Annotated in this window: 51 protein-coding genes (1 of these 51 only partly in view); 34 read left to right on the plus strand and 17 right to left on the minus strand. The window is 59.4% G+C overall.

Annotated elements, in window-relative coordinates:
- The 4 genes from AC1DSG_RS01745 to AC1DSG_RS01760 all read left to right on the plus strand — a co-directional run.
- The coding region (locus tag AC1DSG_RS01745; protein ID WP_477789304.1) for a homoserine dehydrogenase at positions 1-1,088 on the plus strand (1,088 nt) is incomplete at its 5' end.
- 109 nt (positions 1,089-1,197) lie between these two features.
- Positions 1,198-2,607 carry a threonine synthase gene (gene thrC / locus AC1DSG_RS01750; protein ID WP_477789305.1) on the plus strand — a complete coding sequence of 470 codons (1,410 nt, stop codon included), beginning with the start codon at positions 1,198-1,200 and terminating at the stop codon, positions 2,605-2,607.
- 120 nt (positions 2,608-2,727) lie between these two features.
- A complete protein-coding gene (locus tag AC1DSG_RS01755; RefSeq protein ID WP_477789306.1) occupies positions 2,728-4,080 on the plus strand; it encodes a transporter substrate-binding domain-containing protein in 1,353 nt (450 codons plus the stop codon).
- Between the two features lie 162 nt (positions 4,081-4,242).
- A complete protein-coding gene (locus AC1DSG_RS01760; RefSeq protein ID WP_477789307.1) occupies positions 4,243-4,530 on the plus strand; it encodes a DUF3509 domain-containing protein in 288 nt (95 codons plus the stop codon).
- A gap of 170 nt (positions 4,531-4,700) precedes the next feature.
- Here AC1DSG_RS01760 and AC1DSG_RS01765 read toward each other — a convergent pair whose 3' ends face one another.
- Both AC1DSG_RS01765 and AC1DSG_RS01770 read right to left on the minus strand, forming a co-directional pair.
- Entirely contained in the window at positions 4,701-5,627 is a 927-nt protein-coding gene (locus AC1DSG_RS01765; RefSeq protein ID WP_477789308.1) for a TIGR02285 family protein, read from the minus strand.
- Positions 5,608-6,807, minus strand: a complete 1,200-nt coding sequence (locus tag AC1DSG_RS01770; RefSeq protein WP_477789309.1) for a CaiB/BaiF CoA transferase family protein — start codon at positions 6,805-6,807, stop codon at positions 5,608-5,610. The genes AC1DSG_RS01765 and AC1DSG_RS01770 overlap by 20 nt, the downstream gene beginning before the upstream one ends.
- Before the next feature lie 147 nt (positions 6,808-6,954).
- Here AC1DSG_RS01770 and AC1DSG_RS01775 point away from each other — a divergent pair, with 147 nt between their 5' ends.
- From AC1DSG_RS01775 to AC1DSG_RS01785, 3 genes are all read left to right on the plus strand, one after another.
- Positions 6,955-7,497, plus strand: a complete 543-nt coding sequence (locus AC1DSG_RS01775; protein WP_084321888.1) for a YaeQ family protein — start codon at positions 6,955-6,957, stop codon at positions 7,495-7,497.
- A gap of 66 nt (positions 7,498-7,563) precedes the next feature.
- Complete coding sequence (recJ, locus tag AC1DSG_RS01780) at positions 7,564-9,273, plus strand: single-stranded-DNA-specific exonuclease RecJ (RefSeq protein WP_477789310.1); 1,710 nt, start codon at positions 7,564-7,566, stop codon at positions 9,271-9,273.
- Between the two features lie 200 nt (positions 9,274-9,473).
- A complete protein-coding gene (locus AC1DSG_RS01785; RefSeq protein ID WP_477789311.1) occupies positions 9,474-10,580 on the plus strand; it encodes an NADH:flavin oxidoreductase/NADH oxidase in 1,107 nt (368 codons plus the stop codon).
- Between the two features lie 209 nt (positions 10,581-10,789).
- On the opposite strand, the gene AC1DSG_RS01790 is transcribed toward AC1DSG_RS01785, so the two are convergent.
- Positions 10,790-12,415 (minus strand): glucan biosynthesis protein D, encoded by a 1,626-nt coding sequence (locus AC1DSG_RS01790; RefSeq protein WP_477789312.1) that lies wholly within the window; start codon positions 12,413-12,415, stop codon positions 10,790-10,792.
- Positions 12,416-12,807: 392 nt separating this feature from the next.
- On the opposite strand from AC1DSG_RS01790, the gene AC1DSG_RS01795 reads away from it, so the two are divergent.
- Positions 12,808-12,993 (plus strand): hypothetical protein, encoded by a 186-nt coding sequence (locus tag AC1DSG_RS01795; protein ID WP_477789313.1) that lies wholly within the window; start codon positions 12,808-12,810, stop codon positions 12,991-12,993.
- Between the two features lie 79 nt (positions 12,994-13,072).
- Here AC1DSG_RS01795 and AC1DSG_RS01800 read toward each other — a convergent pair whose 3' ends face one another.
- Positions 13,073-13,582 (minus strand): BRO-N domain-containing protein, encoded by a 510-nt coding sequence (locus AC1DSG_RS01800; RefSeq protein ID WP_477789314.1) that lies wholly within the window; start codon positions 13,580-13,582, stop codon positions 13,073-13,075.
- A 335-nt stretch (positions 13,583-13,917) separates the two neighbouring features.
- Between AC1DSG_RS01800 and AC1DSG_RS01805 the strand changes: the two genes are divergently transcribed.
- Both AC1DSG_RS01805 and AC1DSG_RS01810 read left to right on the plus strand, forming a co-directional pair.
- Positions 13,918-14,499, plus strand: a complete 582-nt coding sequence (locus tag AC1DSG_RS01805; RefSeq protein ID WP_477789315.1) for a ComF family protein — start codon at positions 13,918-13,920, stop codon at positions 14,497-14,499.
- Between the two features lie 5 nt (positions 14,500-14,504).
- A complete protein-coding gene (locus tag AC1DSG_RS01810; RefSeq protein WP_477789316.1) occupies positions 14,505-15,062 on the plus strand; it encodes a hypothetical protein in 558 nt (185 codons plus the stop codon).
- A 110-nt stretch (positions 15,063-15,172) separates the two neighbouring features.
- Here AC1DSG_RS01810 and AC1DSG_RS01815 read toward each other — a convergent pair whose 3' ends face one another.
- The 8 genes from AC1DSG_RS01815 to AC1DSG_RS01850 form a co-directional block, all read right to left on the minus strand.
- Entirely contained in the window at positions 15,173-16,657 is a 1,485-nt protein-coding gene (locus AC1DSG_RS01815) for an APC family permease (protein WP_477789317.1), read from the minus strand.
- A gap of 268 nt (positions 16,658-16,925) precedes the next feature.
- Positions 16,926-18,350, minus strand: coding sequence for a gamma-aminobutyraldehyde dehydrogenase (locus AC1DSG_RS01820; protein WP_477789318.1), 1,425 nt, complete (start codon positions 18,348-18,350; stop codon positions 16,926-16,928).
- A 174-nt stretch (positions 18,351-18,524) separates the two neighbouring features.
- Positions 18,525-19,334, minus strand: coding sequence for an ABC transporter permease (locus tag AC1DSG_RS01825; protein WP_477789319.1), 810 nt, complete (start codon positions 19,332-19,334; stop codon positions 18,525-18,527).
- Positions 19,324-20,271 carry an ABC transporter permease gene (locus AC1DSG_RS01830; RefSeq protein WP_477789320.1) on the minus strand — a complete coding sequence of 316 codons (948 nt, stop codon included), beginning with the start codon at positions 20,269-20,271 and terminating at the stop codon, positions 19,324-19,326. The genes AC1DSG_RS01825 and AC1DSG_RS01830 overlap by 11 nt, the downstream gene beginning before the upstream one ends.
- A 1-nt stretch (position 20,272) precedes the next feature.
- The gene (locus tag AC1DSG_RS01835; protein WP_477789321.1) at positions 20,273-21,310 is read right to left on the minus strand and encodes an ABC transporter ATP-binding protein; all 1,038 of its coding nucleotides are present in this window, start codon (positions 21,308-21,310) and stop codon (positions 20,273-20,275) included.
- A gap of 191 nt (positions 21,311-21,501) precedes the next feature.
- On the minus strand, positions 21,502-22,653 hold the full coding sequence (gene ydcS, locus AC1DSG_RS01840; RefSeq protein ID WP_477789322.1) for a putative ABC transporter substrate-binding protein YdcS: 1,152 nt from the start codon (positions 22,651-22,653) through the stop codon (positions 21,502-21,504).
- A 118-nt stretch (positions 22,654-22,771) separates the two neighbouring features.
- Positions 22,772-24,259: a gamma-aminobutyraldehyde dehydrogenase gene (locus AC1DSG_RS01845; protein WP_477789323.1), complete on the minus strand. Its 1,488-nt coding sequence runs from the start codon at positions 24,257-24,259 to the stop codon at positions 22,772-22,774.
- 102 nt (positions 24,260-24,361) lie between these two features.
- Entirely contained in the window at positions 24,362-25,276 is a 915-nt protein-coding gene (locus AC1DSG_RS01850; protein WP_008072897.1) for a LysR family transcriptional regulator, read from the minus strand.
- Positions 25,277-25,452: 176 nt separating this feature from the next.
- Between AC1DSG_RS01850 and AC1DSG_RS01855 the strand changes: the two genes are divergently transcribed.
- From AC1DSG_RS01855 to AC1DSG_RS01925, 15 genes are all read left to right on the plus strand, one after another.
- The gene (locus tag AC1DSG_RS01855) at positions 25,453-26,136 is read left to right on the plus strand and encodes a tellurite resistance TerB family protein (protein WP_477789324.1); all 684 of its coding nucleotides are present in this window, start codon (positions 25,453-25,455) and stop codon (positions 26,134-26,136) included.
- Between the two features lie 105 nt (positions 26,137-26,241).
- The gene (locus AC1DSG_RS01860) at positions 26,242-27,864 is read left to right on the plus strand and encodes a methyl-accepting chemotaxis protein (RefSeq protein ID WP_477789325.1); all 1,623 of its coding nucleotides are present in this window, start codon (positions 26,242-26,244) and stop codon (positions 27,862-27,864) included.
- Positions 27,864-28,400 (plus strand): chemotaxis protein CheW, encoded by a 537-nt coding sequence (locus tag AC1DSG_RS01865; RefSeq protein ID WP_477789326.1) that lies wholly within the window; start codon positions 27,864-27,866, stop codon positions 28,398-28,400. The genes AC1DSG_RS01860 and AC1DSG_RS01865 overlap by 1 nt, the downstream gene beginning before the upstream one ends.
- Positions 28,397-29,659, plus strand: a complete 1,263-nt coding sequence (locus tag AC1DSG_RS01870; protein WP_477789327.1) for a CheR family methyltransferase — start codon at positions 28,397-28,399, stop codon at positions 29,657-29,659. Before AC1DSG_RS01865 ends, AC1DSG_RS01870 begins: the two co-directional genes overlap by 4 nt.
- On the plus strand, positions 29,656-30,339 hold the full coding sequence (locus AC1DSG_RS01875) for a chemotaxis protein CheW (RefSeq protein ID WP_477789328.1): 684 nt from the start codon (positions 29,656-29,658) through the stop codon (positions 30,337-30,339). The genes AC1DSG_RS01870 and AC1DSG_RS01875 overlap by 4 nt, the downstream gene beginning before the upstream one ends.
- Positions 30,336-32,618, plus strand: a complete 2,283-nt coding sequence (locus AC1DSG_RS01880) for a response regulator (RefSeq protein ID WP_477789329.1) — start codon at positions 30,336-30,338, stop codon at positions 32,616-32,618. The genes AC1DSG_RS01875 and AC1DSG_RS01880 overlap by 4 nt, the downstream gene beginning before the upstream one ends.
- Positions 32,615-33,625: a chemotaxis-specific protein-glutamate methyltransferase CheB gene (gene cheB, locus AC1DSG_RS01885; protein WP_477789330.1), complete on the plus strand. Its 1,011-nt coding sequence runs from the start codon at positions 32,615-32,617 to the stop codon at positions 33,623-33,625. The genes AC1DSG_RS01880 and cheB overlap by 4 nt, the downstream gene beginning before the upstream one ends.
- Positions 33,626-33,674: 49 nt before the next feature.
- Positions 33,675-34,676 (plus strand): diguanylate cyclase domain-containing protein, encoded by a 1,002-nt coding sequence (locus AC1DSG_RS01890; RefSeq protein WP_477789331.1) that lies wholly within the window; start codon positions 33,675-33,677, stop codon positions 34,674-34,676.
- Positions 34,677-34,955: 279 nt separating this feature from the next.
- A protein-coding gene (gene prfB, locus AC1DSG_RS01895; protein WP_192417889.1) for a peptide chain release factor 2 occupies positions 34,956-36,051 on the plus strand; the annotation gives its coding sequence in 2 pieces (ribosomal slippage) (positions 34,956-35,027 and positions 35,029-36,051; 1,095 coding nt in all).
- A 114-nt stretch (positions 36,052-36,165) separates the two neighbouring features.
- The gene (lysS, locus tag AC1DSG_RS01900) at positions 36,166-37,668 is read left to right on the plus strand and encodes a lysine--tRNA ligase (RefSeq protein ID WP_477789332.1); all 1,503 of its coding nucleotides are present in this window, start codon (positions 36,166-36,168) and stop codon (positions 37,666-37,668) included.
- Between the two features lie 98 nt (positions 37,669-37,766).
- Positions 37,767-38,483 (plus strand): TetR/AcrR family transcriptional regulator, encoded by a 717-nt coding sequence (locus tag AC1DSG_RS01905; RefSeq protein WP_477789333.1) that lies wholly within the window; start codon positions 37,767-37,769, stop codon positions 38,481-38,483.
- A gap of 148 nt (positions 38,484-38,631) precedes the next feature.
- Positions 38,632-39,186 carry a hypothetical protein gene (locus AC1DSG_RS01910; protein WP_477789334.1) on the plus strand — a complete coding sequence of 185 codons (555 nt, stop codon included), beginning with the start codon at positions 38,632-38,634 and terminating at the stop codon, positions 39,184-39,186.
- 36 nt (positions 39,187-39,222) lie between these two features.
- Positions 39,223-40,500 (plus strand): flavohemoglobin expression-modulating QEGLA motif protein, encoded by a 1,278-nt coding sequence (locus tag AC1DSG_RS01915; protein WP_223511974.1) that lies wholly within the window; start codon positions 39,223-39,225, stop codon positions 40,498-40,500.
- A 148-nt stretch (positions 40,501-40,648) separates the two neighbouring features.
- A complete protein-coding gene (locus AC1DSG_RS01920) occupies positions 40,649-41,563 on the plus strand; it encodes an alpha/beta hydrolase (RefSeq protein ID WP_477789335.1) in 915 nt (304 codons plus the stop codon).
- A complete protein-coding gene (locus AC1DSG_RS01925) occupies positions 41,560-41,889 on the plus strand; it encodes a hypothetical protein (protein ID WP_477789336.1) in 330 nt (109 codons plus the stop codon). The genes AC1DSG_RS01920 and AC1DSG_RS01925 overlap by 4 nt, the downstream gene beginning before the upstream one ends.
- A gap of 146 nt (positions 41,890-42,035) precedes the next feature.
- Here AC1DSG_RS01925 and lptF read toward each other — a convergent pair whose 3' ends face one another.
- The 3 genes from lptF to AC1DSG_RS01940 form a co-directional block, all read right to left on the minus strand.
- Positions 42,036-42,824, minus strand: a complete 789-nt coding sequence (gene lptF, locus AC1DSG_RS01930) for a lipotoxin F family OmpA-related lipoprotein LptF (protein WP_477789337.1) — start codon at positions 42,822-42,824, stop codon at positions 42,036-42,038.
- A gap of 56 nt (positions 42,825-42,880) precedes the next feature.
- Positions 42,881-43,294 carry a DUF4398 domain-containing protein gene (locus AC1DSG_RS01935; RefSeq protein ID WP_477789338.1) on the minus strand — a complete coding sequence of 138 codons (414 nt, stop codon included), beginning with the start codon at positions 43,292-43,294 and terminating at the stop codon, positions 42,881-42,883.
- Between the two features lie 275 nt (positions 43,295-43,569).
- Positions 43,570-43,914, minus strand: coding sequence for a pilin assembly protein (locus AC1DSG_RS01940; protein WP_477789339.1), 345 nt, complete (start codon positions 43,912-43,914; stop codon positions 43,570-43,572).
- A gap of 213 nt (positions 43,915-44,127) precedes the next feature.
- Here AC1DSG_RS01940 and ppc point away from each other — a divergent pair, with 213 nt between their 5' ends.
- From ppc to AC1DSG_RS01970, 6 genes are all read left to right on the plus strand, one after another.
- The gene (ppc, locus tag AC1DSG_RS01945; protein WP_477789340.1) at positions 44,128-46,758 is read left to right on the plus strand and encodes a phosphoenolpyruvate carboxylase; all 2,631 of its coding nucleotides are present in this window, start codon (positions 44,128-44,130) and stop codon (positions 46,756-46,758) included.
- A 287-nt stretch (positions 46,759-47,045) separates the two neighbouring features.
- Entirely contained in the window at positions 47,046-47,693 is a 648-nt protein-coding gene (gene adk, locus AC1DSG_RS01950; protein WP_007948316.1) for an adenylate kinase, read from the plus strand.
- An 87-nt stretch (positions 47,694-47,780) separates the two neighbouring features.
- Positions 47,781-48,455, plus strand: coding sequence for a tRNA (adenosine(37)-N6)-threonylcarbamoyltransferase complex dimerization subunit type 1 TsaB (gene tsaB, locus AC1DSG_RS01955; RefSeq protein ID WP_477789341.1), 675 nt, complete (start codon positions 47,781-47,783; stop codon positions 48,453-48,455).
- Positions 48,456-48,715: 260 nt separating this feature from the next.
- A complete protein-coding gene (locus tag AC1DSG_RS01960; RefSeq protein ID WP_477789342.1) occupies positions 48,716-49,021 on the plus strand; it encodes a hypothetical protein in 306 nt (101 codons plus the stop codon).
- Positions 49,021-49,881, plus strand: coding sequence for a DUF72 domain-containing protein (locus AC1DSG_RS01965; RefSeq protein ID WP_477789343.1), 861 nt, complete (start codon positions 49,021-49,023; stop codon positions 49,879-49,881). Before AC1DSG_RS01960 ends, AC1DSG_RS01965 begins: the two co-directional genes overlap by 1 nt.
- A gap of 33 nt (positions 49,882-49,914) precedes the next feature.
- Positions 49,915-50,736, plus strand: a complete 822-nt coding sequence (locus AC1DSG_RS01970; protein WP_477789344.1) for an isocitrate lyase/PEP mutase family protein — start codon at positions 49,915-49,917, stop codon at positions 50,734-50,736.
- Positions 50,737-50,739: 3 nt separating this feature from the next.
- Here the strand turns inward: AC1DSG_RS01970 and AC1DSG_RS01975 are convergent, their stop codons facing one another.
- The gene (locus tag AC1DSG_RS01975; protein ID WP_477789345.1) at positions 50,740-51,360 is read right to left on the minus strand and encodes an energy transducer TonB; all 621 of its coding nucleotides are present in this window, start codon (positions 51,358-51,360) and stop codon (positions 50,740-50,742) included.
- A gap of 93 nt (positions 51,361-51,453) precedes the next feature.
- Here AC1DSG_RS01975 and AC1DSG_RS01980 point away from each other — a divergent pair, with 93 nt between their 5' ends.
- Positions 51,454-52,236: a class I SAM-dependent methyltransferase gene (locus tag AC1DSG_RS01980; protein WP_007948324.1), complete on the plus strand. Its 783-nt coding sequence runs from the start codon at positions 51,454-51,456 to the stop codon at positions 52,234-52,236.
- A gap of 146 nt (positions 52,237-52,382) precedes the next feature.
- Here AC1DSG_RS01980 and AC1DSG_RS01985 read toward each other — a convergent pair whose 3' ends face one another.
- Positions 52,383-53,027: a TetR/AcrR family transcriptional regulator gene (locus AC1DSG_RS01985; RefSeq protein ID WP_477789346.1), complete on the minus strand. Its 645-nt coding sequence runs from the start codon at positions 53,025-53,027 to the stop codon at positions 52,383-52,385.
- 93 nt (positions 53,028-53,120) lie between these two features.
- Here AC1DSG_RS01985 and AC1DSG_RS01990 point away from each other — a divergent pair, with 93 nt between their 5' ends.
- Positions 53,121-54,221, plus strand: coding sequence for an efflux RND transporter periplasmic adaptor subunit (locus AC1DSG_RS01990; RefSeq protein WP_477789347.1), 1,101 nt, complete (start codon positions 53,121-53,123; stop codon positions 54,219-54,221).
- Between the two features lie 6 nt (positions 54,222-54,227).
- Positions 54,228-57,036, plus strand: the 5' portion of a protein-coding gene (locus tag AC1DSG_RS01995) for an efflux RND transporter permease subunit (protein ID WP_477789348.1). The gene runs 257 nt beyond the window's last position; only the first 2,809 of its 3,066 coding nucleotides appear in the window; its start codon is at positions 54,228-54,230; its stop codon lies off the right edge, out of view.

Consider the following 57,036-nt stretch of genomic DNA (forward strand, 5'->3'; position numbering starts at 1 on the left):
TTGTTATAGAGCTGGTGGGCGGCTACACCGTTGCCCGCGAGCTGGTACTCAAGGCCATCGAGAATGGCAAGCATGTGGTCACCGCGAACAAGGCACTGATTGCCGTTCACGGTAATGAAATTTTCGCCAAGGCTCGCGAGAAAGGCGTGATTGTGGCGTTCGAAGCGGCTGTGGCCGGCGGCATTCCGGTGATCAAGGCGATCCGTGAAGGCCTGTCCGCCAACCGCATCAACTGGGTCGCCGGGATCATCAACGGCACCGGCAACTTCATCCTCACCGAAATGCGTGAAAAGGGTCGAACCTTCGAAGACGTGCTGGCCGAGGCGCAAGCCCTGGGTTACGCCGAAGCCGATCCGACCTTCGACGTTGAAGGCATCGACGCAGCCCACAAGCTGACGATCCTGGCCTCCATCGCGTTCGGTATCCCGCTGCAATTCGACAAGGCCTACACCGAAGGCATCACCAAGCTGACCACCGCTGACGTGAACTACGCCGAAGCGCTGGGCTACCGCATCAAGCACCTCGGCGTGGCACGCAGCACCGCTGCCGGTATCGAACTGCGCGTACACCCGACGCTGATCCCGGCTGATCGCCTGATCGCCAACGTCAACGGCGTGATGAACGCGGTCATGGTCAACGGCGATGCTGCCGGTTCTACGCTGTTCTACGGCGCAGGTGCTGGCATGGAGCCAACCGCTTCGTCGGTGATCGCCGATCTGGTGGACGTGGTTCGCGCCATGACCTCCGACCCGGAGAACCGCGTACCGCACCTGGCCTTCCAGCCGGACTCGCTGTCGGCCCATCCGATCCTGCCGATCGAAGCCTGCGAAAGCGCTTACTACCTGCGCATTCAGGCCAAGGACCATCCGGGCGTGTTGGCCCAGGTGGCGAGCATCCTGTCGGAGCGTGGCATCAACATCGAGTCGATCATGCAGAAAGAAGTGGAAGAGCATGACGGTCTGGTGCCAATGATCATGCTGACTCACCGTGTGCTGGAACAGCACATGAACGACGCGATCACCGCCCTGGAAGCGTTGGAAGGCGTGGTCGGCCCGGTCGTACGGATCCGCGTCGAGCACCTGAACTAAACAAAAGCAGCGGCAAGCTGCAAGCTCCAAGCGGCAAGTCAAAGGCAGTCTGGCTTTTACTTGCAGCTTGTAGCTTGAGACTTGAAGCTCAAACCAAAGGTTTGCCCCTATGCGTTATATCAGTACCCGCGGCCAGGCACCGGCCCTGAATTTCGAAGATGTCCTGCTGGCCGGTCTCGCCACCGACGGCGGTTTGTACGTCCCGGAAAACCTGCCACGTTTCACCCAGGAAGAAATCGCTTCCTGGGCTGGCCTGCCGTATCACGAGCTGGCCTTCCGGGTGATGCGCCCCTTCGTGACAGGCAGCATTCCCGATGCCGATTTCAAAAAAATTCTCGAAGAAACGTACGGTGTGTTTTCGCACAACGCCGTCGCGCCACTGCGTCAGCTGAACGGTAACGAGTGGGTGCTGGAGCTGTTCCACGGCCCGACCCTGGCCTTCAAGGACTTCGCCCTGCAACTCCTCGGTCGCCTGCTCGACTACGTGCTGGAAAAGCGCGGCGAGCGTGTGGTGATTGTCGGCGCTACTTCCGGTGATACCGGTTCGGCCGCCATCGAAGGCTGCAAGCATTGCGAAAACGTCGACATCTTCATCCTGCACCCGCACAACCGTGTATCCGAAGTGCAGCGTCGGCAGATGACCACCATTTTCGGTGAGAACATCCACAACATCGCCATCGAAGGCAACTTCGATGACTGCCAGGAAATGGTCAAGGCGAGCTTCGCCGATCAGAGCTTCCTCAAAGGCACGCGTCTGGTCGCGGTGAACTCGATCAACTGGGCGCGGATCATGGCCCAGATCGTCTACTACTTCCACGCATCGCTGCAATTGGGTGGCCCGGCGCGTTCGGTATCGTTCTCGGTGCCTACCGGCAATTTCGGCGACATCTTCGCCGGTTACCTGGCGCGCAACATGGGCCTGCCGATCAACCAGTTGATCGTCGCCACCAACCGCAACGACATCCTGCACCGCTTCATGAGCGGCAACCAGTACGTCAAGGAAACGCTGCACGCCACGCTGTCGCCGTCGATGGACATCATGGTGTCGTCGAACTTCGAACGCCTGCTGTTCGACTTGCACGGTCGCAACGGCGCGGCGATTGCCGGGCTGATGGACAGCTTCAAGCAGGGTGGCGGTTTCAGCGTCGAAGAGGAGCGCTGGACCGAAGCCCGCAAATTGTTTGATTCGCTGGCCGTGGACGACGTGCAAACCTGCGAAACCATTGCCGAAGTGTACGAGCAAACCGGCGAGCTGCTGGACCCACACACCGCCATCGGCGTGAAGGCGGCGCGCGAGTGCCGCCGCAGTCTGGATATTCCAATGGTGATCCTCGGCACGGCGCATCCAGTCAAATTCCCGGACGCAGTGGAGAAGGCTGGCGTAGGAAAAGCGCTTGAGCTCCCAGCACATCTTTCTGATTTGTTTGAGAGAGATGAGCGTTGCACCGTGTTGCCAAACGACCTGAAAGCCGTGCAGGCCTTTGTCAGTCAGCATGGCAACCGTGGCAAGCCGCTGTAACCGGTAAAAGCTGTCACATTTTGAAGCCCGTCTCCTGACGGGCTTTCTCATTTCTGCGTGCCACACTTGTCGCGTTTTCACCCATGAGGAAAGGGTGAGTTGATCACGAAGGAAGTGGCAATGTGGTTTTGTAGAGGGTTCAAACCAGCCGTGTGCTGGGTGTTTTTGGTAAGCGCTATCGGCTTGGTTCAAGCGGCGCTTTCAGCACAATTGGCGATTCCCGAGGCAAAGGGCTCTGTCATTGGCGCGATGATCGAGCTGGATGCCCAAGAACAAAAATGGATGGCCGAACACCCCCAGGTTATCGTCGCGTCGACGCAATACCCGCTGTATCTGTTCAAGGATGAGCACGGCCAATGGAGCGGTTTGAACAATGATGTCCTCAACCGCATCAGTGCGATGACGGGGTTGCAGTTTGTCCACGAAGAGTCGTTCTCCAACGCCCAGTTGCTCGAAAGACTGGAGAGTGGCGCGGCGGACATGAGCACGACGCTGGCGATGAACGACGAGCGCAAGACATTCCTGGATTTCAGTCATGCATTCGGTGGGGCGGGGTGGGTGTTAGTCGGGCAGGCGCGGGCGCCTGAGGTCCAGTCTCTGGAGCAACTGATGAAAAGGGTGCTGGTGCTGCCGGCCAGGCACGCGCTGGAGTCGATGATTCGTCGTGACTATCCGTCTATCGAGCTGCGTTCGGTCAAAACGTATGCCGAGGCCCGGGCGCTGGTCGAGAGCGGAGAAGCCTACGCCACCATCGAAAATGAAACCGGCGCGCAGCTCTACCCATCGGCGCAACTCAAGGTGGGGCGTATGGTGGAGGGCAAATGGGAAGCGGACTACCTGACAATACGCAAAGGTCAGCCGCAGTTGCTGAGCATCCTCAACAAGGCGCTGGAGGCGTTTCCGCCTGCCGAGTTGCGCGCCATTCGCTTGAAGTGGCTCAACGGTATCGGTCCGGTGCATGAGCCGACTGGCTGGCAACGTTTCGCCCAATGGGGTTGCTGGGGCGTTTGTATCGTCAGCGTGTTCGGCCTGTTGTCCTTGCTCTGGAATCGACGTCTGGCGGTGTTGATCCAGCAACGTCTGAAGGCCGAGAAAAATCTCAGCGATCAACTGGCCTTCCAGCACGCGTTGATGGACGCGATGCCCGATCCGATGTTTGTGCGTGATCTGGAGGGGCGGATAGTCATGTGCAACAAGAGTTATGAAGAAGGCTTGTCGACCCGTTTCGATCAGGTTCAGGGGCGACAGTTGATCGAACTCGACCTTCTGCCCAAAGCGACCGCCGAACTGCTACATGCCGAATTTATCGCCCAACTTGCCACGCGCAAGCCCCAATTCATTGAACGTCAATTGATATTCCACAATGGCGTCAGGCACGTTTACCAATGGACGGTGCCGTTCTACAGCCCCGACGGCCAATTGCGAGGTTTATTGGGGGGCTGGACCGACAGAAGCCGGCGAAAAGGAGAGTGAAGCCGTTGTTTTCTCCTTGTCATCTTTGCCGTGCATGCTCTACCAACCAGAGGCGCCGACGCGCCTGAACCTGAAATCCAGAACTTTCTTCTCGGGCCAGTGGTCATTTATTGTGAGCAGGCCCCAGGCACTTTGTTTTCGGACTATTGAGTGGTGATCGAGATGGAAAGTATCAGTCTATTGCTCGGTGAGGCGCTGAGCCCCTATCAGGTCACGCTGACCCCGTCGGGCACCCATGGCGAATGTTTGGTGACACTGAAGAATATGGCAGGTGCGATTGTCGTCGAACGGGCCTTCAATCAGGCTCAGTTGACCGACAAGCGCCTGCTGACCGATGTCGTCGACGGATTGCACCGCGACGTGCTCATTGCCGAAGGACGGCTGGAGCCCTGTGTCATCGCGGCGTTGCGCAATGCGGCCCAAGACAAAATCCTGGCCAGCCGAAATTGACGTGACTTTTGAGGGAACCTTCCTGCGCCAAGGTCAGTCAGACCCCGTAACAGCAGGATCAAGCATTGTGCTCCGGTGCTTGTAGCTTGCTGCTACGGGTCTTTATGTAGGCCACGTTTGACCCCGAGTCGTCTCCCCACTTCTCGGGGTTTCTTTTTGCCTGCGATGTGTCATTGCTCGGCTTGATGTTCGAAAAACGCTTTGGTTTCTGCCAGATAATCTTTACGCCTTTCCGGGTCGAGCCAGTCGGCATATAGCTGATCCAGTCGCTCATGAGGCAGGGTGCGCAGTAGCCGATTTATTTCGCTGATTGCCTGTCGGCCCTGGGCTGTATTGGAGCATCCAATGTGCCCGGACAGATATTTGCCCGTCCCCTTGATCGGATAAAACGCCAATTCATCATCGGAAATGTTCTCTTGACGAGCCAGGTAGCGAATTTCTGGCCAGTAGCCCAGCACCACCTGCAATCGACCCAGGCGTTGCATCTGCAACAGACTGCCAAGTGCGTCGTTACCGTAGTGAGGCGTCAGAGCGCCGGCCGGAGCCTGTTTCAGCAATGTATCGAGGACTTGTCCGTAACTGCGCTCGGCCACCACACCGACTTTCTGTCGACTGTTGGCCAGCAGCGCCGCCAGATCGACTTCACCGTCGCTCAGAAAAGGTTCCAGCACCGATCGATCTTCCTTGCGAACGACAAGGCCATTGCTCACGGCGCGAAAGGCTGGAATCGAAAACGCAATCCACTGTTCCCGCTCCTTGGTCCAGACCAGCGAGGGATCGCACGTAAACGACGGTTCGTGAAGCATTTGCATGCCACGGGCGCGGTTCACCCGCATCAGGGTGTGCTCGTATTGCGGCATGCCGGCGATCAACAGCGGTAGCATCTGATCGATGATCCCCTGACCTTTTTTCGGGCCCTCGAAGATCATCGTGGGAGGTAGGTCGCGCAACAACCAGATCAACGTCTCTTTGGGTTGCGCCGAGACAGGCAGTGCCAACCCGGCCAAAAACCAGAAAGCCGCCATTGCACACCCGTTGCGGGGAGCGTGGATGGCTGATGAAAGCAGGCGCTTCAGCTTAGATGGCCCCGTCTTCACGCAGCTTTGCGATCTGTGCGTTGTCGTAACCAAGATCGTGCAGAACCTGCGCATTGTGTTCGCCCAATTGCGGCCCGACCCATTCCGAACTGCCAGGTGTCTCTGAGAGCTTCGGCACAATGCCCGGCATTTTGAAGTTCTTGCCATCCGGAAGCTTAGCCTGCAGGAACATTTCCCGGGCGAGGTACTGCGGATCGCTGAACATGTCTTCAGCACTGAAGATCCGGCTGGCCGGAACGTCGGCCTGATTCAGCCGTTCGATGACCGTATCCAGCGGCAGCGAGTTGACCCAGCGGTCGATCACTCCATAGATCTCGTCGCGGCGGCTGTCACGCCCGTCGTTGCTGGCCAGCACCGGGTCATTGGCCAGGTCTTCGCGGCCGATGATCAGCATGAACCGTTTGAAAATCGCATCGCCATTGGCGCCGATTTGTACGTGTTTGCCGTCGGCGCTGGTGTGGATCGAGGAGGGCGTAATACCCGGCATGATGTTGCCGGTGCGTTCGCGAATGAAACCAAACACATCGAATTCCGGCACCATGCTTTCCATCATCGCGAAGATCGCTTCGTACAGCGCCACGTCGACCACTTGGCCGAGGCCGCCGTTCACTTCGCGATGACGCAGGGCCATCAGCGCGCCGATTACGCCCCAGAGCGCTGCAATCGAGTCGCCGATGGAAATCCCGGTGCGCACCGGTGGCCGGTCCTCAAACCCGGTGATGTAGCGCAGGCCGCCCATGGATTCACCGACTGCGCCAAAACCTGGCTGGTCTTTCATCGGCCCGGTCTGACCGAAACCGGAGAGGCGCACCATCACCAGTTTCGGGTTCAGCGCATGCAACACTTCCCAGCCCAGGCCGAGCTTTTCCAGGACGCCAGGGCGAAAGTTCTCGATCAGGATGTCCGCTTCACTGAGCAGCTTTTTCAGTATCGCCAGACCGTCGGGGTGTTTCAGGTTCAGGGTCAGGGACTTTTTGTTGCGCGCCTGAACGAACCACCACAGCGAGGTGCCTTCGTACAGCTTTCGCCATTTGCGCAACGGATCGCCGCCGTCGGGGGATTCGATCTTGATCACATCGGCGCCAAACTCGCCGCAAATGCGCGAGGCGAACGGCCCGGCGATCAGCGTACCCAATTCGATGACTTTCAGACCTGAGAGCGGTTTTCCGGTGAGCGGCATGCGGGATCCTGTAGGGCAAAGACTGAGCAGATGCAGAGTTTTAACATAGCCGAACGTCAGACGAGCAAGCAGAATTGCCTTCAGTTCGATGATTGCCTACAGCATCGGTTAGACTTGCTGCCTTTCCTCGTATCAAGAAGCCCGTTCATGGCCCAGCCGTCCACGACCTACAAGTTTGAACTGAACCTCACCGACCTCGATCGCAGCATCTACGAGACCGTGAAGCAGACCATCGCCCGTCACCCTTCGGAAACCGAAGAGCGCATGACCGTACGGCTGCTGGCCTACGCCTTCTGGTACAACGAGCAGCTGTCATTCGGCCGTGGTCTGTCGGACGTGGACGAACCCGCCCTGTGGGAAAAGAGCCTGGACGACCGCGTCCTGCACTGGATTGAAGTCGGCCAGCCAGACGCCGATCGCCTGACCTGGTGCTCGCGTCGCACCGAACGCACCAGCCTGCTGGCTTACGGCAGCTTGCGCGTCTGGGAAACCAAAGTGATCCCGGCCATCAAAAACCTGAAGAACGTGCACATCGCTGCCGTGCCGCAGGAAGTCCTGGAAACCCTGGCCAAAGACATGCCGCGGGTGATCAAGTGGGACGTGATGATCAGCGAAGGGACGATTTTCGTCACCGACGACCGTGGTCAGCACGAAGTCCAGTTGCAATGGTTGAGCGGCGAACGCGGCTGATTATTCGCTGCGGGCCCGTTTCACCCGGTTTTATCCTACGTATTCAAGAGAAGCACCTTTCACCCCATGCGCATCGAACCTCGCCTGTTGCCCGACACCCTGCCATTTCTCGGTGATCTGCCACCGCTGCTGACCCGCCTGTACGCGGCGCGGGGCGTGTTGACCGAGGCTGAACTGGACAAGAGCCTGGCGCGGCTGATTCCATTTCAGCAGCTCAAGGGCATTGATGCCGCCGTGGATTTGCTGGTGACGGCGTTGCAGCAGCGGCAACGGATTTTGATTGTCGGCGACTTTGACGCCGATGGTGCGACGGCCAGTACCGTGGGCGTGTTGGGATTGCGCCTGTTGGGCGCGGCTCACGTCGACTATCTGGTGCCGAACCGGTTTGAGTACGGCTACGGCCTGACGCCGGAAATCGTCGAAGTGGCGTTGACTCGCACGCCGCAATTACTGATCACCGTGGACAACGGTATTTCCAGTGTCGAAGGCGTGGCAGCGGCCAAGAAAGCGGGCCTCAACGTGCTGGTCACCGACCACCACCTGCCTGGCGATGAACTGCCGCTGGCCGATGCCATCGTCAATCCGAACCAGCCAGGGTGCGAATTTCCGAGTAAGGCACTGGCCGGCGTCGGCGTTATTTTCTATGTGCTGATGGCCCTGCGCGCCCGCTTGCGCAGCCTCGGCTGGTACGAGAGCAAGGCGCAGCCGAACATTGGCGAATTGCTGGACCTGGTGGCGCTGGGCAGTGTGGCTGACGTGGTGCCGCTGGATGCGAACAACCGGATTCTGGTGCACCAGGGCCTTGAGCGAATTCGCGCCGGACGTGCCCGGCCGGGCATCAAGGCAATCCTTGAGGTGGCCAAGCGTGATCATGCCCGCATCACTTCCACGGATTTGGGCTTCATTGTCGGCCCGCGCCTGAACGCGGCAGGTCGCCTGGACGACATGAGCCTGGGCATCGAGTGTCTGCTCACTGAAGACGCGGCTCTGGCGAGGGAAATGGCCGTGCAACTCGACGGCATGAACCAGGACCGCAAATCCATCGAACAGGGCATGCAGCGTGAAGCGCTGGCGCAACTGAAGGATTTGCCGGTCGAGTCGATGCCATTCGGTTTGTGCCTGTTTGATCCCGAGTGGCACCAGGGTGTCATCGGCATCCTCGCTTCGCGTATGAAAGAGCGCTATTTCCGGCCGACCATCGCCTTCGCCGATGCCGGCGATGGCTTGCTCAAGGGCTCGGGACGTTCGGTTCAGGGGTTCCACATTCGTGACGCATTGAGCGTGGTGGCGGCGCAGCATCCAAATCTGATCAGCAAATACGGTGGCCATGCCATGGCGGCTGGCCTGACACTGCCGGAAGCGAATTTTCCGATGTTCGCCGAGGCCTTCGACGCTGAAGTGCGCCGGCAATTGCGCGAAGAAGACCTGACCGGACGCCTGCTGTCGGACGGCACGCTGGCGGTCGAAGAGTTTCACCTGGAACTGGCCCGCGCCCTGCGTCATGCCGGTCCTTGGGGACAGCACTTCCCGGAACCGTTGTTCCATGGCGTGTTCCAGTTGGTGGAGCAGCGTGTCGTCGGCGAACGCCACCTGAAAGTCGTGCTGAAAAGCGAATGCGGCTCGGTAAAACTGGACGGTATCGCCTTCGGCATCGACCGCGAAATCTGGCCGAACCCGACCATTAAGTGGGTGGAACTGGCCTACAAACTCGACCTCAACGAGTTTCGCGGTAACGAGACTGTGCAGCTGATGATTGCCCACATCGAACCGCGATAGCGATCTCCCTGACGCCAAATATCCCCGGAACCCTCCCTCATCTCTCCGATGTCGACTAGGCTCTAATCACTGCTTGATTATCCTTGTGACGTCTTGTCGAATTTTTTGCCCGCGGGGGCGGGTGCTGCGCCTTTTTCCTGTCACTCGTCGACTTTTCAAACAGAACCCTGGAGCCTGCCCACTGATACGAGAGGTGACCCATGAGTCTGCTGCTTGAACCCTATACCTTGCGTCAATTGACCCTTCTCAACCGTATCGCAGTATCCCCGATGTGCCAGTATTCCAGCGTCGATGGGCTGGCCAATGACTGGCACCTCGTTCACCTTGGCAGTCGCGCGGTCGGCGGCGCCGGCCTGGTGTTTACCGAAGCCACGGCAGTCACCGCCGACGGGCGCATCACCGCCCAGGACCTCGGCCTGTGGAACGACGAACAGATTGACCCCCTGCAACGCATTACGCGCTTTATCGCCGCTCAGGGCGCTGTAGCCGGCATCCAGTTGGCGCACGCCGGGCGCAAGGCCAGCACCCATCGGCCGTGGCTCGGCAAACATGGCAGCGTTAAACCCGAAGACGGCGGCTGGGTGCCGGTGGGGCCGTCGACGATTGCCTTTGACCCGCAGCACACCCACCCACGACAACTCGATGAAAGCGAAATCGCCGAGGTGGTTCAGGCCTTTGTAGACTCGGCCAAGCGCGCACTGACGGCCGGTTTCAAAGTGGTCGAAATACACGCCGCCCACGGTTACCTGCTGCATCAATTTCTGTCGCCCCTGAGCAATCAGCGGCGCGATCAATATGGCGGTTCGTTCGAGAATCGTATTCGGCTGGTGCTGCAAGTCACCGAAGCGGTACGTGCGGTGTGGCCTGAAGAGCTGCCGCTGTTTGTGCGGGTGTCGGCCACCGATTGGGTGGAGGACGGCTGGAACCCGGATGAAACCGTGGAGCTGGCGCGACGCCTCCAAGCGTTGGGCGTTGACCTGATCGACGTTTCGTCAGGCGGTACGGCGGCCAATGCCGAAATCCCCACAGGCCCCGGTTATCAAACCCGCTTCGCCGAGCGCGTGCGCAAGGAGTCGGGCATTGCCACTGGCACGGTCGGCATGATTACCGAGCCGGCCCAGGCCGAGCATATCTTGCGCACGTGCCAGGCAGACATCATTTTCCTGGCGCGAGAACTGTTGCGTGATCCGTATTGGCCGCTGCATGCCGATGATGATCTGGGCGGGCGCAAGGCGATCTGGCCCGCGCAGTACCAACGGGCGACGCACCGGGAGCAGCCGATACATGAGTCGGATTTGCGTGACTGAGTGAGGCGGTGAAAACAAAAAGCCCCGATCGTTGTGATTGGGGCTTTTGTGATTTTTGGCGGGGATTTTTGTAATACTGGACCGGCCCCATCGCCAGCAGGCTAGCTCCCACAGTTGATCTTTGTCATACACAAAATCTGTGTCTGATGGATATCCACTGTGGGAGCTAGCCTGCTGGCGATGAGGCCAGTCCAGACACCCAATGCCTGTCAGGTGTACTTACGCTTATCCGGCGCCGGCGGAAAATACTGATACAACCAGGTCTCACTCAACGTCCGGTCATTGGTACGAATGAACAACCGCAGCTCCACCGGCTCCACGCTGTCATTGGTCGGGAACCAGTCGAAGGTAATGCGATAGCCCTTGATGTCATCCAGCACTAGCACATTGAAGTCCTTCACCTCTCCGTTCGAGCACGTCACCACCGGCTCAATCCCGGCGCCTTCCGGCAAGCGATCCAGACCGCCCCCGGTGAAGTCCACCGCAAAGCGCCGTGCCCAGACTTGCGGGTAGTGCTCGCCCGGCGCCCAGCCCTCGGTGAAGCCACCCATGCCTGAACGCGTAGCATTGACCCGCGCCAGCGGCGTACCGACCGGTGGCAGCGCGCTCCAGTAGAGCTTGTAGCCGTAATTCAGGGAATCCCCGGCCGCGACCGGTTTTTTCGGGGTCCAGAACGCGACGATGTTATCCAGCGTCTCGCCGGTTGTAGGAATTTCCAGCAGGTCGATAGAGCCTTCGCCCCACGCGGTTGTAGGTTCGACCCACAGGCTCGGGCGCTTGCTGTACCAGTCGACAGTGTCTTGATAGCTGGCGAACTCATGGTCGGTCTGTACCAGGCCGAAACCCTTCGGATCGGTGTCGGCGAAGGCATTGAATTGCAGTGTCGCCGGGTTGTTCAGCGGGCGGCAGATCCACTCGCCATTACCGCGCCACATCGCCAGACGATCCGAGTCGTGGATCTGCGGGTGAATGGTGTCGCACATGCGACGCTCATGGGTACCGCAGCTGAACATGCTGGTCATCGGCGCGATGCCCAATTGCTCGATGGCAGTACGCGCGTTGATATGGGCATCGACACCCATGACAACCTGGTTGGCCTGGCAATCGATGTCGAAACGGTAAGCACCGGTGGCACTCGGCGAATCCAGCAGGGCATAGACCACAAAGCGGGTGCTGTCCTTGTCCGGGGTCTCGAACCAGAACTTGGTGAAGTCCGGAAACTCCTCGCGCTTCTTGGCGTACGTATCAATCACCAGCCCGCGCGCCGACAGCCCGTACTGCCCGGTGTTATCCACCGCACGGAAGTAACTTGCACCCAGGAAGGACAATACATCGTGGCGGTCCAGCTCAGGGGCCTTGAACAATTTGAACCCGGAAAACCCCAGGTCGCCCGTGAGCTGCTTGGTGTCGACGGTGGTTTTTTCATAGTTGAACAGGGAAGGGCGGAAATGCACCTCCCGCGCCTGGCGGGTCTTGGGGTCAACGCTGTACATGCGCACCGGCTGCTTGAACCCCATGCCGACGTGGAAAAACTGCACGTCCAGCTGACCGTTCAAATCCTTCCACAGCGAGTGATTCGCGTCGTAGCGGATCGCGTTGAAGTTTTGCGGCGTCATGGTCGCCAGCGTCGGCGGCAGCACCTGCTTGGTGTCCTGATAGCGGTTGCCGGCGAGTTGCTTGGCCTGAATTTTCAGCGCTTCAAAATCGAACGCCTGGGCCTCGCCATCCGCCGTACCGCTGCCCGCCCAGGCACGGGCGGCCAGCAGTCCGGTGGCCGACAAACCGGTGTAGGCCGCGATAGCCATGGACGCTTTGAGCAAATTCCTGCGATGCATAAGTACAACCTGTCGTGAGCAATCCCGCGCCGTTCCTGGCACGTACTGGATCAGAAATAACGGTTCGGACATGCCTTCGACCAAACGCAACGGACTTTAAACAGATGCCAAATAGCTTAAACCGTTCGGTTGCAGACAAAAATTGATGGATAGCACTTTGACAGTTTGGCAATGAAACAAGAAATGTCGGTTAACAATTCCCACAGTACTTTCTGATTTATAGGGCATTTCTGCTTTTTTTGACTAATTACTCTAAAAACCGCTTTTCAGCGCCGGGAATGTTCCTATTCTGTGCTCATGACCGGCTTCTGCCCTTAAGGCCGGCGACAAACAAAAAGGAGAGGGCGATGCGGTTTTTGAAGTTTTCTCGAACATATAAAAGGACATCGTCGATGACGAAAGTACAAGGCATCACCGAAATGTTAGGCCTCTTCCCATGCCTGGCAAGCGGCCGTCGAAGGCGCCGGCTCAACCCGGACGAAATGAAGTTGTTGGAAAGGTATCGAGAGCTGTCGGAGAGTGACCGGATTGCGATGCGGTATCTGGTGGATGCGATGCGGACTGTTTCGCGGTTTTGATGGTTGGACATTGAGTCTTGTTGGAAAGCAAAGGGGCGGACGGTAAAGTCCGCCCCTTTTTCATTTTTTCACCCTGCCTTCAACTGCAAGTGCCCACGATTGTGAATGGTCGTTGTGCTTGCATCAGGTCAGGCATGTCCCGCCATTTGATCCAGGCTTGATGCTGCCAATGCAGAAGCGGTACGGAGATTCCGGCCCACTGCAATGAACTCAGGCTTGGAATGTTATCCACAGCCGCTTTCGACTCACGCAGCGTAGGTATGACTTCGTTGCTTAGCCATTGGCGCAAGTTTCGGTTTTCAGGAACGAAATGGTGGACCAGCAGGGCGTACATCCCTGATTCGCTGACCATCAACGATTCGATGGTTTTGCCGTTTCTCAGCAACCAGACCTGTTGGCGCTGATCGGGGTCAAGCTTCAGGGTAAGGCGTTGATCCAGAGTGCGGCCCATCAGGCGACCGAGGTCCTGGACGCAGAACCAGGCTTGATTGGCGTGCATGAAAGCGTGAAGAAAGCGGTTGTGGCGGGTGAAGACGGTTGGGGTGAAATGAGGATGGATTTCGGACGGATTTAGCGTGTGTTCAAGCATCTTTCGACTCCAAGTTGAAAAGGGAGCCGCCACTCGGAGGAGCGCGGTTGCGCCATGTTGATGATGTACCGGTTTCGACCCCGGGTCGCTGACTTGGCGGCAACGAGGTGAAGCCTATCGTTCAGGCGCTCGCGTCGCCAAGTCTGTTCTGACGCCGCATGTTGTAGGAATTGGTGCTTTGACCGGAAGGTTCGATCTGTAGGAATTTCCTGTTTTTGCATGAGAGTCAGCGCCACGCGGCGTTCGACTGGAATCTCTGTTTTTCATTGCCTATGGTCAAAAAGCGCCAAGGAAATTTCGGTGCTTAACGGACAGGCTTAAAAATGGAGAATGCCTTGAAAGTATCCCTCAAACAGATAAATGGTCCTTGGGACCTGGGATGGGTGCTGGACAAGCACATGATAAGTAGTACCTTTCTTGGGGAAGATGAGCACGGAAATCCACGCTTCGATAACCACCGTACCGAGGTAGGACAGGCCACCTATCAGCTCAAATACCAGAAGGATTGGAGTCAGGTGAGCCCTCTTGCACAAGCCGTAGCTACGAATGTTTTACCTAAGCTTGCTCAAGTAGGGTTCGTAGTCCCTATGCCGGCTTCGAATGTACGTGTACGACAACCCGTTACTGAGGTTGCCGTGGAGTTAGGACGAATATTAGGAAAGCCTGTATTCTCAGATTTACTCCGAAAGGCCGCTACGGGACACTCACTTAAAGATTTGCATTCCAAGGCTGAAAAAATTGCTGCTATTGGAGCTAGCTTCAGTGTGAATGATGAAATTACCAATACAGGCTGTTGGAACGTTTTGGTCGTTGATGATTTGTTTGACAGTGGGGCTTCAATGGATGCTGCCTGTGCTGCTTTACGCAAATATCCAAAAGTGGGAAAAATTTACGTCACGGCATTAACTTGGAAATGAGATAGATGACAACTGTATTTATTGCGGGCTCTATTAATATCAAGCACCTTGATCCGAAGGTTAAAGAGCGTATCAATAATATTGTTGATTCAGAGTTTGATGTCGTGGTTGGCGACGCAGGCGGAGCCGATACATCTATTCAAGAGTATCTGTTAAGCCTGTCTCGATCTAAAACTACTATTTATTGCAGTGGCGTGGTGCCGCGAAATAATCTTGGAGAATGGCCAGCTAGAACGGTGGAAACCAAGCACTCCAAAGGGTCGCGAGCTTTTTTTACGGCGAAGGATGTTGTCATGGCCGAAGCCGCGGATTACGGCCTGATGATATGGGATGCCAAAAGTACTGGAACATTGAGTAACGTTATTGAGCTGTTGTCTAGAAAGAAAAAATCGCTCGTTTTCGTTAATAAGGAAAAAGCATTTAAGGTGGTAGGGGATGTGAGTCAGCTTGAGGAACTTGTTGCGTTTATGTCAGATTACGCTAGACAAAAGGCAGATGAGAAAATCAAGCTTTTCGATCGCATTTCTTTGCTGAAGCACGATCAAACAGAGCTGTTGCTTTGATGGTTTTCTCTTCAGTCAATAGCTGTCACTAACCCCCTTTCTCCTGGAGTGTGAGAAAGGGGATATTTCAGCGTCGGCACCACTAACGATGTCGAGTGGGCAAAAAACCTTTACCGACTAACCTTACACGCATCCCCTGCAGGCGCCGTGCCATGGTCATACGGCTTGGCAATCCACATGTACAACAACCCCAAACCAATCACGATCGCAGTGCTCAACACCATGGCGTAGTTGATGTACCACGCCGCATCCGGCGTACGTGGCCAGGCCATGTTGATGATTGCGCCGACACCGTAGACCAGCGCGCCGATGTTCACCAGCCAGCCCCATGCACCGAGGGTGAATTTGCCGCTCGGTTTCCAGCCTTTCATCCGTGCATAAAGTGCCCCGAGGACGATCATCTGGAAGGCCAGGTAGATGCCGATCGCCGCGAAGCTGACGATGGTTGCGACGGCGTCTTGCAGGAAGAAGCCGAGGATGATGATCAGCGCCGGCAGGATGCCCGACACGAACAGCGCAGCAACCGGCACCTGAGTGGTTGGCGAGATCTTCTTCAGCAGTGAACTGCCGATGACCATTTCGTCACGCGCGTAGGAATACAGCAGACGACTCGCCGCCGCTTGCAGGCTGATGACGCAGGAGATGAAGGAAATCATGACCACGCCCATCACCACTTTCGAACCGACCGGGCCGAAGGCGTTGTTGAGGATGGTGGTGACCGGGTCCTTGTCGGTGCCGTTGATCACGGCTTGCATGTCCGGCACCGCGAGGATCAGCGCCAGGCAGGCGAACATCGCTGCGACGCCGCCGATGTAGATGGTCATGCGCATGGCTACCGGGATTTTCTTGCTCGGGTTCGGGGTTTCTTCGGCCACATCGCCGCAGGCCTCGAAGCCGTAGTACAGGAACATCCCCGCCAGCGAAGCCGTGAGGAAGGCTGGCAGGTACGAGCCGTCTATGCTGATGTCGAAGGTGTTGAACAACACGCTGAGCGGTTGGTGACGCTCGAAGACCAGCAGGTAAACGCCGACGATCACCGCGCCGATCAATTCACACAGGAAGCCGAACATGGCGATGCGCGCCAGCATCTTGGTGCCGCTGAGGTTGACCAGGGTGGCGAACAGCGTCAGGAACAGGGCGATGATGATGTTGGTGTTGCCGCTCGGTTCGAAGCCCATCATGGCGGCCAGGTACGGGCCGGCGCCGACGGCAACAGCCGCGATGGTCACGCACAAGGCGATGGAGTAGATCCAGCCGACCATCCACGCCCAGCGTTTACCCACCAAGCGGCGGGCCCACGGGTAGACGCCACCGGAAATCGGAAATTGCGAAACCACTTCACCGAAGATCAGGCACACCAGCAACTGGCCGCAACCGACCAACAAATAAGCCCAGAACATAGGTGGCCCGCCTGCGGCGAGGCACAGGCCGAAGAGGGTATAAACCCCTACGACCGGGGAGAGATAGGTGAAGCCCAGGGCGAAGTTTTCCCACAGACTCATGCTGCGATTGAAGTTCGACGTGTAACCCAGCTTGCGTAACTGCTCGGTGTCGCTGTCGGCGACGGCTGCAGCGAGTTCGGGTGTTGTACTCATAGTGTGTCAGCTCCGGAAAATCGGCAGATTTCGGATGTCCGAAACCGTGGCGGGGCCGTGAAGGCGCTGCCAGGATCGGTGGTTATTGTTTTGTTTTCTTTGGGGTGGAACCTGGGTGGTGCTAAGTGCCGGTTTCGACCTTGAAACCGAGGTGACACATTCGCGGCGGTGCGGCGATCCGACAAGCCCGGCTCCTACAGGTTTTGTGGCGTGCCCCAATCATGCGAACGACATCAATCCTGTAGGAGCTGGCTTGCCAGCGAAGCTTTTAATGCTTGAACATCACATGCCGAACGACGGTGTAGTCCTCCAGCCCGTACATCGACATGTCTTTGCCGTAGCCGGACAATTTCTGACCGCCGTGCGGCATTTCGCTGACGAGCATGAAGTGCGTATTCACCCACGTGCAGCCGTAATGCAGCCGCGCGGACAGGCGATGCGCGCGACCGACGTCCGAGGTCCAGACCGACGACGCCAAGCCGTAGTCCGAGTCGTTGGCCCAGCCCAGCACCTGCGCTTCGTCGGTGAACTTCGTGACGGAAACCACCGGCCCGAACACCTCGCGGCGAACGATTTCGTCATCTTGCTGAGCGTCGGCCAATACAGTCGGCTCGAAGAAGTAACCATTGCCGTCCACGGCCTTGCCACCGGTGACCAAGCGAATGTGCGGTTGCGCGATGGCGCGCTCGACAAACCCGGCCACCCGGTCGCGGTGCTGCGCGGTGATCAGCGGCCCCAGTTCGGTCGACGGATCATCCTGCATGCCGTACTTGATGCTGCTGACCGCTTCGCCGAGTTTTTCGACGAATTTTTCGTAGATACCGGCCTGTGCATAGATGCGGCACGCGGCGGTGCAATCCTGGCCGGCGTTGTAGAAGCCGAAGGTACGAATGCCTTCTACGGCGGCGTCGATGTCGGCATCCTCGAAGATGATCACCGGGGCTTTGCCACCCAGTTCCATGTGCATGCGTTTGACGCTGTCGGCGGTGCTGGAAATGATGTTGGAACCGGTGGCAATCGATCCGGTCAGCGACACCATGCGTACTTTCGGATGCGTCACCAATGGGCTGCCAACGCTAGGACCACGGCCAAACACCAGGTTAAGCACACCGGCCGGGAAGATTTCCGAAGCCAGTTGCGCCAGGCGCAGGGCGGTCAGCGGGGTTTGTTCCGACGGCTTGAGCACCACGGTATTACCGGCGGCCAGGGCCGGGGCGATTTTCCAGGCGACCATCATCAGCGGGTAGTTCCACGGCGCGATGGAGGCGATCACGCCGACCGGGTCGCGGCGGATCATCGAGGTGTGGCCGGGCAGGTATTCACCACCCGCCGAACCGCTCATGCAGCGGCTGGCGCCAGCGAAGAAACGGAACACGTCGGCAATCGCCGGGATCTCGTCGTTCAGCGCGGAGCTGTAGGGTTTGCCGCAGTTGTCCGACTCCAGTTTAGCCAGCTCTTCGCCATGGGCTTCGATGGCGTCGGCGAGTTTGAGCAGCAGCAGCGAGCGTTCTTTCGGCGGGGTTTGCGACCAGCCTTCGAAGGCGGCATCGGCAGCACGTACGGCGGCATCGACCTGAGCTTCGCTGGCTTCGTTGATTTCCACCAACACGCTACCGAGGGCCGGGTTGAACACCGGTTGGGCGGGGCCTTCGCCGTCAATCAGTTGGCCGTTGATCAAGAGTTTGGTTTGCATGGCATTGTCCTCTTCGGATCTGTTGTTGTTCTCTGTGGAAACCGGTTCCTTGTAGGAGCTGGCTTGCCAGCGAAGGGGGCAACATATTCAACAACGATGTTGGCTGATCCACCGCATTCGCTGGCAAGCCAGCTCCTACACAAGCCCATTTCCACAGTAAGAAAGGGTTGTCAGTTATTTCCCGCCACTACCCGCCACACTCTCTCCACCCCGGGTCAGGTAATAGGCGCCAAGGATCGGCAGCATGGTCACGATCATCACCAGCATCGCCACGACGTTGGTCACCGGCACGTCCCGTGGGCGGCTGAGCTGGTTGAGCAGCCACAGTGGCAGGGTGCGTTCATGGCCGGCGGTGAAGGTGGTGACGATGATTTCGTCGAACGACAGGGCAAACGCGAGCATGCCGCCGGCCAGCAACGCCGAGCCGAGGTTCGGCAGGACGATGTAGCGGAAGGTCTGCCAGCCATCGGCGCCGAGGTCCATGGACGCTTCAATCAGACTGTGCGAGGTGCGACGCAAACGGGCGATGACGTTGTTGTAGACGATCACCACACAGAAGGTCGCGTGGCCGACGATGATGGTGAACATCCCCGGCTCGACCCCCAATGTCTTGAAGGTCGCCAGCAACGCGATCCCAGTGATGATCCCCGGCAACGCAATCGGCAGGATCAGCATCAACGAGATGCCTTGCTTGCCGAAGAAGTCCCGACGGTACAGCGCCGCCGAGGCGAGCGTGCCAAGGACCATGGCAATCAAGGTTGCAACGGAGGCGATCTGCAGCGAGAGCTTGATCGCTTCCAGCACGTCCGGCCGCGAGAACGCTACACCGATCCACTTCAGGGTGAATCCCTTGGGCGGAAAGCTGAACGCCGCGTCTTCGGTGTTGAAGGCGTACAGGAAAATGATCAGGATCGGGAAGTGCAGAAACACCAACCCGCCCCAGGCTGCGATTTTCAGACCCAATGAAGCCTTGTCAGAGTGCATCGAAGGCCCCCAGTCGTTTGACGATAGTCAGGTAGAAGGCGATCAACACAATCGGCACCAGCGTGAAGGCCGCGGCCATCGGCATGTTGCCGATCGCACCTTGCTGGGCGTACACCATGCTGCCGACGAAGTAGCCCGGCGGGCCCACCAGTTGCGGCACGATGAAGTCGCCCAGAGTCAGGGAAAAGGTGAAGATCGAACCCGCCGCGATGCCCGGAATCGACAACGGCAGAATCACTTGCATAAAGGTCTGGCGCGGCTTGGCACCGAGGTCGGCCGAGGCTTGCAACAAGGACGGCGGCAGACGTTCCAGCGATGCCTGAATCGGCAGGATCATGAACGGCAGCCAGATGTAGACGAACACCATGAAACGGCCCAGATGTGAGGTCGACAAAGTGCTGCCGCCCACGCCCGGAATGCCCAGCACAAACTGCAAAACCGGCTCCAGTCCCAAGTGCTGAACGAACCACTGCGCGACGCCGCCCTTGGCCAGCAGCAAGGTCCAGGCATACGCCTTGACGATGTAGCTGGCCCACATCGGCATCATCACCGCGATGTAGAAAAACGCCTTGGTCTTGCCGGTGGTGTAGCGCGCCATGTAGTAGGCAATCGGGAACGCGACGATGGCACTGGCGATGGACACGACCACGGCCATGCTCAAGGTGCGCAGGATGATGTCGAAGTTCGACGGCTGGAACAGTGCAGCAAAGTTGGCCAGGGTCAGGTCAGGCGTGACCGCCATGGTGAAGTCATCGAAGGTGTAGAAACCTTGCCACAGCAGCACCAGCAACGAGCCGAGGTAGATCGCGCCGAACCATAGCAGCGGTGGTACCAGCAGCATCGACAGGTACAGGTTCGGCCGGCGATACAGCAAGTTGGAAAACCTGCGCAACGGCGAACTGCTGGCCGGGGTTTGAGGGAGAGCCACGGTGTTCATCTCATACCCCGCCGACAACGGTGTCGTGCAGCGGGATCATCGCTTCCCGTGCCCAGCGCGCGCTGATGCGTTGCCCGGTCTGGTGCTTGGCGCTGATATCCAGCCATTGATTGTTGGCCTGGCTGATGTTCAGGGTCTGGCCGTTTTCCAGCTTCATCTCGTAGCGCGTGGCGCTGCCCTGGTACTGGATGTCATGCAGCAAACCGCTGACTTCGATCTCGTGACTGGCCAGCGGACCTTCGGCGAATCGCACGTGTTCCGGCCGAATCGAAAACGGTTGTGGATTGCCGCTCAGCTGCTTGGCCAGATCACCGCGAATCACATTGGAGGTGCCGACGAATTCCGCGACAAATGTGGTCGCCGGTTTCATGTAGAGGTTGCGCGGCGTGTCGACCTGCTCGATGCGCCCCTTGTTGAACACAGCCACGCGGTCAGACATCGACAGCGCTTCGGTCTGGTCGTGGGTGACGAAGATGAAGGTAATGCCGAGCTGGCGTTGCAGCTTCTTCAGCTCGCTTTGCATTTGCTCGCGCAGCTTCAAGTCGAGCGCGCCCAACGGCTCGTCGAGCAGCAACACGCGCGGGCGATTGACCAAGGCGCGGGCCAGGGCCACACGCTGGCGCTGACCGCCGGACAGTTGCACCGGTTTGCGCTCGCCGTAACCGCCGAGGGCGACCATGTCGAGGGCTTCTTCGGCGCGTTTCTGGCGTTCGGCTTTACCAACGCCTTTGACTTTCAAACCATAGGCGACGTTGTCGAGTACGTTCATGTGCGGGAACAGGGCGTAGTCCTGAAACACGGTGTTGACGTCACGCTCATACGGCGGCAGCCCGGCGGCTTCTTCGCCATGAATGCGGATCGAGCCTGCACTCGGTTGTTCGAAACCGGCGATCAGGCGCAAACAAGTGGTTTTGCCCGAGCCGGAGGGGCCCAGCATGGAAAAAAACTCGCCGTCCTGGATGTCGATGGAAACCCGGTCTACGGCTTTCACTTCGCCGAACAAACGGGAAACGTTGGTGAACTGGACTGCAAGCGTCATGGTGCGGTGCTCCAAAAAGACGAGGGCCGTCACAACGGCGGCCCTGCCTGGACATCTAAAAATTTGAATCGTGATGACTACCCTGTAGCAGCTGCCGAGGTACGAGGCAGCGTTGGGCTGCGCAGCGGCCCCGAGGGCGATCCTGCGGACACGCAACGCAGCCTCGTGCCTCGACTGCTGCTACAGAGGGCTTAACGGCCGCCCATAATCGCGATGTAGTCCTGGGTCCAGCGGCTGTACGGCACGAACTTGCCACCTTCGGCCTGTGGGGTTTTCCAGAAAGCGATCTTCTCGAACTGGTCGAAGCCATTGGTCTTGCAACCTTCAGCGCCGAGCAATTCGCTGCCGGTGCACGCTGCCGGCACTGCTGGCAATGAACCAAACCACGCCGCCACATCACCCTGGACTTTCGGTTGCAGCGACCAGTCCATCCACTTGTAAGCGCAGTTCGGGTGCTTGGCCTCGGCGTGCAGCATGGTGGTGTCGGCCCAACCGGTGGCGCCTTCTTTCGGAACGGTCGAAGCGATCGGTTGCTTTTCGTTAATCAGGCCGTTGACCTGATATGGCCAGGCACTGGACGCGACCACGCCTTCGTTTTTGAAGTCGCTCATCTGTACAGTGGTGTCATGCCAGTAGCGATGAATCAACGGTTGCTGGGCGCGCAACAGATCGAGCACGGCTTTGTACTGGGCTTCGGTCAGTTGATACGGGTCTTTGATGCCCAAGTCAGGCTGGGTGGCTTTCAGGTAGAGCGCCGCGTCGGCGATGTAGATCGGGCCGTCATACGCTTGTACGCGTCCCTTGTTCGGCTTGCCGTCCGGCAGGTTTTCCGCATTGAACACCACGCCCCAACTGGTCGGCGCCGTCTTGAACACATTGGTGTTGTACATCAACACGTTCGGGCCCCACTGATACGGGGTGCCATAGGTCTGGTTGTTGACCACGTACCACGGCGCATCTTTGAGGCGCGGGTCGATATTTTTGAAGTTCGGGATCAACGCCGTATTGATCGGTTGCACACGCTTGCCGCCGATCAGCCGCAGCGACGCATCGCCCGACGCCGTCACCAGGTCGTAACCACCCTTGGCCATCAGGCTGACCATTTCATCGGAGGTGGCGGCGGTTTTCACATTGACCTTGCAGCCGGTTTCCTTCTCGAAACCGGTCACCCAGTCGTAGGCCTTGTCGCTTTCGCCACGTTCGATGTAACCGGGCCAAGCCACGATATCCAGCTGACCTTCGCCGGCACCCACCGCTTTCAGCGGTTCGGCGGCCTGGAGACTGGCACTCGCCAGCAGCGCGGTGGTGATTGCACTGAGCAGTGCGGTCTTGTGCACGAACATGGGACACACCTCTTTGTTTTTTAGGTTTTTGTTAAGAGTAGCTGCAAGCGGCAAGCGGCAAGCTTCAAGCTGCAAGACACAGCGATCTGCTTTTGGCTTGCAACTTGAAGCTTGCCGCTCAAAGCTCCCGGCTGTGCCGGGCCATGATGTGCCGCACCACGCTGTAGTCTTGAAGCGAATCGCTGGATAAGTCTTTGCCGTAGCCCGAACGCTTCAGGCCGCCATGGGGCATTTCGCTGACCAGCATGAAATGGCTGTTGATCCAGGTGCAGCCGTACTGCAAGCGCGCCGCGACCTGCATCGCCTTGTCCAGATTCTGGGTCCAGACCGACGAGGCGAGGCCGTATTCGGAATCGTTGGCCCAGTCCACCGCCTGTTCGAGTCCATCAAAACGGGTCACGGTGACCACCGGCCCGAACACTTCGCGCTGGACGATCTCATCGCTTTGCTTGCAGCCGGCCAGCAACGTCGGTTGGTAATAGAAGCCGGCGCCGGAGTGCACTGCCGCGCCGGTCACCCGTTCAATGTGCGGCTGACCGAGGGCGCGTTCGACGAAACTGGCCACGCGGTCGCGCTGGCGGGTGCTGATCAGCGGACCGATCTCGTTGTCGGCATCGCGTTTTCCAGCGAAGCGCAGGCTGCTGACCGCCGCGCCGAGTTCGGCCACCAAGCGGTCATGAATCCCGGCCTGTGCATAAATCCGGCACGCGGCGGTGCAATCCTGACCGGCGTTGTAATAACCGTAGGTGCGCACGCCTTCGACCACGGCCTGAATGTCCGCATCGTTGCAGACGATCACCGGGGCTTTACCGCCGAGTTCGAGGTGGGTGCGCTTCAACGTTTTGGCGGCGGCCTGGAGGATTTTTTGCCCGGTGACGATATCGCCGGTCAACGACACCATGCGCACCTTTGGATGACTGACCAAATGGCTGCCGACGCCTTCACCGCCGCCGCAGACGATGTTGATCACGCCGCGCGGCAGGATCTCGGCCAGCGCAGGGGCCAGGGCCAGGATCGACAGCGGTGTGTGTTCGGACGGCTTGAACACCAGCGTGTTGCCGGCGGCGAGGGCCGGGGCGATTTTCCATGCGGCCATCATGATCGGGTAATTCCACGGCGCGATCGACGCGACGACCCCGATAGGGTCGCGACGAACCATGCTGGTGTAGCCCGGCAGGTACTCGCCGCTGAGCTGGCCGGTCTGGCAACGCACGGCGCCGGCGAAGAAACGGAACACATCAACCGTCGCACTTAAATCGTCCTGACGGGCCAGGTGTAATGGCTTGCCGCAGTTCAGCGATTCGAGGCGGGCGAGGAGGTCTGCTTGTTTTTCGATGGCGTTGGCGATGTCCAGCAGCAGGCTTGAACGTTGCTGCGGTGTGGTCCGTGACCAACCGGCGAAGGCGCGGTGGGCGGCGAGGATGGCGGCTTCGACTTGCTCGGTGCTGGCTTCGGCGATGTGCGTCAGCACTTCCCCGGTGGCGGGGTTGAGGATCGGTTCGACAAAACCCTGGCCTGCGACCAATTCGCCATCGATCAATAACGCGGTAAACAACGGGGTCTGCGCGCCAGCCATTTTGCGGGTTCTCTTTTCTGGTATGGCCATGCTGCTCCCTGTGACTGGGGCCCGGCCGTCTTATATAGATGCATCAAGACTAGTGCGCGGGCTCAAGGTCGACAAATTCTAAATACTGAAGGCTGCGTTCGATTAAATAGATGGCTTGCGTCCGCCGTGGGGTTGCTCGCGGGCGACGGTCAGGAACGGATCCACCAGTGCCGGGCGCGCGGTGCCACGGCGCCAGGCCAGCCCAACATCGAGGGTCTGGCTCAGGTCGGCGATGGGCCGAGCTTCGATGATGTCGCCCTCAAGTGACCACGGGCGATACGTCATGTCGGGCTGGATCGACACGCCCAAACCGGCGGCCACCAGGCTTCGAACCGCCTCGGTTGAAGCCGTTCGGAGGGTGATGCGCGGTTGCAGGGACGCCGCGGACCACATGCGCTGGGCGTTGCGGTCCATTTCATCGACGTTCAATTGAATCAGCGGCTCACGGGCCACGTCGGCGAGGTTGATGCTGTCGTGTTCCAGCAACGGATGCTGGGCGGGCAGCCACAAGCGATGGGGGGAATGCGTCAGGACTTCGGTTTGCAGTGCGTGACGGTCTTCGAGGTTGGACAGGATCAGCACGCCGACATCGATCTCGCCGCTGACCAGCAAATGCTCGATGTAGGGACGTTCATCCTCCATCACCCGGATCTCGACATTGGGGTAGGCGCGCTGGAAGCGGGTGAGCAAGTCCGCCAGGTAGTAACCGGCGACCAGGCTGGTTACGCCGATGATCAACTGACCAGCCACCTGATCGGTGCTCTGTTGCAGGCTGCGCTTGGCGTTGTCCACCGTGGCCAGGATCAAGTGCGCCTGGCGCAGGAATTGATGACCCTGGTGGGTCAGCGTCATGCCCTTGGCGTGACGATTAAACAGGCCGACGCCGATTTCCTGCTCCAGTTGCTGGATCGCCAGGGTCAGGGTCGATTGGGAAATGAACGCGGTTTGCGCGGCGGCAGAAATCGAGCCTGTCTCGGCCACGGCGATGAAATGGCGAATCTGACGCAGGGTCATCATGGGGGAGGTACCCGGTGGGCGGTTTTTATAGATTCGTTTGAGTGTATATCGTTTTAATCGATGGTCCCGTGGGCGTTACAAGAGATGAGCAACATCTGGAAGCACTCTCGTCGGGAGAAGCCAAGCATTTTCGATCTAGGCTGGTGGCCGGTTAACCCTTGGTGGAGGCGGTAAAAATGAATACCCGTGGATTGCTCGATCAACTGCTCAGGTCCGGTCAGGATCTGCTGAAGAACAAGGCCGGTGGTCATCAGAACAAGGCGTCCGGCGGTGGCTTGGGTGGATTGCTCTCGGGCGCGAGCGGCGGTGCGTTGGCGGCGGGCGCCATGGGCCTGTTGTTGGGTAGCAAAAAGGCGCGCAACGTCGGCGGCAAAGTCGCCCTCTACGGCGGCCTTGCGGCATTGGGGGTGGTTGCCTACAAAGCCTATGGCAACTGGCAGGCACAGCAGGGCACCGCGCCGAGGACTGAACCGCAAACTCTTGACCGTTTACCCGCGGCACAAGCCGAACTGCACAGCCAGGCGATTCTCAAGGCATTGGTCGCTGCAGCGAAAGCCGATGGCCACGTGGATGAACGCGAGCGTGCATTGATAGAAGGTGAATTCATCAAGCTCGACAATGATCAGCAATTGCACCGATGGTTACATGCTGAGCTCAGCAAGCCACTGGACCCGGCGGAAGTTGCCCGCGCCGCGAGCACGCCGGAAATGGCCGCCGAAATGTACATCGCCAGCGTGATGCTGGTGGATGAGCAGAACTTCATGGAGAAGTCCTACCTCGATGAACTGGCGCGGCAGTTGAGGCTGGAGCCGGGGTTGAAGGCTGAACTGGAGAAACAGGTGCGTCAGGCTTCCATATAAGTCATTAATCGCTCCTGGAGTGAGAAACGGCGCACACCGCCTTATAAATGAAACACCGCCCTCGGCTATACTCCCCAGCATTTGAGCCATACCCGAGGACTGACTGTGAAGAACTGGACGTTGCGCCAACGCATTTTGGCGAGTTTTGCGGTAATCATCGCCATCATGCTGTTGATGGTCGTCGTCTCGTATTCACGGCTGTTGAAGATCGAGTCCAGCCAAGCCAGTGTTCGCGAAGATGCGCTTCCCGGGCAGTATTACAGTTCGATGGTGCGCGGTGCCTGGTCCGACAGTTATCTACGGATGCTCGGCATGCTCGGCCTGGAGCAAGGGCAGGGCCTCAGCGCTGAGGATGTCTCGGAATTCAAGGGCTACGCCACACGACTGCAAGAGCAAATGGACCTCTATCGCGAAACGGTCACCACTGATGAAGACAAAGTCGAGTACGCCGCGTTCGAAAAGCTTCATGCGGATTACCACCGGATTCTGTCAGCCGTGATCGAGTTGTACAAACGCAACCAGGGCGCCGAAGCGATCAAGATGTTCAATGAAGAGCTGACCCCGACCTGGGCGGCGGGTCGGTTGAAACTCATGGACATTTTGCGCCACAACAAAGCGGTGGCGGATCGGGACGTAGCAGCCATCGACGACGCCGTTGTCACCGCCCAAATAGCCTTGGGCATTTCCTTGCTGATCGCCGTACTGGCGGCCGCGCTTTGCGGATTGTTGTTGATGCGCGCCATCATGGCGCCGATGAATCGTATCGTCAGAATTCTCGAAATCATGCGCACCGGCGACCTCAGCGGTCGCTTGAACCTGGAGCGCAAGGACGAATTCGGCGCCGTGGAAACCGGCTTCAACGACATGATGACCGAGCTGACATCGCTGGTCTCTCAGGCCCAGCGTTCGTCGGTGCAGGTCACCACGTCGGTCACCGAGATCGCCGCCACGTCCAAGCAACAACAAGCCACCGCCACGGAAACTGCCGCCACCACCACCGAGATCGGCGCGACTTCCCGTGAAATCGCTGCGACGTCCCGTGATCTGGTACGCACCATGACTGAAGTCTCCACCGCTGCCGATCAGGCCTCGGTGCTGGCCGGTTCCGGGCAGCAGGGCCTGGCGCGCATGGAAGAAACCATGCATTCGGTGATGGGCGCGGCCGATCTGGTCAATGCCAAACTGGCGATCCTCAACGAGAAGGCCGGCAACATCAATCAGGTGGTAGTGACCATCGTCAAAGTCGCCGACCAGACCAACCTGCTGTCGTTGAACGCCGCCATCGAGGCCGAGAAGGCCGGTGAATACGGGCGCGGATTTGCCGTGGTTGCCACTGAAGTGCGGCGTCTGGCGGACCAGACTGCCGTGGCCACTTATGACATCGAGCAAATGGTGCGCGAGATTCAATCGGCGGTATCCGCCGGGGTCATGGGTATGGACAAATTCTCCGAAGAAGTGCGCCGTGGCATGTCCGAAGTGCAGCAGGTCGGCGAGCAGTTGTCGCAGATCATTCACCAGGTCCAGGCGCTGGCGCCGCGGGTGTTGATGGTCAACGAAGGCATGCAGGCACAAGCCACGGGTGCCGAACAGATCAATCACGCGCTGGTGCAATTGGGCGATGCCAGCAGCCAGACCGTCGAGTCCTTGCGTCAGGCCAGCTTTGCCATTGACGAGCTGAGCCAGGTGGCCGTCGGGCTGCGCAGCGGCGTTTCGCGATTCAAAGTCTGATGAGCGAACTCGCGGCCAAACGCGGCGCCGGGGTGCCGGTCAAACAATCGTTGTATCTGGTGTTTCGCATCGGCAGCGAACGCTTTGCGTTGCAGGCCATCGAGGTGGCGGAAGTGCTGCCGCGTCTGCCTTTGAAGCCGATTGCCCAGGCGCCGCACTGGGTTGCCGGGGTATTTGCTTATCGTGGTGCGGTGGTGCCGGTGATCGACCTCAGTGCGCTGACCTTCGGCCAACCGGCCCAGGTTCGCACCAGCACGCGGCTGGTGCTGGTCAATTACCGCCCGGATGAAACGATCCCAGCGCAATGGCTCGGGCTGATTCTGGAACAGGCGACTGACACGTTGCGCTGCCACCCGGCGGAGTTTCAGCCGTACGGCCTCGACAATCGTCAGGCGCCATACCTGGGGCCGGTGCGCGAAGATGCGCAGGGGCTACTGCAATGGGTGCGGGTCGCCGATTTGCTCGATGAGCACGTTCGCGCGCTGTTGTTCCCGTCGCCGCCACTCGATCCGGCGCTGCTTGAGGAGTCGTCATGAGCAGCGATCATCGGTTTTTCGATTTCCTCAAGGAGAGCATCGGCCTCGACGTGACGTCGGTTGGACCTGCGATCATCGAACGCGCCGTGCGCCAGCGCAGCCTCGCCTCCAATGCGCTGACCGCCGACGAGTATTGGTACGCGCTGCAAGGTTCGCAGGATGAGCAACAGGCGCTGATCGAAGCGGTGATCGTGCCCGAAACCTGGTTTTTCCGGTACCCGGAATCGTTCGCGACGCTGGCGAAACTGGCCACCAAACGTCTGGCCGAGATCAACAACATGCGCGCGCTGCGGATTCTCAGCTTGCCGTGTTCAACCGGTGAAGAACCGTATTCCATCGCTATGGCCTTGCTCGATGCCGGGCTCAAACCGCATCAATTCAAGGTGGAAGGCATGGACGTCAGCCCGCTGTCGGTGGAAAAAGCCCGGCGTGCGCTGTACGGCAAAAACTCGTTTCGCGGTCAGGACATCGCTTATCGTGAGCGGTATTTCAGCGCCGAAGATGAAGTCTATCGCCTCAGCGATCGCGTGCTTGAACAGGTGCGTTTGCAAGTTGGCAACCTGCTGGATCCGGGGTTGCTGGCAGGCGAGCCGCCGTATGATTTTGTGTTCTGTCGCAACCTGCTGATCTATTTCGATCAGCCGACCCAGCGACAGGTGTTCGAGGTGCTCAAGCGTCTGACCCATGTCGAAGGCGTGTTGTTTATCGGCCCGGCGGAGGGCAGTTTGTTGGGGCGTTTGGGCATGCGCTCGATTGGCATTGCGCAGTCGTTTGCGTTCAGCCGTCAGAGCGTCCCGGAGCCGGAACCCTTTCCGGTGTTCGTGCCGGCACCGCTGCCGGTAAGTCAACCGGCGCGCAGTGTGCCACCACCACCTGTGCGTATTCGCCCGCTCGCTACCGTTACGCCGCCACCCGACACGGCGAAAGCCTCGGACGCCACCGCGTTGCTGGCGAACATCGCCGTGCTGGCCAACGAAGGCAAAAGTGTCGAAGCCCGCGCCGCGTGCGAACAGTATTTACGCAGTCACGAACCGGTCGCGCAGGTGTTTTACTGGCTGGGATTGCTCAGCGATGTCGGTGCAAACGCCTTCGAAGCCCAAGGTTTTTATCGCAAGGCGTTGTACCTTGACCCGCAACATCCCGACGCGTTGATGCACCTGGCAGCCTTGCTGCAATCCCAGGGCGACGCGACGGGTGCCAGACGATTGCAGGACCGCGCCGCCCGCAGCGAGCGCGCTGACAGTGAGCGTAAACGATGAACGCCTCCGACAGCTTTAGCGTCACCCACGAAGATGCCCAGGCCATCGACGATTGCTGGAACCGCATCGGTGTCCACGGCGACAAGACCTGTCCGCTACTGACCGAGCACATTCACTGCCGCAACTGCGCGGTGTACTCGGCCGCCGCCACGCGCTTGCTCGACCGCTACGCGTTGCAACAGGATGACCGAGTTCAACACTCGGCGACGGTCGAAACCGAGGTAAAAACCCGTTCGCTGCTGATGTTCCGGCTCGGTGAAGAATGGTTGGGACTGACCACTCGCAGCCTCGTGGAAGTGGCGCCGCTGCAAGCCATTCACTCCTTGCCGCATCAGCGCTCCCGGGCCTTGCTCGGCGTGGCGAATGTGCGCGGTGCGCTGGTCGCGTGCCTGTCGCTGGTGGAGCTGCTAGGGCTCGACGCGACCAATAACGTGGCATCGGGCGCGCGGGTCATGCCGCGCATGCTGATCATCGCCGCCCACGGTGGGCCGGTGGTGGTGCCGGTGGACGAGGTCGACGGGATTCATGCCATCGACGAGCGGATTCTCGATGCTGCCTCACAATCCGGCACCCAGGCCAGCGGCAAATACACCCGAGGTGTATTGCCCTTCAAAGGTCGCAGCCTGCGTTGGCTGGATGAAGAGCAGCTGCTGTCCGCCGTGACCCGGAGCCTCACATGACCCCCGAGCAAATGCGCGATGCTTCGTTGCTGGAGCTGTTCAGCCTCGAAGCCGAGGCCCAGACCCAGGTCCTGAACGCAGGCCTGTTGGCATTGGAGCGCGACCCGACCCAGGCCGATCAACTCGAATCCTGCATGCGCGCGGCGCACTCGCTCAAGGGCGCGGCACGGATCGTCGGTGTCGACGCAGGGGTCAGTGTTTCGCATGTGATGGAAGACTGCCTGGTGAGTGCACAGGAAGGGCGCCTGTACCTGCGGCCCGAGCACATCGATGCGTTGTTGCAAGGCACCGACCTGCTGATGCGCATCGCCACGCCCAACAACAGTCTGACGTCGGTGGAAATCGAGTCCTATGTGGCGTTGATGGTGCAGTTGCTCGATCCACTGGCCCCCGTCGCGCCGATCAGCATGCCCGTCATGGCCGAGCTTCAGCTGGAACAGCCCCGCGTCGAGCTGCCAGTCCCGGTCATTGAGCCGCCTCTCGCTGCGCCGATCGAGCCCCCAGGCAAGGCCAGACGCGCCACCGAAAACGGTGAGCGCGTGCTGCGCGTGACGGCCGAGCGCTTGAACAGCCTGCTCGACCTGTCGAGCAAATCCCTGGTGGAAACCCAGCGTCTCAAACCGCACCTGGCGACCATGCAACGCCTCAAGCGCATGCAAAACAACGGTCTGCGGGCGCTGGAAAACCTCAACGTGCATCTCAAGGATCACGCCCTGAGTCTGGAAGCCCAGGAAGCGCTTGAAGATGCGCGGCGATTGCTGGCGGAATCCCAGCAACTGCTGATCGAGAAGAACGCCGAGCTGGATGAGTTCGCCTGGCAGGCCAGTCAGCGTGCGCAGGTTTTGTACGACACCGCGCTGGCCTGCCGCATGCGGCCGTTTGCCGATTTGCTTACCGGGCAGGTGCGCATGGTCCGCGATCTGGGGCGGGACCTGGGCAAACAGGTTCGGCTGGAAATCGAGGGCGAGAAAACCCAGGTCGACCGTGATGTCCTGGAAAAACTCGAAGCGCCGCTGACTCATTTACTGCGCAACGCCGTGGATCATGGCATCGAATCCCCTGAACAACGGCTGCTGGCCGGCAAACCGGAGCAAGGGCTGATTCGTCTGCGTGCTTCCCACCAGGCGGGTCTGCTGGTGTTGGAGTTGAGCGACGACGGCCAAGGCGTCGATCTGGAAAAGGTTCGCCGCAGCATCGTCGAACGCCAGTTGTCCCCAGCGCACACCGCCGCTCAACTGACCGAAGAAGAGCTGCTGACGTTTTTGTTCCTGCCGGGTTTCAGCCTTCGCGACAAGGTCACCGAAGTGTCCGGGCGCGGCGTGGGGCTGGATGCGGTTCAGCACATGGTCCGCGAATTGCGCGGTGCGGTGGTGCTGGAGCAGACGGCGGGCGAAGGCAGTCGTTTCCACCTTGAAGTGCCGCTGACGTTGTCGGTGGTCCGTAGCCTGGTGGTGGAAGTCGGTGACGAGGCTTATGCGTTTCCGCTGGCCCACATCGAACGCATGTGCGACCTGGAGCCAGCAGACATTGTGCAAGTCGAAGGGCGTCAGCATTTCTGGCACGAAGGTCGACATGTCGGGCTGGTGGCGGCCAGTCAGCTGTTACAGCGCCCGGTCAGCCAGAGCAGTCAGCAAACCCTTAAAGTCGTGGTCATCCGTGAGCGCGATGCGATCTACGGCGTGGCGGTAGAGCGTTTTATCGGCGAGCGCACGTTAGTCGTATTGCCGCTGGACGAACGACTGGGCAAGGTGCAGGACATCTCCGCCGGAGCCTTGCTCGACGACGGCTCGGTGGTGCTGATCGTCGACGTCGAAGACATGCTGAGGTCGGTGGACAAATTGCTCAATACCGGACGCCTGGAGCGCATTGCCCGCCACAGCAAACAGGTGGCCGAAGCGGCGCGTAAACGAATTCTGGTGGTTGACGACTCACTGACGGTTCGCGAGTTGCAACGCAAGCTGCTGCTCAATCGCGGCTACGACGTTGCCGTGGCAGTCGACGGAATGGATGGCTGGAACGCCCTGCGTTCGGAAGATTTCGATCTGCTGATCACCGACATTGATATGCCGCGCATGGATGGCATCGAGTTGGTGTCGTTGTTGCGCCGTGATATCCGCCTGCAATCACTGCCGGTGATGGTGGTGTCGTACAAGGATCGTGAAGAGGACCGTCGTCGTGGACTGGACGCCGGGGCTGACTATTATCTGGCCAAAGCCAGCTTTCATGATGATGCCCTGCTTGATGCAGTGGTTGAACTCATCGGAGGAGCACGGGGATGAAAATCGCCATCGTCAACGACATGCCGATGGCGGTAGAGGCTTTACGCCGCGCCTTGGCGTTTGAACCGGCGCACCGGGTCATCTGGGTCGCCGGCAATGGCGAGGAAGCGGTGAAGCAGTGTGCCGCACAGTTGCCTGATCTGATCCTGATGGATTTGATCATGCCGGTGATGGACGGGGTTGAAGCGACCCGACGGATCATGGCCGAAACGCCCTGTGCCATTGTGATCGTCACCGTGGATCGCCAGCAAAATGTGCACCGGGTGTTCGAGGCCATGGGCCATGGCGCCCTCGATGTGGTCGATACCCCGGCACTGGGTGCCGGTAATGCCCAGGAAGCGGCCGCGCCGCTGTTGCGCAAAATCATGAATATTGGCTGGTTGATTGGCGAGCGGGGTAACCGGGAACGATCGGTGCCGAGCTCGCTACGTAGCTCCGCCTCGTGCCAACGCCTGATCGCCATCGGTTCATCTGCGGGTGGGCCGGCAGCGCTGGAAACTCTGCTCAAGGGCTTGCCGCGAGATTATTCGGCGGCCATCGTGCTGGTGCAGCATGTGGATCAGGTGTTCGCCGCCGGCATGGCCCAATGGCTCGGCAGCTCCAGCGGCTTGAACGTGCGCCTGGCCGTGGAGGGTGAGACACCTCAGGCCGGAACGGTGTTGCTGGCGGGCACCAACCACCATATCCGGTTGTTGAAAAACGGTACGCTGGCCTACACCGCCGAACCGGTCAACGAAATCTACCGGCCCTCGATCGATGTGTTTTTCGAGAGTGTGGCCAATTATTGGAACGGTGATGCCATAGGGGTCTTGTTGACGGGCATGGGACGCGATGGCGCGCAGGGGCTTAAACTCATGCGCCAACAAGGTTACCTGACCATCGCTCAGGACCAGGGCAGCAGTGCGGTATATGGAATGCCCAAGGCGGCTGCGTCCATCGACGCAGCCAAGGAAATTCGTCCACTGGACAAGATAGCGCCACGATTGCTGGAGATTTTTGCGAAATGACCACCATTAGCAGCAATCCTGGCCCAAGTAGTGTTTCAGGTGATCGCACATGAATGAGTTACAGATCGACGATTTCAAAACCAACGAAAATGCCGCCATGGTGTTGTTGGTGGACGATCAGGCGATGATCGGCGAAGCGGTGCGTCGCGGGTTGTCGAACGAAGTCAATATCGACTTCCACTTCTGCTCCGACCCACACCAGGCCATCGCCCAGGCGATCCGTATCAAGCCGACGGTGATCCTTCAGGATTTGGTGATGCCTGGCCTGGACGGTCTGAGCCTGGTGCGCGAGTACCGTAATCATCCGGCGACCAAGGACATTCCGATCATTGTCCTGTCGACCAAGGAAGACCCGCTGATCAAGAGTGCGGCGTTTGCAGCCGGCGCCAATGACTATCTGGTGAAGCTGCCGGACAACATCGAGCTGGTGGCGCGGATCCGCTATCACTCGCGCTCCTACACGATGCTGTTGCAGCGCGATGCGGCGTACCGTGCGTTGCGGGTCAGCCAGCAGCAACTGCTCGACACCAACCTGGTGCTGCAACGGCTGATGAACTCCGATGGCCTGACCGGGCTGTCGAACCGCCGGCATTTCGATGAGTACATGGAGCTGGAATGGCGACGTTCGCAACGTGACCACAGTCAACTGTCGCTGCTGATGATCGATGTCGATTACTTCAAGTCCTTCAACGACAACTTCGGCCATCTGGAGGGCGATGAAGCGTTGCGCAAGGTGGCTGAAGCAATCCGCGACGCCGGCGCTCGTCCGTCCGACCTGCCGGCCCGTTACGGTGGCGAAGAGTTTGCGTTGGTACTGCCTAACACCACGCCCGGCGGTGCACGTCTGGTGGCGGAAAAACTCCGCCAAACCGTGGCGGAGCTGAAGATTGCGCATATTGCACCGACAGAAGGCTCAAGCCTGACTGTCAGCATTGGCCTGTCCACCGTGATCCCGCAACCGGGCAGCAATTGCCGGCAATTGATCTTGGCGGCGGACAAGGGGCTGTACCGGGCGAAGCACAATGGGCGTAATCAGGTGGGTATCGAGTGAGCTAATGCGCGTTCTGTAGCAGCTGCCGAACCTGCGAGGCTGCGTCCGGCGGCGAAGCCGTCGTAAAACCATACAGCGCGGTCCTCCAGACAAACCGCATGCTCAGGAATGGCGAGGACTTCGTCCTCGGACGCGGCCTCGCGGGGCTCGACCGCTGCTACAGGGATGTTCCATTGTTTCAGCCATTCGTGCCTAAAGCCGCCGGGCGGACTGCCGTTTCCAGCCGTTTGCCGTTATACTCGCCGGCTTTCAAAAGTTCGCCAACGAGTGCTGCCCGCCATGGAAATCAACCCGATCCTTAACAGTATCAAGGACCTGTCCGAGCGCTCCGAAACTATTCGGGGGTATCTTTGACTACGATCAAAAGCATGAGCGTCTGACCGAAGTCAATCGCGAGCTTGAAGATCCGTCTGTCTGGAACAACCCGTCGTACGCTCAGGAACTGGGCCGCGAGCGCTCCTTGCTGGCGCAGATCGTCGAAACCCTCGACGAAATGCACGCCGGCCTCGCCGACGCCAAAGACCTGCTGCTGATGTCCGCCGAAGAAGAAGACCAGGCTGCCGTCGATGACGTCGCCGCCGAAGTCGAGCGCCTGCGCGAGTCGCTGGAAAAACTCGAATTCCGTCGTATGTTCAGCGGTGAAATGGATGCCAACAACGCCTACCTGGACATCCAGGCCGGCTCCGGTGGCACCGAGGCTCAGGACTGGGCCAACATCCTGCTGCGCATGTACCTGCGCTGGGCTGACAAACGCGGTTTCGACGCGACCATCATGGAACTGTCCGCCGGTGAAGTCGCCGGGATCAAGGGCGCTACCGTGCACATCAAGGGCGAATACGCCTTTGGCTGGTTGCGTACCGAGATCGGCGTGCACCGTCTTGTGCGCAAGAGCCCGTTCGACTCCGGTAACCGTCGTCACACCTCGTTCTCGGCCGTGTTCGTGTCGCCGGAAATCGATGACAACATCGAAATCGACATCAACCCGTCGGACCTGCGCATCGACACCTACCGCTCCTCGGGTGCCGGTGGTCAGCACGTAAACACCACCGACTCGGCCGTACGTATCACCCACGTACCGTCCAATACCGTGGTCAGCTGCCAGAACGAACGCTCCCAGCACGCCAACAAAGACACCGCGATGAAAATGTTGCGGGCGCGCTTGTACGAGCAGGAAGTGCAGAAACGCAACGCCGCTTCCCAGGCCCTGGAAGATACCAAGTCGGATATCGGCTGGGGTCACCAGATCCGCTCGTATGTACTCGATGCGTCGCGAATCAAGGATTTGCGCACTAACATCGAACGCAGCGACTGCGACAAGGTACTCGACGGCGATATCGACGAATACCTGGTGGCCAGCCTGAAACAAGGCCTGTAAGACATGCAATACCGGATCGCCTGACCCACGCGATCCCCTGTAGGAGCCGGCTTGCCGGCGATCCCCAGGCCGCAGGCCTGGGGACAACGAACCCGTGATGGAATATTTAAAGACATGAGCGACCTAGAACTCGACCCGCAAGCCCTGCAACAGGAAGAAAACTCCCTGATCGCCCTGCGCAAGGAAAAGCTTGCTGCCGAGCGCGCCAAGGGCAATGCCTTCCCGAACGACTTCCGCCGCGACAACTACTGCAATGACTTGCAGAAACAGTACGCGGACAAGACCAAGGAAGAGCTGGCAGAGGCTGCAATCCCGGTCAAGGTTGCCGGTCGCATCATGCTCAACCGTGGCTCGTTCATGGTGATCCAGGACATGACCGGTCGCATCCAGGTTTATGTCAACCGTAAAACCCTGTCCGAAGACACCCTGGCCGCGGTGAAAACCTGGGACATGGGCGACATCATTGCCGCCGAAGGCACCCTGGCGCGTTCCGGCAAGGGCGATCTGTACGTCGAAATGACCAGCGTGCGCCTGCTGACCAAGTCGCTGCGCCCGCTGCCGGACAAGCACCATGGCCTGACCGACACCGAGCAGCGCTACCGTCAGCGTTACGTTGACCTGATCGTCAACGAAGACGTGCGTCAGACGTTCCGCGTGCGTTCGCAAGTGATTGCGCACATCCGCAGCTTCCTGATGCAGCGCGACTTCCTGGAAGTCGAAACGCCGATGCTGCAAACCATCCCCGGTGGCGCAGCGGCCAAACCGTTCGAGACTCACCACAACGCGCTGGACATGGGCATGTTCCTGCGTATCGCGCCTGAGTTGTACCTCAAGCGCCTCGTTGTTGGCGGTTTCGAGAAAGTTTTCGAGATCAACCGCAACTTCCGTAACGAGGGCGTTTCGACTCGTCACAACCCTGAATTCACCATGTTGGAGTTCTACCAGGCGTACGCCGACTACGAAGACAACATGGACCTGACCGAAGAACTGTTCCGTGAACTGGCGCAGTTGGTTCTGGGCAGCACCGACGTGCCTTACGGCGACAAAGTGTTCCACTTCGGTGAACCGTTCGTGCGTCTGTCGGTGTTCGACTCGATCCTCAAGTACAACCCGGAACTGACCGCTGCCGATCTGCAAGATGTCGACAAGGCTCGCGCCATCGCCAAGAAAGCCGGCGCCAAGGTGCTGGGCTTCGAAGGTCTGGGCAAGCTGCAAGTGATGATTTTCGAAGAGCTGGTCGAGCACAAGCTGGAGCAGCCGCACTTCATCACCGAGTACCCGTTCGAAGTGTCGCCGTTGGCCCGTCGCAACGATGACAACCCGAACGTCACCGACCGTTTTGAACTGTTCATCGGCGGCCGTGAAATCGCCAACGCCTACTCCGAGTTGAACGACGCGGAAGACCAGGCCGAGCGCTTCATGGCTCAGGTAGCCGACAAGGACGCGGGCGACGACGAAGCCATGCATTACGACGCCGACTTCGTTCGCGCGCTGGAGTACGGCATGCCGCCAACAGCGGGTGAAGGCATCGGTATCGACCGTCTGGTGATGCTGCTGACCAACTCTCCGTCGATCCGCGACGTGATCCTGTTCCCGCACATGCGGCCGCAAGCGTAAGTGTTTCAATTAAAAAGCCGCCTTTCAGGCGGCTTTTTATTGCCTGTCTGGTACAAACGTATCAATTTGTTGCTTTCATCTGAAAGGAAAGACCTGTCGTGAATCATGCAATGGCTCAAGAAGGTGCAGCGGATATCGCCACTGCGGTCGCTGAAAGTGTTCAGTACCAGGGTCGCAAGGCCAGCCGACAGGGCAGCGAGCAGCGTCGACAGGTTATTCTCGATGCGGCGATGCGCATTGTCGTGCGCGATGGCGTGCGGGCCGTGCGTCATCGCGCGGTGGCCGCTGAAGCTGGAGTGCCGCTGTCAGCGACCACCTACTATTTCAAGGACATCGATGACTTGCTCACCGATACCTTCGCTCAATACGTGGAGCGCAGTGCGGCGTTCATGGCCAAGCTGTGGGTGAACAACGAAGGCCTGCTGCGCGAGATGGTGGTCAGTGGCGACGGCAGCCCGCAGGCGCGATCGAAACTGGCGGACGATATTGCACGGTTGATGACGGACTATGTTCACCGCCAACTGATCAGCCGTCGCGAGCACTTGATGGCGGAACAGGCGTTCCGCCAAGAGGCGTTGTTGAACCCGCGTCTGGCAGCGTTGGTGCGCGCGCATCAGCAGATTCTTCTTCAGGGTACGCGCCAGCTTTTCGAGGTATTGGGTTCGCGTGAGCCACAAGAGGATGCCAAAGTGTTGACGGCGATTATCGGACGGATGGAATATCAGGGCCTGCTCAACGACGCCGAGCCTGTGGGTGAAGTGGAAATGCTCGGTATCCTCAATCGATACCTGCACTTGGTACTCGCGTCGGTGTAGGAAGCTGATCGTTCCCACGCTCCGCGTGGGAATGCATCCCGTGACGCTCCGCGTCATATCCAAAGCGGACGCAGAGCGTCCGTGGCGGCATTCCCACGCAGAGCGTGGGAACGATCACGGGGTGAAGTGTGTTCATAGGGAGTGTTGAATGAAAGACTGGCGCGTCGTGGTGATCGCCTTGTCGTTCCTGCTGCTCAGTGGCTGTCTGGTGACCTTCAAGGAGCCTCTGCCCGCCAGCGAGCCCGCGCCCAAAGGTTTGCTTGGCAAATGGACCAGCACCAACGCCTGGGGCGAGCCGGTGAACCTGGAGCTGAGGCGCATCGGCGACAATCGCTATCAGGCCGTCAGTTATTTCAAGGCCAGCCCCGGCGAACGTGAAGCGTATCCTTTCACTGTCTCGCGTCATGGCAGCCGCTGGTATCTGTCGGCGAAGGTACCCGCCAGATTCGGCGGCCATTTCACCATTGCCGGTTTCGAGATCACGGACAAAAAAGAACTGGTGGTCTACAACCTCGATGTCGAGCAGATCAACCAGGCCCGCGGACAAAAAGTCTTGAGCGGCGAAGGCTTCCAGACCGACGATGGCGACGGAGTCTTGGTCAACAACGCGATGGATCAGGTCTTCAGCTACCTTGACGATCCGGCCAATTCCGATGTCTTCGTCGAAGCCGTGCGTTATCAGCGCTTGGCCAAAAGCAAATAAACCCAGCACATAACGGTTTTTCTACAGGAGTTACGGGTGGACGAATACCAGCAGACGATTCGCATTTTGTCCGATCGCATTGTGCTGGCGCAGACGCCGATTCGCGTCCTTGATGCGGTCAAGTGGGACGACAGCATCCGCCAAGGGTTCCTCAAGGCCAAGGGCAAGGAAATGCCGGCCATAGACCGCGATTACTACCTCAATCGGCCACTGTCGTTCGACTCCAGCAAAGTGAAACTGGAATTCCAGAACATCGAACGCGACATCACCCGTCAGCTCGGCCAGTTCAATCCGGTCGGTCAGATCATGCGCCGCATGTGCAAGGAATACCGGATGGTGGTGCGCATGCTTGAAGCGCGCGGCACCGAGGATTTCGGCCTGATTTCCCAGGAGCTGTACGGCGCAGCCTCCGACGCTTTTCACGCCGGCGACCCGACCCTGGCTGATCTTGGGTTGATGCTTTCCGATTACTTGAACAACATCGACGGCCGTGGCGATCTCAAGGATGAGCCAAAAATCCTCACGGCCAAGGAAGCCGTGCACCTGTTGCAAACCCGATTGAACAAGGTGTTTGGCGAGGCCGAAGAAACCATTCGGGTGTTCGAGTCCGACGGGATCGTCGCCGATGCTGCAGCCGGCGCCGACTACATCAAAATCCGCGCCGATGCGATGTTCAACGATCGCGACGTGCGTGCACTGGAAGTACACGAAGGGCTGGTGCATGTCGGCACCACGCTCAACGGCTTGAACCAGCCGATCTGCACCTTCCTGTCCAAGGGGCCGCCATCGTCGACGGTGACGCAGGAAGGCCTGGCGATCCTGATGGAAATCATCACGTTTGCTTCCTATCCGAGTCGCTTGCGCAAGCTGACCAACCGCACCCGCGCCATTCACATGGTGGAAGAGGGCGCGGACTTCCTGCAGATCTTCGAATTCTTCCGCGAGCAAGGCTTCGAGATGGCGGAAAGCTACGGCAACGCCAGTCGGGTGTTCCGCGGATCGGTGCCAAACGGTCTGCCATTTACCAAAGACTTGTCCTACCTCAAGGGCTTTATCATGGTTTACAACTACATTCAGTTGGCCGTGCGTAAAGGCAAGCTTGAGCAGATTCCGCTGCTGTTCTGCGGCAAGACCACCCTGGAAGACATGCGCACGCTGCGCCAGTTGGTGGATGAAGGGTTGGTGGTGCCGCCCAAGTATCTGCCGGATCAGTTCCGCGACCTGAACGCGCTGTCGGCGTGGATGTGCTTCTCCAACTTCCTCAATCACCTGAGCCTGGACCGGATCGAAGCGGATTACTCAAACATCCTCTAACGATCACGCGGTCGAAATGTGGGAGCGGGCTTGCTCGCGAAAGCGTTGTGTCAGACGACTGAGATTGTGAATCTGAGACCGCTTTCGCGAGCAAGCCCGCTCCCACATTTGATCTATATTCCAACCCATTTCTGCGAGGTTTCAACGGATGAGATTCCTCGGCATTTTGTGCCTGCTTCTGACCTTGAGCGGTTGCAGCTCCCTGCTGTTCTATCCCGAGCCCGGTCAGCTGTTCACCCCGGAAAAAGCTCATCTCGAATACCGCGACGTTACCCTCGTCACCGCCGACGGCCTCAAACTCAACGCCTGGTGGCTTCCAGCGAAAAAAGGGGTCGAAGTAAAAGGCACGGTGCTGCACCTACACGGAAACGGCGGCAATTTGCCGATGCATCTGGGTGGGAGCTATTGGTTGCCCCAGCACGGCTATCAAGTGCTGCTGATCGACTATCGCGGCTACGGTTTTTCCGAAGGGAAACCGAGCCTGCCGGCGATCTATCAGGACATTGACGCTGCATTCAAATGGCTCGATCAGGCACCCGAGGTCAAAGGCAAACCGCTGATCCTGCTCGGCCAAAGCCTTGGTGGCTCGATGGCCGTGCACTATCTGGCTCAACACCCCGAGCGCCAGAATCAACTCAAGGCCATGGTCCTTGACGGGGCGCCCGGCAGCTATCGCAGTGTCGGCCAATTTGTCTTGAGCACCTCATGGCTGACCTGGCCGTTGCAGGTGCCGTTATCCTGGCTGGTGCCGGACGGTGACAGCGCGATCAACTCGATAGCGCAGCTCAAAGGTCTGCCGATACTGTTCTACTACAGCATCGACGATCCGATCGTGCCCCTTTCCAACGGCATCCGACTGTATCAAGCTGCGCCGCCGCCACGCGTGCTGCAACTGACCCGAGGCGGTCATGTGCAGACGTTCGTCGACCCGGTCTGGCAAAAAGTCATGCTGCGTTATCTCGACGACCCGCAGCATTTCAACGGCCTGCGCCGCTTGGGTGAAATCCCCAATTATCCGGCCCCCCCGAATTCAGAAGATGAACCATCAGAGAGCCCGCAATGAGTGAAGAACGTAACGCCATTCCGCTGATCATCACCGGTATCTGCAGCATCCTCGGCACCGTTGGCGCCTTGTGGTTCTACGGCTACCTGCATTTCGCCAAGCCTGAGGATGCGTTGCTGCTCAGCGACTTCACCATGCTCAAGACCGTGCCGGGCGAAGACTACAAAGTCTCCCTGGAGCCGGCGGCACAAGTGGCCCAGTGCATCGATGGCGTGCTGGTGCTGTTCGACACCGAGCAAAAAGGCCTGACCGGCGTGTTGGTCAACAACAAGAAAAAAGCCGTGCGCTGCATGGGGCAGGAAACGCCGCAGAAGCTGGAGCAGTAACCCGGTTTCGAGATCACCAAAATTCCACTGTAGGAGCTGAGCTTGCTCGCGATGGCGGCCTGTCAGTCACCCTCATTGTTGACTGTTAAACCGTCATCGCGAGCAAGCTCAGCTCCTACAGGGTTTTGTGTTTTAGCAAATGTTGCTTAGTTCGAGCTCACCGCCGAACGCGGAATCACCGGCTGGTTATCATTGGAAATGGTCACCTCAACCCGACGGTTCATCGCCCGGCCCGACGCGCTGGAATTCTCCGCGACCGGGTATTCCTTGCCATAACCCTGAGCAACGATGCGCGCCGGATCAACGCCCATCTTCACCAGCGACGTGCGCACGGAACCGGCGCGACGCTGCGACAACGACTGGTTGTGGCCCTCGGTGCCGGTGCTGTCGGTATAACCCTCGACGATCACTTTGCGATCCGGGTTTTGCGAAAGGAACTGCGCCAGTTTGTTGATGTTCACCAGGCCGTTGGAATTCAGGTCAGCCCGGTCCGTGGCAAACAACACATCACCAAACGTCACCAAGGTGCCGCGATCGGTTTGCTTGGCGTTCAGGCTGTTCTGCAATTGCTGGATCTGTGCATCTCGCGCATCCAGACGCGCCTGGGCACGTTGTGCCGACGCGTTTTTCAGATTGGCTTCAGCGGTGCGCAGAGCGATGGTCTGCTTGGCCACTTCAACACGCTGATTGGTCAGGTAGGCCAGTTGGTCGACAGTGGCCTGATCTTCCTTGTCCTGGTACGCCTTGTCGGCTTTGTCCAGGTAATCACTGGCGTCTTTGGTTTCCAGCGCGGCGACTTTGCTCGCTTGCGGGTTGGCTTGCAGGCCGCTGTAGTTGGTACGCGCCTGTTCCAGGTTCGCGTTGGGCGGGGTGGAGCAGGCAGCCAAGGCAACACTTGCGGCGAGGAGAGCAGGGATCATCAATTGAGTACGCATAATCGTTCGTCCTTTCTAACGGTAAGAGTTTTCAGGTCTGGGGGCTGGATGCGTGCTTACTGCACTGAGCGCTGACTTTCCTGACGCAGTTCCTGAACACCTTTCTGAGAATCCTTGAGCGTCTGTTCGGCTTTCATCGCCTGAGCCTTGCGTTCAGCAATGCGAGCGTCCCACTCGGCCTGTTCGGCCAGCATCCGGGCCTCGTCATATTTTTTGTCGTGCATGGCGATTTCGGCTTGTTTGAATTTGTCTTGCGCGGATTTCATCTCCACGGCCGCAAATTCGGTGCCGCCGGCGCTGACCGCGTCGTTGACGGCGGATTGGGTGACGGCGTATTGCTCGGTCGGTGGGTTTCCTGCGCAACCGGCCAGAATGAAACTGCTGCCGATGGCCAAGGCCGCCAGCTTCAGGCTGCGCAAGTGGGTGAATGAGGTGTTGGCAGTTCGGGTTTTCATGGTCTTCAACTCCATTGGAATAACTCCTGAAAAACTTGAATGTCCATCCTGGTCTGGAGCCGTAGCCGACATACTTGATGCGCGAAATGAAACGACCGTACCAGGCGTGGTTACTGGGTACGACCGGAGGCATTTTTCAAAAGTTCAGAGAAATTGACACTGCCCTGAAAAAAGCAGGCGAGGCTCTAAGGCGAGAACTTTGGCGGTGCGTGGCGGTATTCCCGAGCTTTTTAACGCTCGGGATTACGCGATTTTTGAAGGGTATTACAACCCCTGTGGGCGCGGTGGGATCAGTGTTTTTGCTTGTCGTTTCCGGCCGATAAATCGTGCAAATAACGCCGGGACAACGCGAGAAAACGCGGCGTGGGACCGACGTCTTCGTACAGCGGATCACCTTCTTCGTCAGTGGCCACGACGGTCGAGCCCTTCACATAGGGAAAGCTCTTTTCAAGCTCTTCCAGAGCAGCGCCGATCAGTTCGCCCAAAAGCTCTTCGGGTTGGCGTTTGGGGTACATTTCAGTAATGGCCGCCAGTCGTGCGGCGGCTTCCACGTCCAGATGAATCGTGTAGCCCGTCTGGGTCAGGCGACCCTTGGCGTTTTCTTCCCAATGCTGGGCAAGCTCGCGGATTTTCATAGTGACCTCAATGCGTTCCTGCTCGTAGCAGGCCATGTCAGTGACCGGCAGTGACCGGTGAAAGCCGTTGTGGGGCTTTCTCTTCAGACTAGCTTCTACGCGGTGGGTTTGAAGTCCCTTCGTCGTTTGCTTGTAAGAACGGCTTTACGGCGGCACTCTTGGGACTAAAGCATGATGTTCATGGCCGCTCGGATTTTTGCTGGAGAACTGCTGATGACCGATATTGATGCACGCTTGCGCGAAGACGTTCACCTGTTGGGTGAGCTATTGGGCAACACCATTCGTGAACAGTACGGGGACGGTTTTCTCGACAAGATCGAGCAAATCCGCAAGGGCGCCAAGGCCGACCGTCGCGGTTCGATGGACGCCGAACTGAGCGCCAGCCTAAACCAATTGAGCGAAGACGAGTTGCTGCCGGTGGCGCGGGCGTTCAACCAGTTTCTCAACCTGGCCAACATCGCCGAGCAATATCAGCTGATTCACCGCCGCGAAGCCTCGCAGCCCGCACCGTTCGAGGCACGCGTGTTGCCGGAACTGCTCGCTCGCTTGCGCACTGAAGGCCACAGCGCCGATGCCCTGGCCCGGCAATTGGGGCGGCTGGAGATTGAGCTGGTGCTGACCGCGCACCCGACCGAAGTCGCGCGCCGCACGCTGATCCAGAAGTACGACGCGATTGCCGCGCAATTGGCCGCACAAGACCACCGCGACCTTATCCCGGCCGAACGCGAGCAGATCCAGGCGAAATTGCAGCGCCTGATCGCCGAAGCCTGGCACACCGAAGAAATCCGCCGCACCCGTCCAACGCCGGTGGACGAAGCCAAGTGGGGATTCGCGGTGATCGAACACTCGCTGTGGCAGGCCATCCCCAGTTATCTGCGCAAGGCCGATAAAGCCCTGCATGACGCCACCGGCCTGCGCTTGCCACTGGAGGCCGCACCGATTCGTTTCGCCTCGTGGATGGGCGGCGACCGCGATGGCAATCCCAACGTGACCGCTAGCGTCACCCGTGAAGTGTTGCTGCTGGCGCGCTGGATGGCCGCCGATTTGTATGTGCGTGATGTCGATCAACTGGCGGCAGAGTTGTCGATGCAACAAGCCAGTGAGGCATTGAAAGCCAAGGCCGGGGACAGCGCTGAACCGTATCGCGCCGTGCTTAAACAGCTGCGCGAACGCCTGCGGGCGACGCGTAACTGGGCGCACGCGTCCTTGACCACCTCCACCCCGGCACCCGCCAATGTGCTGCAAAACAACCGCGACCTGCTGGATCCGCTGGAACTGTGCTACCACTCGTTGCATGAGTGTGGCATGGGCGTGATCGCCGACGGCCCATTGCTCGATTGCCTGCGTCGAGCAGTGACCTTCGGCCTGTTTCTGGTGCGCCTCGATGTGCGACAGGATTCGTCGCGGCATACCGCGGCCATGACCGAAATCACCGATTATCTGGGCCTCGGTCGCTACGAAGACTGGAGCGAGGACGAGCGCATCGCTTTCTTGATGCGCGAACAGAACAACCGTCGGCCGCTGCTGCCGGCGTACTTCAAACCGTCGGCGGACACCGCCGAAGTACTCGCAACCTGTCGGGAAATCGCTGCCGCGCCCGGCGCATCGCTCGGTTCGTATGTGATCTCCATGGCCGGTGCCGCCTCCGACGTGCTCGCCGTGCAACTGCTGCTCAAAGAGGCTGGCGTGCTGCGGCCAATGCGCGTGGTGCCGCTGTTCGAAACCCTGGCGGACCTTGATAACGCTGGCCCGGTGATCGAAAAACTGTTGCTGCTGCCAGGCTATCGATCGCGCTTGCAAGGCCCGCAGGAAGTGATGATCGGTTACTCCGACTCGGCCAAGGATGCCGGCACGACGGCGGCGGCCTGGGCGCAGTATCGGGCGCAGGAACGCTTGGTCGACATCTGCCGCGAGCAGCAAGTGGAACTGCTGTTGTTCCACGGTCGTGGCGGCACCGTGGGGCGTGGTGGCGGTCCGGCGCACGCGGCCATCTTGTCGCAGCCACCGGGTTCGGTGGCTGGGCGTTTCCGCACCACCGAGCAAGGGGAAATGATTCGTTTCAAATTCGGCCTGCCGGACATCGCCGAGCAAAACCTCAATCTGTACCTGGCCGCCGTGCTGGAAGCGACTCTGTTGCCACCGCCGCCACCGGAGCCGGCCTGGCGCCATTTGATGGACGAACTGGCCGCCGATGGTGTCGAGGCGTACCGCGCCGTGGTGCGTGAGAACCCGCAATTTGTCGAGTATTTCCGCCAGTCGACGCCGGAACAGGAACTGGGGCGCTTGCCGCTGGGCAGTCGCCCTGCCAAGCGTCGCGCCGGCGGGATCGAAAGCCTGCGCGCCATTCCGTGGATCTTCGGCTGGACCCAGACGCGCCTGATGTTGCCGGCCTGGTTGGGCTGGGAAGCCGCGTTGAGCAAGGCGCTGGAACGCGGTGAAGGCGAGTTGTTGGGACAGATGCGCGAGCAGTGGCCGTTCTTCCGCACCCGCATCGACATGCTGGAAATGGTCCTGGCCAAAGCGGACGCCGACATCGCCCGATCCTACGATGAGCGCCTGGTCGAGGCGGATTTGCTTCCTTTAGGTGTGCATTTACGCGACCTATTGTCGCAGGCGTGCGCCGTGGTCCTGGGGTTGACCGGGCAGTCGCAGCTACTGGCACATAGCCCAGACACCCTCGAATTCATCCGCTTGCGCAACACCTACCTCGACCCGCTTCATCTATTGCAGGCGGAGTTGCTGGCCCGTTCGCGACAACAGGACGTGGCGCAAGACAGCCCTGTAGAACAGGCGCTGCTGGTGTCTGTGGCGGGGATTGCCGCGGGTTTGCGAAATACCGGCTAAGGTTTTTTTCCGTGGGGCGAGGCACTCGGCGCAGGCGGCGAGTGCCTGTGGGCAGGGGGTTGAAAAGGTCGGTCAGGCGACAGTTAATGATGGGGTTGCGACTTGGGGCACTGCATCGACAGGTCACCTCAGGCGACAGTTTCTCCGACTTTCGGCGGCTTGTGTGGGCAGTAGCTGCTGTGTATCTTGATCAGCCTTTGGCCGTTTGGGCGGCCACGACCCTATTTTGAGATTGGCCCCACGAGGCGAATCTGACGTTATCCATATAAAAATTGAGGAGCACATCGATGCGCGTCATTCTGCTGGGAGCTCCCGGGGCCGGTAAAGGTACTCAGGCACAGTTCATCACCGAGAAATTCGGCATTCCGCAAATCTCCACCGGCGACATGTTGCGTGCAGCCGTCAAGGCCGGCACCGAGCTGGGCCTGATCGCCAAGAGCGTCATGGACAGCGGTGGCCTGGTATCCGATGACCTGATCATCAACCTGGTCAAGGAACGCATCAGCCAGGCGGATTGCGCCAACGGTTTCCTGTTCGACGGTTTCCCGCGCACCATTCCTCAGGCTGAAGCCTTGGTCAAGGCCGGCGTTGAGCTGGACCACGTGTTGGAAATCGACGTTAAAGACGAAGACATCGTCCAGCGTATCGCTGGCCGTCGTGTTCACGAGGCCAGCGGTCGCGTGTACCACATCGTCTACAACCCGCCGAAAATTGCCGGTAAAGACGACATCACCGGTGATGATCTGGTACAGCGCAAAGATGACACCGAAGAAACCGTGCGTCATCGCCTGTCGGTCTACCACGCCCAGACCGAGCCTCTGGTGAAGTTTTACCAGGAGCTGTCCGCCGCTCAAGGCAAACCGAAGTACAGCCACGTCGAAGGTGTTGGCTCGGTTGAAGAGATCACCGGCAAGGTGCTTGAAGCGCTGAGCTAAACAAACGCTTCATCTTCTACGGCCCGCTTGCGGGCCGTAGTTGTTTATACTGGCGCACTTTTTCTGACCTCTCTTACGGAAACATCGATGAGCACCTTGCTGGCCCTGGACACCGCGACTGAAGCTTGCTCCGTTGCCTTGCTGCATGAAGGCAAAGTCACGAGCCATTACGAGGTGATCCCGCGCCTGCATGCGCAGAAGCTGTTGCCGATGATTCAGCAATTGCTCGCCGATGCCGGGACCACCCTGCAAGCGGTCGATGCCATTGCTTTCGGCCGTGGGCCGGGCGCGTTTACCGGTGTGCGAATCGCCATCGGTGTGGTGCAAGGCTTGGCGTTTGCGCTGGATCGTCCGGTGTTACCGGTGTCGAACCTGGCGGTACTGGCGCAACGCGCGTATCGCGAACACGGCGTGAGCCAAGTGGCCGCCGCCATCGATGCGCGGATGGATGAAGTGTATTGGGGTTGCTATCGCGAGACGGCGGGGGAGATGCGCCTGGTTGGCAAAGAAGCCGTGTTGCCCCCGGAAGTGGCGGCATTGCCGGCGGACGCCAGCGGCGAGTGGTTCGGTGCGGGCACGGGTTGGGGGTATGCCGAGCGCATTGCCGTGAACCTGACCGGGCACGACGCGGGCATGTTGCCGCATGCCGAAGACCTGCTGACACTGGCGCGATTTGCCTGGGAACGCGGTGAGGCGATTGTCGCGGATGAGGCTCAGCCGGTTTACTTGCGCGATAAAGTGGCGACGCCTAAGGCTCGTTGATTTCTCACTACCGAGTTGGTCCTATCGCGGGCAAGCCACGCTCCCATAGGATTTATGTGGTTCACAAGATCTGCGGCTGGCTCAAAAACTGTGGGAGCGTGGCTTGCCCGCGAAGGCGATCTACCCAGCGCAGCCAATCGTCGATTTATACCCTCGGCTTTTAATCCTTTTCCCATTTCTGTGTTCTAGTTATCACTGAGCGGTTTGCGAAGTGGGTCGTGCGCCACTAGACTGCCATCATTGATACCGGACATGTACTCATGCGTATAGACGGCGTTTCCTCTCAGTCCTATCCCATCAAGCGCAAGCCTCGCAAAGGCCCTGTGGTGGAAGATGACTACGTCGATATCGACGGTGAGCTGGAAATTCCTTCCGAAGAGCAAATGGCTGCCCGTGCTGCCAAAGCCTCTGCCCAGCGCCTGAGCAACCTCCCGGCCCGTCAGCAGGACATGATCTACCAGCGCGCCATGAGCAAAAGCGTCGCAACGGCACTCGCCAGCTACCTGAGCACGGCCAGTTTTGTCGATTGGGATACGGATGTGCTGGGCCTTGACCTGTACATCTGATGCGCCTGCCTTACTACCTCGGTTGCCCGTCCTGGAGTGAAAACGCCTGGCGCGATTATCTCTATCCGCCCGACGCGAAACCCGCCGAATTTTTAAATCTCTATACCCAAGTATTCAACGCCGTAGAAGGCAATACGACCTTCTACGCGAGCCCGGCTGCCGCCACGGTGCAGCGTTGGGCCAAGGCCATGCCCGAACACTTTCGTTTCACCGCCAAGTTCCCCGGAGACATCAGCCACGGCGGTGACCTGCGCGAGCACCTGACTGCCGCCGATACCTTTGTGCAATTGCTCAGCCCCTTGGGTGAGCGGGTTTCGCCGTTGTGGCTGCAATTGTCGAAAAGCTTCACGCCGCATCGATTGCCCGAACTGGCTGCTTTCATTGATGCGCTGGAGCGACCGCTGGCCGTCGAGGTGCGCCACGATGCGTTCTTCGCCAAGGGTGATGCCGAGCGAATGCTCAATCGTCTGCTGCTGGATCGCGGTGTCGAGCGCATCTGCCTCGATCCGCGCGCACTGTTCAGTTGCACGTCGACCGATCCGTCGGTGCTCCATGCCCAATCGAAAAAACCCAAAGTGCCGCCGCGCCCGGCAGCGTTCACTCAGTTCCCGCAAGTGCGTTTTATCGGCCATCCCCAACTGGAAGCCAACGATCCGTTTCTGCTGCCGTGGGTCGAGAAAATCGCCGCGTGGATCGAAGAGGGCCGCACGCCCTACATCTTCCTGCACACCGCCGACAACTTGCTGGCCGCCAAACTGGCGCAACGTTTTCATGCACAACTGATGCTGCGTTTGCCTGGCCTGCCGCCGCTGCCTGAGCTATACAGAGAACCCGCAGCGGAGCAACTTGGCCTGCTCTGAAGCGGATGTGTTCCCTTTTTCAGGAGCCTGCCAATGGATGCGCAAACCCTTCGAGCCCAGGCGTTCAAAGCACTGCACGAACGCGCTGGCGCATTTGTTATTCCCAACCCGTGGGACGCTGGCTCGGCGAAGATGCTCGCCAGCCTGGGGTTCGAGGCGCTGGCGACCACCAGCGCCGGTTATGCCTTTTCCAACGCACGCCCCGACGGCGCGATGACCCTGGACGAAACATTGGCGAATGTTCGGGCGATTGTCGCGGCGACGAATCTGCCGGTGGCGGTGGATCTGGAAAACGGTTTTGCCGACGACCCTGCCGAGTGCGCCCAGAGCATTTTGCGCGCGGCGGAGGCTGGTGCTGTCGGCGGCTCGATCGAAGATGCCACGGGCCGTGAGGCGACGCCGATCTACTGCTTCGAACATGCCGTGGCACGCATTGAAGCGGCGGTGGCGGTGGCGCGCAGCTTGCCGTTCCCCTTCATGCTGACCGCACGGGCCGAGAACTATCTGCACGGCAATCCCGATCTCGCCGACACCATTCGCCGCTTGCAGGCATTTGCCGAGGCCGGTGCCGATGTGCTTTACGCGCCGGGGCTGCGCAATGCTGAAGAGGTGTTGGCGGTGGTCCGTGCGGTGACGCCCAAACCGGTCAATGTGTTGATGTCTGGCGGGCTCAAGCTCACGGTCGAGCAATTGAGCGAAATGGGCGTCAAACGCATCAGCGTCGGTTCGGCACTGGCCCTGGCGGCGTATGGCGAGTTTTACCGCGCGGCCGAAGAGATCAAGACTTCGGGCACCTTCGGGTTTACCTCGCGGTCCATGCCGTACGCGAAGACTAACCAATTGTTCAAAGGCTGAGGGTTACGCGGCGAAACGCAGGTTTTGCAGAACGATCGGGCGCGCCCAGCCGTTATCGAAGTCGAGTTGTTTCTGTTGTTCCACCAGCTCTTCGGGGGAGAACGGCGGGAAGGGTTTGTCCAACAGGTCCATTTCGAATTCGGCGATCGGCAGGTGCAGCGCACGCGGTTGCGGCGCCGGACCGGCTTCTGGCAGCAGTTGGCCGGCAGTGAGCACGAAAGGGCGGACCCAGCCGCTTTCGAAGTCCTGTTGTTTTTGCTGAGCGACGATTTCTTCCGCCGGGAACGGTGGGGCCGGTTTGTCGGCCAGGTCCAATTCGAACTCGGCAATCGGCAAAAACAGCGGCTCGGGCGGGCGAACCACGGTTTCGGTCACGTTGCATTCGCGCTGGGAGACGATGTGCGCCAGCAGCTCGCTGCCAACCGTCGGTTCGACCGGGCTCTCGAGATCAACTGGTGGAAACTTGAGCGACTCTGGTACCCCATCACCCGGCTGATCGGCCAGCGCCCGGGCAAAAAAATCTTGCCACAGGTGACTGACACCGCCCAGCGCCTGGGTGTTTCGCAGGTTGTAATCGCCGTAGGGCGAGATAAAACCTGTGATTGTGGTTTGAAAGTCTGACATTTTTCTCGGTCGACGCTCAGCTCTGGCAAAATGCCTATCAGTTTTGTTATCGGCCGTTTTTGCCGATCATTAATTTTTTGAGCGTGTTTTCCGATGATTGATCAACCGGCGGTTTGCCGCATCCATGTCGAGGCCCTGGGCACGACCTTTCAGCCACAAGCCGAGCAATGGGCCGAGCGCCTGGGCTTGCCGTTGCAGGTGGATGACGGTGAGTTTGCCTTGCAGGTCGGCGAGCAGGGTTTGCAGCTACAACAGCTCGGGGCGGATGCGCCGGGGCCGGTGCGAGTGGACTTCGTCGAAGGCGGGGCGGCGCATCGTCGGTTGTTCGGTGGCGGCACGGGGCAGATGATCGCCAAGGCCGTTGGCATCGCGCAGGGCGTGCGTCCGCGTGTTCTGGATGCCACGGCGGGGCTGGGCAAGGATGCGTTCGTGCTGGCGAGCCTGGGCTGCGAGATGAGCCTGATCGAGCGTCAGCCGCTGATCGGCGCCTTGCTTGAGGATGGCCTGGCGCGCGGCGCGGAAGATTTTGACGTGGCGCCGATCGTGGCGCGGATGAAATTACTCAAGGGCAACTCAATCGAGGTGATGCGCAATTGGGAAGGCGAGCCGCCGCAGGTGATCTATCTCGACCCGATGTTTCCTCATCGTGAGAAAACCGCGTTGGTGAAAAAGGAAATGCGCCTGTTCCGGCCGTTGGTGGGCGATGATCCGGATGCACCGGCGTTGCTGGAAGCCGCGTTGGCGTTGGCCAGCCACAGGGTGGTGGTCAAGCGCCCGCGTAAGGCGCCGTGTATTGCCGGGCCCAAGCCGAGTCATGCGCTGGATGGCAAATCCAGCCGCTATGACATTTACCCCAAGAAAGCACTCAAGCCCTGACTCGACGCTGATCGTGCTGATCGTTCCCACGCTCTGCGTGGGAATGCAGCCCGGGACGCTCCGCGTCCCTTCAAAGCCGAACGCGGAGCGTCCGTTGAGGCATTCCCACGCGGACGGTTCGACGCCTCGACGTGGGAACGATCCTGTCAGGCTGTCTCTGGCCGATAAGCCCGCATAAACAACCCCACCACTTCCCGCACATGCTCCTCGGCCGCATCCCCGGTCACTGGCTCGCCGCAGCCATACAGCAAACGAAAATTCCCCGCGCCCTTGAGCAGGCAAAAGAAATGTTCGGCCGCATTGCGCGGTTTATCGATGCTCAGCACACCGCTTTGATCCACCTTGGCCAGCAACCGCTCCATGCCATGCAGCATGCGTTGCGGCCCGGCCTCGAAGAAGATCAGCGAGAGTTTCGGGTCCTGGCTGCCCAGGGTGATCATCAGACGGTGCAGGTTCACTGATTCATCGCTGTTAATCAGTTGATGAAAGCCATGCGCGATGTTCAGCAGCACCGTTTCTACCGCAACGCCGTCGGGCAGTTCGAAAAACAGCGGTGGCAGTTGCTCCTCGCATTTGGCGACAACGGCGGCGGAGAACAGGGTCTCCTTGTCGTTGAAGTGGCTGTAGACGGTCAGTTTCGACACGCCAGCCTCAGCCGCCACCGCGTCCATGCTGGTGTTGGCGTAACCATTGCTCAAAAACAGAATTTTCGCCGCATCGAGGATGGCCTGGCGCTTGGCCAGATCCTTGGGGCGGCCCGGACCATTGGGTGCTGAATGATTGTTCGACATTCTTCGCTTTAATACTGGACTGGTGAGTTTGCTATTAATACCATACTGGTCAGTATAATTATTCCAAGCACCATTAGCGAAAGGTCGTTCACCATGTTCCGCTATGCCTTGCACCTCGCGTTGCCAGCCAGTCTGGCGGTTTTATTGACTGCGTGTGGTCACGAAGAGGCGCCTCAAGTCACCATTCGTCCGGCCATGGTGGTGCAGCCAGAGCCTTCGGCGCAGGCGATGGAAAGCTATCCCGGGGAAGTGCGGGCCCGTTACGAGCCAGACCTGGCGTTTCGCATTGGCGGCAAAGTCAGCCGACGACTGGTCGAAGAAGGGCAGCGGGTCAAGGCTGACCAGCCTCTGGCCGAGCTCGATCCACAAGACGTGCGCCTGCAACTGGAAGCCACCCGCGCCCAGGTCGCCGCCGCCGAGGCCAACCTGAGCCTGGTCCGCGCCGAGCGGGATCGCTACAAGACCCTGATGGACCGGCAGATGGTCAGCCGTTCGCAGTACGACAACACCGAAAACCTTTACCGATCCGGTGAAGCACGCCTCAAGCAAATCAAAGCCGAATTCAATGTCTCGACCAATCAGGCGAGCTACGCAGTGCTGCGCGCGCCTCAGGATGGCGTGGTGGCCAAGCGGGCCGTGGAGGTCGGGCAAGTGGTGGCCGCCGGGCAAACCGTGTTTGTCATCGCCACCGATGGTGAACGTGAAGTGTTGATCAGCCTCCCGGAACAAAGCTTTGGCCGCTTCAAGATCGGCCAGCCGGTGTCGGTAGAACTCTGGACCCAGCCTGATCAGCGCTTCGCCGGACGCATTCGTGAACTGTCGCCCGCCGCCGATCCGAAGTCGCGCACCTTCGCCGCCCGTATCGCGTTCACCGCCGGCAAAGTCCCGGCGGAACTCGGCCAAAGCGCCCGGGTGTTCATCCAGACCGCAGAAACCATCGCTCTGTCGGTGCCTTTATCGGCCGTCACGGCGGAAAACGGTGCGACCTACGTTTGGGTGCTAGGCGCCCACAATACCCTGAAAAAAGCTCCGGTCCGCATCGGCGCGTTCGGCGAGAAAACCGTGCCGGTGCTCGAAGGCCTGAACGCCAGCGACTGGGTCGTGGCCGCTGGTGTCCATGTGCTGCATGACGGGCAGCAAGTGCGTCCGGTGGATCGCGCCAACCGCGTGGTCAAACTGGCGGACAAGGAGTAATTCCCGATGGGTTTCAATCTTTCCGAATGGGCGTTGCGTAATCGCCAGATCGTACTGTTCCTGATGCTCCTGCTGGCCGTTGTCGGTGCACTTTCCTACACCAAACTCGGCCAAAGCGAAGACCCGCCGTTTACCTTCAAGGCGATGGTAATTCGAACCAACTGGCCGGGTGCCACGGCTCAGGAAGTGTCGCGCCAGGTCACCGAGCGCATCGAAAAGAAACTGATGGAAACCGGCGAGTACGAACGCATCGTCTCGTTTTCCCGTCCGGGTGAGTCCCAGGTAACGTTCATCGCGCGCGATGCCATGCATTCGGTGGACATTCCCGAGCTCTGGTATCAGGTCCGCAAGAAGGTCAACGACATCCGTCACACCTTGCCGCCGGGTATCCAGGGGCCGTTTTTCAACGATGAATTCGGCACCACTTTCGGCAACATCTATGCCCTGACCGGCGACGGTTTTGATTACGCGGTGTTGAAGGACTACGCCGACCGCATCCAGATCCAGCTGCAACGGGTCAAGGATGTGGGCAAGGTCGACCTGCTCGGGTTACAGGACGAGAAGATCTGGATCGAACTATCCAACGTCAAACTCGCCACCCTTGGTCTGCCGTTGGCCGCCGTGCAGCAAGCGCTTGAAGAGCAGAACGCAGTGTCGACGGCCGGGTTCTTCGAAACCACCAGCGAGCGATTGCAGCTACGGGTCTCGGGGAATTTTCAGACCGTCGACGAGATCCAGAACTTCCCGATCCGCGTCGGTGATCGCACTTTCCGCATTTCCGATGTGGCTGACGTTCGCCGTGGTTTCAACGATCCTCCCGCGCCGCGCATGCGCTTCATGGGCGAAAACGCGATCGGTCTGGCCGTCGCAATGAAGGGCGGCGGCGACATTCTGGTGCTGGGCAAGGCGCTGGAAATCGAGTTCGACCGCATCCAGAACAACCTCCCGGTCGGCATGCAACTGCGTAAGGTATCGGACCAGCCGGCCGCGGTGAAAACCGGGGTCGGCGAGTTCGTACAGGTGCTGGTAGAGGCCCTGGCGATTGTGTTGCTGGTGAGCTTTTTCTCACTTGGCGTACGCACCGGCATGGTGGTGGCGCTGGCGATTCCGCTGGTGTTGGCGATGACCTTTGCCAGCATGTATTACCTGGGGATCGGCCTGCACAAGATTTCCCTCGGTGCGCTGGTGCTGGCGCTGGGCTTGCTGGTGGACGACGCGATCATCGCCGTGGAAATGATGGCGATCAAAATGGAGCAGGGTTTCGACCGGGTCAAGGCAGCGAGTTACGCCTGGACCAGCACGGCGTTCCCGATGCTTACCGGTACGCTGATCACGGCCGCCGGGTTCCTGCCGATTGCCACCGCGCAATCGAGCACCGGCGAATACACCCGTTCGATTTTCCAGGTGGTGACCATCGCGTTGCTGGCCTCGTGGGTGGCGGCGGTGGTTTTTGTGCCCTATCTGGGGGAAAAACTCCTGCCGGATCTGGCGAAGATTCATGCCGCCAAACATGGTACGGGTCAGCCCGATCCTTACGGCACACCGTTCTATCAACGTGTCAGACGTCTGGTGGAGTGGTGCGTGCGGCGACGCAAAACCGTGATCGTGCTGACGATCATGATGTTTATTGCCTCGGTGGCGCTGTTCCGCTTCGTACCGCAGCAATTCTTTCCGGCGTCGGGTCGACTGGAGTTGATGATTGATTTGAAACTGGCCGAAGGCGCGTCCCTGAGCAACACCGCCGATGAAGTGAAACGCCTTGAAAGCCTGTTGAAGGATCACGCCGGTATCGACAATTACGTGGCCTACGTCGGCACCGGTTCTCCGCGTTTTTACCTGCCGCTGGATCAGCAACTGCCGGCGGCGAGCTTCGCGCAGGTGGTGGTGCTGGCCAAATCCATCGAGGATCGCGAAGCCCTGCGCACCTGGCTGATCGAAGCCCTCAACGAACAATTCCCGGCCCTGCGTGGGCGGGTTACGCGTCTTGAAAACGGGCCGCCAGTGGGTTATCCGGTGCAGTTCCGGGTGACCGGTGAGCATATCGACGAAGTCCGCGCACTGGCCCGTAAAGTGGCGGCCAAGGTGCGCGAGAATCCGCACGTGGTGAATGTGCACCTGGACTGGGAAGAGCCGAGCAAAGTGGTGTACCTGAACATCGATCAGGACCGCGCCCGAGCACTTGGCGTGAGCACGGCGAACCTGTCGAAGTTCCTGCAAAGCTCGCTGACCGGTTCCAGCGTCAGTCAGTATCGCGAAGACAACGAGTTGATCGAGATCCTGTTACGCGGCACCGTGCACGAGCGCACCGAACTGTCGTTGCTGCCGAGCCTGGCCGTGCCGACCGACAACGGCCGCAGCGTTGCACTGTCACAGATTGCGACGCTGGAATATGGCTTCGAGGAAGGCATCATCTGGCACCGTAATCGCCTGCCGAACGTGACCATCCGCGCCGACATCTATGGCAAGGAACAACCGGCAACCCTGGTGAAACAGATCATGCCGACGCTCGATCCGATTCGCGCCGAATTGCCGGACGGTTACTTGCTGGACGTCGGCGGCACGGTCGAAGATTCCGCCCGCGGACAGAATTCGGTGAAGGCCGGTGTGCCGCTGTTCATCGTGGTGGTGTTGACGTTACTGATGCTGCAGTTGCGCAGTTTTTCCCGCACGGTGATGGTGTTCCTCACCGCGCCGCTGGGGCTAATCGGCGTCACGTTGTTCCTGATCGTGTTCCGTCAGCCGTTCGGTTTTGTTGCGATGCTCGGGACCATCGCGTTGTCCGGGATGATCATGCGTAACTCGGTGATCCTGGTGG

It is taken from the genome of Pseudomonas sp. P5_A12, from assembly GCF_056400685.1.

What these genes read in the sequence shown, in the direction of transcription:
- AC1DSG_RS01990 (WP_477789347.1), top strand. Translation starts at nt 53,121, where the DNA reads ATGTTCCGCTATGCCTTGCACCTCGCGTTGCCAGCCAGTCTGGCGGTT.
- AC1DSG_RS01875 (WP_477789328.1), top strand. Translation starts at nt 29,656, where the DNA reads ATGAACGCCTCCGACAGCTTTAGCGTCACCCACGAAGATGCCCAGGCC.
- AC1DSG_RS01775 (WP_084321888.1), top strand. Translation starts at nt 6,955, where the DNA reads ATGGCCCAGCCGTCCACGACCTACAAGTTTGAACTGAACCTCACCGAC.
- AC1DSG_RS01800 (WP_477789314.1), bottom strand. Translation starts at nt 13,582, where the DNA reads ATGCTTGAACACACGCTAAATCCGTCCGAAATCCATCCTCATTTCACC.
- AC1DSG_RS01970 (WP_477789344.1), top strand. Translation starts at nt 49,915, where the DNA reads ATGGATGCGCAAACCCTTCGAGCCCAGGCGTTCAAAGCACTGCACGAA.
- AC1DSG_RS01790 (WP_477789312.1), bottom strand. Translation starts at nt 12,415, where the DNA reads ATGCATCGCAGGAATTTGCTCAAAGCGTCCATGGCTATCGCGGCCTAC.
- adk (WP_007948316.1), top strand. Translation starts at nt 47,046, where the DNA reads ATGCGCGTCATTCTGCTGGGAGCTCCCGGGGCCGGTAAAGGTACTCAG.
- AC1DSG_RS01935 (WP_477789338.1), bottom strand. Translation starts at nt 43,294, where the DNA reads ATGGAGTTGAAGACCATGAAAACCCGAACTGCCAACACCTCATTCACC.
- AC1DSG_RS01835 (WP_477789321.1), bottom strand. Translation starts at nt 21,310, where the DNA reads ATGACGCTTGCAGTCCAGTTCACCAACGTTTCCCGTTTGTTCGGCGAA.
- AC1DSG_RS01830 (WP_477789320.1), bottom strand. Translation starts at nt 20,271, where the DNA reads ATGAACACCGTGGCTCTCCCTCAAACCCCGGCCAGCAGTTCGCCGTTG.
- ppc (WP_477789340.1), top strand. Translation starts at nt 44,128, where the DNA reads ATGACCGATATTGATGCACGCTTGCGCGAAGACGTTCACCTGTTGGGT.
- AC1DSG_RS01845 (WP_477789323.1), bottom strand. Translation starts at nt 24,259, where the DNA reads ATGGCCATACCAGAAAAGAGAACCCGCAAAATGGCTGGCGCGCAGACC.
- AC1DSG_RS01975 (WP_477789345.1), bottom strand. Translation starts at nt 51,360, where the DNA reads ATGTCAGACTTTCAAACCACAATCACAGGTTTTATCTCGCCCTACGGC.
- tsaB (WP_477789341.1), top strand. Translation starts at nt 47,781, where the DNA reads ATGAGCACCTTGCTGGCCCTGGACACCGCGACTGAAGCTTGCTCCGTT.
- AC1DSG_RS01850 (WP_008072897.1), bottom strand. Translation starts at nt 25,276, where the DNA reads ATGATGACCCTGCGTCAGATTCGCCATTTCATCGCCGTGGCCGAGACA.
- lptF (WP_477789337.1), bottom strand. Translation starts at nt 42,824, where the DNA reads ATGCGTACTCAATTGATGATCCCTGCTCTCCTCGCCGCAAGTGTTGCC.
- ydcS (WP_477789322.1), bottom strand. Translation starts at nt 22,653, where the DNA reads ATGTTCGTGCACAAGACCGCACTGCTCAGTGCAATCACCACCGCGCTG.
- AC1DSG_RS01755 (WP_477789306.1), top strand. Translation starts at nt 2,728, where the DNA reads ATGTGGTTTTGTAGAGGGTTCAAACCAGCCGTGTGCTGGGTGTTTTTG.
- cheB (WP_477789330.1), top strand. Translation starts at nt 32,615, where the DNA reads ATGAAAATCGCCATCGTCAACGACATGCCGATGGCGGTAGAGGCTTTA.
- AC1DSG_RS01785 (WP_477789311.1), top strand. Translation starts at nt 9,474, where the DNA reads ATGAGTCTGCTGCTTGAACCCTATACCTTGCGTCAATTGACCCTTCTC.
- AC1DSG_RS01940 (WP_477789339.1), bottom strand. Translation starts at nt 43,914, where the DNA reads ATGAAAATCCGCGAGCTTGCCCAGCATTGGGAAGAAAACGCCAAGGGT.
- AC1DSG_RS01795 (WP_477789313.1), top strand. Translation starts at nt 12,808, where the DNA reads ATGACGAAAGTACAAGGCATCACCGAAATGTTAGGCCTCTTCCCATGC.
- AC1DSG_RS01880 (WP_477789329.1), top strand. Translation starts at nt 30,336, where the DNA reads ATGACCCCCGAGCAAATGCGCGATGCTTCGTTGCTGGAGCTGTTCAGC.
- AC1DSG_RS01770 (WP_477789309.1), bottom strand. Translation starts at nt 6,807, where the DNA reads ATGCCGCTCACCGGAAAACCGCTCTCAGGTCTGAAAGTCATCGAATTG.
- AC1DSG_RS01920 (WP_477789335.1), top strand. Translation starts at nt 40,649, where the DNA reads ATGAGATTCCTCGGCATTTTGTGCCTGCTTCTGACCTTGAGCGGTTGC.
- AC1DSG_RS01815 (WP_477789317.1), bottom strand. Translation starts at nt 16,657, where the DNA reads ATGAGTACAACACCCGAACTCGCTGCAGCCGTCGCCGACAGCGACACC.
- thrC (WP_477789305.1), top strand. Translation starts at nt 1,198, where the DNA reads ATGCGTTATATCAGTACCCGCGGCCAGGCACCGGCCCTGAATTTCGAA.
- AC1DSG_RS01985 (WP_477789346.1), bottom strand. Translation starts at nt 53,027, where the DNA reads ATGTCGAACAATCATTCAGCACCCAATGGTCCGGGCCGCCCCAAGGAT.
- AC1DSG_RS01820 (WP_477789318.1), bottom strand. Translation starts at nt 18,350, where the DNA reads ATGCAAACCAAACTCTTGATCAACGGCCAACTGATTGACGGCGAAGGC.
- AC1DSG_RS01965 (WP_477789343.1), top strand. Translation starts at nt 49,021, where the DNA reads ATGCGCCTGCCTTACTACCTCGGTTGCCCGTCCTGGAGTGAAAACGCC.
- recJ (WP_477789310.1), top strand. Translation starts at nt 7,564, where the DNA reads ATGCGCATCGAACCTCGCCTGTTGCCCGACACCCTGCCATTTCTCGGT.
- AC1DSG_RS01760 (WP_477789307.1), top strand. Translation starts at nt 4,243, where the DNA reads ATGGAAAGTATCAGTCTATTGCTCGGTGAGGCGCTGAGCCCCTATCAG.
- AC1DSG_RS01855 (WP_477789324.1), top strand. Translation starts at nt 25,453, where the DNA reads ATGAATACCCGTGGATTGCTCGATCAACTGCTCAGGTCCGGTCAGGAT.
- AC1DSG_RS01810 (WP_477789316.1), top strand. Translation starts at nt 14,505, where the DNA reads ATGACAACTGTATTTATTGCGGGCTCTATTAATATCAAGCACCTTGAT.
- AC1DSG_RS01870 (WP_477789327.1), top strand. Translation starts at nt 28,397, where the DNA reads ATGAGCAGCGATCATCGGTTTTTCGATTTCCTCAAGGAGAGCATCGGC.
- AC1DSG_RS01925 (WP_477789336.1), top strand. Translation starts at nt 41,560, where the DNA reads ATGAGTGAAGAACGTAACGCCATTCCGCTGATCATCACCGGTATCTGC.
- AC1DSG_RS01890 (WP_477789331.1), top strand. Translation starts at nt 33,675, where the DNA reads ATGAATGAGTTACAGATCGACGATTTCAAAACCAACGAAAATGCCGCC.
- AC1DSG_RS01980 (WP_007948324.1), top strand. Translation starts at nt 51,454, where the DNA reads ATGATTGATCAACCGGCGGTTTGCCGCATCCATGTCGAGGCCCTGGGC.
- AC1DSG_RS01825 (WP_477789319.1), bottom strand. Translation starts at nt 19,334, where the DNA reads ATGCACTCTGACAAGGCTTCATTGGGTCTGAAAATCGCAGCCTGGGGC.
- AC1DSG_RS01910 (WP_477789334.1), top strand. Translation starts at nt 38,632, where the DNA reads ATGAAAGACTGGCGCGTCGTGGTGATCGCCTTGTCGTTCCTGCTGCTC.
- lysS (WP_477789332.1), top strand. Translation starts at nt 36,166, where the DNA reads ATGAGCGACCTAGAACTCGACCCGCAAGCCCTGCAACAGGAAGAAAAC.
- AC1DSG_RS01960 (WP_477789342.1), top strand. Translation starts at nt 48,716, where the DNA reads ATGCGTATAGACGGCGTTTCCTCTCAGTCCTATCCCATCAAGCGCAAG.
- AC1DSG_RS01865 (WP_477789326.1), top strand. Translation starts at nt 27,864, where the DNA reads ATGAGCGAACTCGCGGCCAAACGCGGCGCCGGGGTGCCGGTCAAACAA.